Source organism: Pseudomonas sp. UV AK001, from assembly GCF_046097675.1.
GTDB lineage: Bacteria > Pseudomonadota > Gammaproteobacteria > Pseudomonadales > Pseudomonadaceae > Aquipseudomonas > Aquipseudomonas kribbensis.
Genome location: NZ_JBJUVZ010000011.1, coordinates 113,385 through 171,055 on the forward strand (window position 1 = coordinate 113,385; position 57,671 = coordinate 171,055).

Sequence of the window (57,671 nt, forward strand, 5' to 3'; positions counted from 1 at the left end):
CGCTTAATCGTCCTCCACGTCGGAGAGCTCGACAGGCAGTAGCCAGTTAAATTCGCAGCCACCCACATTCGCCGGCTGATAATTAAGCCGTGCGCACGCGTCGAATGCCGCACCTCTACAGGTGATTTTTTTGTTGTAGCCATAAAAAAAATCGCCTCAATGGGCCATATTTTATTGCTTTTACCTTCGTTTTTTTTTGCCGAGAGTAAGGCCTTGATCGACCGCATGGTCGCTCACGTTCTCGATGTGTAACGCATTCGAGACGATTACCCACAAAAACAAAAATGAGGGGTATCACATATGAAAAGCGCAACACTACTTTTGCTCTCAAGCATCGCTTCTTGCAGCGCATTCGCACAAGAATCTCTTACCGTTGTGTCATATGGCGGTAACTTGACCAACGCCCAAATCCAATCCGCTCACAAGCCGTTCACCGCTGCCACGGGCATTAAGGTGATTTCCGAGGATTACTCTGGTGGTACCGCCCAAATCAAGACTCAAGTTGACAGTAAAAAGGTCACTTGGGATGTGGTCGACGCTGAGATACCGAACGTAATTCGGGCCTGCAATAATGGTTTACTTGAACGTATCGATCCCGCAACCCTAGCTCCTGCACCGGACGGGACACCCGCAGTGAAAGATTTTCTGCCAGGTGCCCTAACGGAGTGCGGTGTGGCCAGCTACATCTGGTCGACGGTTGTGGCCTATAACACTAAAGCATTCAAGGGTGACCAGCCGCGTACCCTCCAAGACTTCTTCGACACTAAGCGCTTCCCCGGCAAGCGGGCGCTGCGCAAGGCACCTCAAGTCAATCTGGAATGGGCATTGATGGCTGACGGTGTGCCTCGCGAGGAAGTGTACGACCTGCTGGGGACTGAAGAAGGTCTGGAGCGCGCCTTTTCAAAGCTCGACACCATCAAAAAAGACACCATTTGGTGGGAAGCCGGGGCACAGGCCCCACAGCTGCTGGCCGACGGTGAAGTCAGCATGATCTCAGCTTATAGTGGGCGAATCGTGATCGCCCAACAGAAAGAACAACAACCCTTCAAGATCCTCTGGGATGGCCAGATGTACGACATGGAGGCCTGGGTAGTTCCTGCCGGCGGCCCAAAGAAAGACCAGGCCTTGGCATTCCTGAAGTTCGCCACTCAAAGTACGGTTCTTGCCGATCAGAGCAATTACATCGCCTATGGGCCAACCCGGCGTTCAGCTCAGGCATTGGTCGACCCAAAAGTCAGAGCTGACCTGCCCACCAGCCCGGAAAATTTTGCTACCGCGTTGCAAGTTGACTCTCAGTGGTGGAGTGATCATTCAGATGAGTTGAACGAGCGCTTCAACGCCTGGCTCTCCAAGTAAAGCACACACGCATTTCCGACGCTGCCAGCAATACACCTGATGTATCCATTGATGGGTGCGGACGACGTTTCGTGTCCGGCCCTGCTACGCCCATAACAAGAGAGATCCCCCATGCGTACTGAATCTTTTGTAAGTTTTCGAAATGTGCAGAAGAGTTATGACGGCGAACATCTCGTCGTCAAGAACTTCAACCTCGAAATCGAACAAGGAGAGTTCGTCACAATGCTTGGCCCTTCGGGCTCAGGCAAAACCACCTGCCTAATGATGTTGGCTGGGTTCGAGACGGTGACTCATGGGCAGATCTGCATTGACGGACAGCCGGTCAACGATATCTCCCCGCAAAAACGTGGCATAGGCATGGTGTTCCAGAACTACGCCCTATTCCCCCACATGACTATCGAAGAGAATCTCGCCTTCCCGCTCAAGGTGCGCAAAATGTCCCGGCAAGACATCGAAGACCGCGTGAGGAAGTCGCTGGATCTGGTGGCCCTGGGGCCTTTTGCCAAGCGAATGCCCGCTCAGTTATCGGGTGGTCAGAAACAGCGAGTAGCGCTGGCCCGTGCGTTGATTTTCGAGCCGCGCCTGGTGCTGATGGATGAACCACTGGGTGCTCTGGACAAGCAACTACGTGAACAAATGCAATACGAGATCAAACGCCTGTCGAAACAGCTCGGTATCACCGTGGTGTACGTTACTCACGATCAAACCGAAGCGCTGACAATGTCGGATCGCATCGCCGTGTTCAACGATGGCATTGTCCAGCAACTGGCCAATCCATCAGACCTTTACGAGAAACCCCAGACCGCTTTTGTCGCGAGCTTTATAGGTGAGAACAATCGGCTGATGGGGCAGATTGTCGAGCGTCATCAAGACTACTGCCAGGTTCAGGTTGGTAAACATCGGGTCAAGGCGCTTGCCGTCAACATCGCCGCAGCCAGCGCGAATACCACCTTATCGATTCGTCCCGAACGCGTTCAGATAGGTGCCCGCGCAGGAGAGTACGACAACCATATGCCCGCCCGCATCGAAGAGATCATTTACCACGGTGATCATTTGCGTGCGCGCTTGAAGCTGGCAGGCCATGACGAATTCATCGTCAAGATGGTCAACACCGCGGGACACGCGGCACCCCAGGCCGGTACTTGCATTGATGTAGGTTGGTCGGCTGATGACTGTCGAGCGCTGGATGCTTGAAGCCCTTAAACGACTTTACAGCTATTCCGGAGTACGCCGATGAACACATATACCGAAAGCCCAATGCTCGACAGTGCCCAGCCCCAAGAAAACCTCAAAGGAAAACTTGATCGAGCGGAGCGCCTAAACAAGACCAAGTCATTGTTATTGGTCATGCCATTACTAGCATTTATCACGGTATTTTTCTTAATGCCGATTGGCGCCATGTTGCTGCGAAGTGTGCAAACCCCAGCCCTTTCTACAGGGATGCCACTAACGGCTGCCGCTTTGATCAATTGGGAGGGGGTAGAACTGCCAGACGAGCAAGTTTTCGCTGTAGTTGGACACGAGCTTCTCACCCTACAGGAGCATCGACAGCTGGACAGTGTCGGCTCTGATCTCAATAGAGTCATGAGCGACGCAAAGAGCCTGCTTGCTCGTACAGCGCGAGGCTTGGCTAGTGAAACTGTCGAACCGGGATCGTTCAAAACCAAGATGATCAGTAGCGATAAACGATGGGGCCAAGTTGGTATCTGGATGCAGCTGAAGAGACTGGCGCCCGCCTATTCCGCCTCAAACTACGTTGCGGCGCTTGACTTGCGTTACGACGATCAAGGCAACGTAGTTAAACAACCTGAAAGCCGGCGTATCTACGTCAGCATCCTGATCAAGACGTTGCTGGTTGCATTGGGTATAACGGGGCTGTGCATGCTCTTGGGATATCCGCTGGCATACATGCTGGCAACCCTTCCTGCGAAAACCAGCAACCTGTTGATGGTCATGGTGCTATTGCCGTTCTGGACATCACTGTTGGTACGTACCAGCGCCTGGATGGTAATACTACAGTCCAACGGCGTGCTCAACAGCACATTGACCAGCATTGGGTTGATTAACCAGCCGCTTGAGCTGATGTACAACATGTTCGGAACAGTGATTGCAATGACCCACATCCTGTTGCCATTCATGGTATTGCCGATGTACAGCGTCATGAAAAGTATTGACGCCACCTACGCGCGCGCGGCGCACTCCATGGGTGCCAGTTCGTTCCGTACCTTCCTGCAGATCTATTTCCCTCTGTCATTACCAGGCTTGAGTGCGGGAGGAATCTTGGTTTTCATTCTGGCCACTGGTTATTACATCACTCCGGCACTGGTGGGAGGCCGCACGGGCCAGGTCATCAGCAACTTTATTGCCTATCACATGCAAACTTCCCTTAACTGGGGACTGGCTGCAGCCATCGCCTGTATCCTGCTGCTGATTGTCTTGGTGCTTTACTGGATATATGACCGAGTCGTTGGCATCAACAACATGAAACTGGGGTAATCGAGATGAGTCTTCCAAGCTATACAAGCCCACTGGGCAGAGTCTGGTTCTTCAGTGTTCGTGGCTTCGGTGTTTTGGTATTGATGTTTTTAATCCTGCCAATATTGGTCGTTGTGCCGCTGTCGTTCAATGTGGAGCCCTACTTCAGCTTTACCAGCGGAATGCTCAGTCTTGACCCTACGGCCTTCTCAATGCGTTGGTACCACATGCTTCTTGAAGACCCGCTGTGGCTATTATCGTTCAAGAACAGCCTAGTGATTGCATTCTGCGCCACCGTAATCGCAACAACACTTGGAACACTAGCAGCACTAGGCCTATGCCGCGCGAATCTACCGTGCAAAGGACTGCTGATGGGCACGCTGATATCACCGATGATTGTGCCAGTAATAATCTCTTCGGCGGGCATGTACTTCTTTTACAGCACACTGGGCATAGGGCAAAGCCATATTGGAATCATTCTGGGTCACGCTGTACTCGGCACTCCATTTGTCATAATTACGGTGACAGCGACGCTGGTAGGATTCGATCATTCATTGACTCGGGCAGCATCGAGTCTTGGGGCATCTTCAACCTATACTTTTTTTCGTGTGACCTTCCCTATCATTCGCCCAGGGATCATGTCCGGGGCACTCTTCGCGATGGTGACCTCATTTGACGAAGCTGTCCTGGTGCAGTTTCTTGGAGGTGTCGAACAACGAACCATACCGCGACAAATGTGGTCGGGCATGCGTGAGCAGATAAGCCCAACGATTCTAGCTGCAGCCACACTACTAATACTCGGCTCGGTAGCATTGTTGGTAGCGGTCGAGCTTATGCGTCGACGGTCGCTTCGTCTACGCGGCATCAAAGAGTGAACAACTATAGATGCAATGGCATAGGAACCAAAAAATGATTGCAGTAATTTGAGACTTTCGTAAAAGTAATGAAAATGGCCCTGATGGGCCATTTTTAATGCTTCAGATGCTTTTAATCACTACTCGCTCTCGTCCATACTTTCGCAGGACAGAACTCTGAATGACTTCGCCTCATCACATAGCCACTGTGCGAATGCAGCCGCAACAGGGTTAACCAAGCTATGCGACGAGTAAGTCAGATAGAACGCCTCCTTAGTTGGAACGCAGCCACCAAAGGGTGCTACAAGCCTGCCTTCATCCAGTAAGTGCTTGACCAGGGAAGACCTACCCAGTGCAATGCCTTGCCCCAACTCGGCCACCGCCAGCGCCGAAATCAGAGTGTCAAATTGCACTCCCTGTGAAGAGTCGACGGTTTCAGCGTTATTTTTTTGAAGCCAATATCCCCACCCCTCCTCGTATCCAAGGACGTGCAGCAACTGGTGCTTCGCAAGGTCTCGAGGGTGCTGCAGCGGATGCTCATCGGTGATGAGTGCAGGAGAGCAAACCGGTACCAGCGTATCCCACGTCAAGCGCTCGGACTTCATACCTGGCCATCGTCCTTGTCCATACCTGATCTCCAGGTCGGCATCAAATTCTGAGTCGTCGACCCAAATATTGCTTGCAATCCGTAAATTGACGCTAGGGTGCAGGGCCTGAAACCGAGGCAACCTAGGTGCAATCCAGTGGGTGAAAAAGACCAGGCTACTGCGAATGATCAATGCGCTTCGGTGACCTTGCCCAAAGATTTCGTCAGTGGAGGCTGCCAGCCGCTCAACTGACTCTCTCACCACAGGAAAGTAAGACTTCCCTGCTTCGGTGAGCTCAAGCCCTCGCGCAAGGCGCTTGAACAGAGCAATTCCCAACTGGGACTCCAAGGCTTTGACCTGCTGGCTGACCGCTGCTTGCGTGAGGTTTAGCTCCTCCGCTGCATGCGTGAAATTCAGCAGTCGGGCAGAAACCTCGAAAGCACGTAGCCAGTTCAAGGGAGGTAAACGCTTTTTCATAACGCACCTGCATCCAACGCTAGGTTGATTTGGGATCAAATCTCACACTGGTTGACATTAGATACGATCGGTCTAAATTACAACGAATGAATAGCTCCAAGACTGTCTCTCGAAGAGGCCGCCCCCCAAAAGTCCCACGCGCGCATGGCGAAACGCTGGAGTTGCTCCTGCGCTGCGGAATGGAGATCTTCACCGAACAGGGCTTCGCCGCCACCGGTATCGACACCGTTCTCAAGCGCGTCCAAGTACCCAAAGGCTCGTTCTATCACTACTTTGAAAGCAAAGAAGCTTTCGGCCAAGCTGTGCTGGAGCGCTATGCAGACTACTTTGCTCGAAAGCTGGATCGCTGTTTAAGCGATCTGAGCGTGCCACCTCTTCGAAGGCTGTCCAACTTCGTTGAAGAGGCAAAACTCGGGATGGCCAGGTACCAGTTCCGAAGGGGATGCCTTGTGGGCAACCTTGGGCAAGAGGTGCTGGTGCTTCCAGACAGCTTCCGTGAACAACTTGAACTGACTCTGCAGGATTGGGAGCAGCGCTTATCTATCTGCCTGGCGGAGGCGGTCGAGCTGGGAGAGCTATCTTCCGGCCATGACTGCAGAGCCCTCGCGGGCTTCTTTTGGGTTGGCTGGGAGGGCGCAATTCTACGAGCTCGCCTTGTACAACATGTACGTCCCCTCGACATATTTTTCCAAGGCTTTCTGGCGGGAATTACTAAGTGATTCCTTACGACAATTTAAAGACGATCGGTCTAAATAAGGAGTAGCAATGTTCAAAGGCATCCTGATCGAGAAGCAGGAAGACAGGTATTTGGCTCACCTCACTGAGTTGAAGGATGAGCAGCTGCCAAGTGGGAATGTGACGGTGAAAGTCGCCTACAGCACCTTGAACTACAAGGATGCTCTGGCTATCACCGGCAGAGGGCCGGTTGTTCGCAGCTTTCCGATGGTGCCGGGCATCGACCTCGCAGGCACCGTCGAGTCGAGTAATGATCCGCGCTACAAGCTGGGTGATCGAGTTCTTCTAAATGGCTGGGGTGTGGGTGAAAGCCATTGGGGTGGGCTTGCGCAAAAGGCAAGATTGAACGGCGACTGGCTCATCCCCCACCCCGAGCGCCTGAGCGAACGTCAAACCATGGCCGTCGGCACTGCCGGATACACCGCCATGCTTTGCGTGATGGCGTTGGAACGTCATGGACTGAAGCCGGCCCATGGCCCCGTGCTGGTGACTGGCGCCACTGGTGGTGTCGGTAGTTTCGCAATCAGCCTTCTGGCAGGTGCTGGGTACACCGTCACTGCCGCTACAGGAAAATCCAGCGAAGAGGCGTATCTGAAGAGCCTGGGGGCGACGACGATCATTGATCGTGCCGAGCTGTCTGTCCCAGGGCGGCCTTTGGCGAAAGAGAAATGGGCTGCAGTAATCGACTCAGTCGGTAGCCACACCTTGGCCAATGCCTGCGCAAGCACGATGTCTGAAGGCCTAGTGGCCGCATGTGGGTTGGCTCAGGGAATGGATTTCCCTGCAACCGTTGCCCCTTTCATTCTGCGAGGGGTAAGCCTACTTGGCATCAACAGTGTTACTCAGCCATTTGAGCAACGAGTGGATGCTTGGGAGCGTCTGACTAATCAACTCGACCTAGATGCGTTATCTTTGATGACCAAGGAGATTGGCCTTGAGGCGAGTATTCCAACTGCTGTCGACTTGATGGACGGGAAGATTCGTGGCCGATTGATTGTCGACGTAAACCGCTAGGTCGGCTGCCTCACACTCGCCAAGCTCCCCTGCTTTTGGTTGACTGAGGGCAGCTTGGCGAAATCGCCGCCGTACTACAGCCTGCTTCAGAACTACCTAGAGGCTTCGACGGACGCCCACCAATGACTCCCTTGCGCCTTTGCAGCCAACATTTTAGAAATATAATCCAGCAAAATCGTCAACCTAGCGGGTAGAGTTTCTTTGGAATTTACAACGGCATAGATACTCGGCACTAGCCTATCTGGAGCTGGGTGGGAAAGTGAAATTAAACGACCATCCGCAATGTCTTGCGCAATCAGGTAGTCCGGAAGCAGTGCAATTCCATGACCCGCCAGGCAAGCAGTATGAATAGCCTCGACACTATTGCACGTGAATCGACTTGGCGCTTGAGCTCGTAATGATGGCTCAGTTATTTCAGCCAGTTCATTCATTTCCGTATCAAAATTCAATTTCAGTCTGACATGTTTAACCAGATCAGAACCCACCACTGGTTTACCATGCACATCAAGGTAAACAGGTGATGCACATAAAGTGCGTGGGCTCTCTCCAAGTTTAACGCAAGAGAGTTCCGTCACGGGCATGTGTCCAATTCGAATAGCCATATCAATCCGATCTTGTTTCAGATCGACAAACTCGTCAGTGAGCACCAAGTCGATTTTTATTTCTGGGTAGCGATCCAAAAAACCAATCAAAGCTGGAGTTACGAAATGGCGTCCAAATACATTGGATGCTGAAACTCTTATACTCCCTCGCGGCACCTCAGAGTCAGATGACACTACTCGTTCCAGGGTTTGAATTTTGTCAAGTATTACTCGAGCCTCACGGACGTAGATCGCACCAACTTCAGTGAGCTGCATAAATCTCGTGGTTCTAGTTAGCAGTTGAATGCCTAACCTTTCTTCAAGCCGCTGAATTCTCTTGCTGATGGCAGAGTGAGTAATGTTAAGCGACCGCGCAGCCGGTGAGAACCCCCCTGCGTCCACTACCGCAACCAGTATGGCCATATCGCTGTGCTTATCCATGCGCCGCCTCTTGTTCCATTTTGGAACAACTGATTGTAAAAATATAGGAATTCCATTTGTGATTCAACCATAGGAACATCATCAATACTCATGAACGTCCGTTACACCACAGCGAAGCGACCGATATGAATACCATACCAAATTGTCAAAGCCTCGAAGTGATCAATTCACCGGCTGAAAGTTCCAAACGGAATCTCATGTCTGACCTTCGATACTATGACAACCCAAATAACTTGGTAGCAGCTGTGATGGAAGATATTCAGGTTACTTTAACTTGGAATCATGGAGGCTTGAGCCATTTTCACCATGGTTGGCTGAGGGAAAACTGCCCAAGCCCCGAATCTCCACACCCTTCTTCTATGGAGCGTTTGATTCAGCCCTCTGACATTTCGCTCACTATCAAGCCTGAGCAAGTAGAATTGAGCGGAGACGGCTTTCTAGTGGTGGCCTGGCCGTTACTCGATGGCAAGACAGAGCAACATAAGAGTACATTTCATCCAGGATGGCTGCAAAGCCATTGCTACTCTTCGGATAAGCGAAGCCCTCCCTCCCATACTTTTAAAGATAAGCCCAAAGCTGAAGCCATCTACGAATGGAATGACATAATGGAGTGCGACTCTGCCCTACTTGAGTGTCTTACCAAACTGGCTGGTCAAACAGCACCTCTGCGCCTCTTGATCCACCCTACTCCCGCATGAGCGATATGCGTAAGGCGATAAAGCTATTTGTCGAATTACTGGAGCACCCACAGAATCTCCTTACAAAAAACTCGTCGCAGGGGGAATGATTGTCTTCAACAACTGCCGAATTCTTCACGGTCGAAATGCTTTCAACGTCACAGAAGGAGAACGGCACCTACAAGGTTGCTACCTGGAGACGTCCGAACTCAAGAATCGACTAGCAGTTCTTTCTCGAAACTGCCGCTGATCTAAACGTCGTTCTCGACATCGCAGGGGACTATGGTTCACTTTATCCAGTGCTTATATCCAGGAGCAGCATTATGAAAAGTTTTACGTCTCCAATTGGGATCGCTGCAGCGCTCTTTGCAGCATTCACTTGGTCATTGAATTTCCTAGCACCGATGGTCGTCGGCAGTTATTCAATCTACGACCTGGCCGCTTGCAGATTCTTGATCTCATCATTACTTGGATTTGGGATAATCTTAATTAACTACTCTGCCTGTAAAGGCCTTACACTAAATGACTGGCTAACGACTTGCTGGCTGGGATTTATTGGTTATGTTGGATACTTTCTTGCAATAGTTGTGGCCGCTAAATACGCAGGCCCAGTAATCGCACCTGCTTTTTTAGGTCTCGTACCCGTAGTTCTAGCTATTGCAGGAAACTTTCGTGGTGGGGTTCCGTGGAGACACCTGCGCGCACCACTGACGATGGCGTTGATAGGTCTTATACTTGTCAACTTCCAAGAGCTTTTAAATGCCCACAAATCCTTTTCTCTGTCGTTGACAGTGGGTATTATCGCCGCCATTGCAGCAGTCGCCCTTTGGACTTGGTTTGGCCTCGCTAACCAAAAAGCTCTGGCTCAGCGCCCCAGCATAAACTCCTGGGTTTGGACGGGAATGATGATGATAGGCGGAGGCATCCAAACCGTGATTGTCCTGCCTGTTCCCGTAAATTCAGGGCTATTCAAGGCCGACGCTGTTGGCCTCGCTCTAAACACGTACTCCGTGCACCACCTGTATCTCCCAGCTTTGCTGCTTGCGATAGTGGCATCTATGGGCGGAGCATGGGCATGGACGATTGCCTCAAAGCGCCTGCCGATCAGTCTCGCTAGCCAGCTACTGTCAATGGAGATGGTTTTTGCGACCGGCTTGGGGTTGCTGGTATCTGCACGCTGGCCTACTGCTTATGAAGCTTTTGGCATCATACTTATAGTACTTGGGGTCGTGAAAGTTATCTCGGTGTTTAACCAAGCCTCCGCGATAGAAACAGAACCGAGAATGTTAAATGTCAGGGGGATACCTCCCGAGCGGAGCTCTTTGTAGTCGACGCTTCAGACTGAGATGAAATTGAAGCACTGATGAAAGGCCAATTTCATCCACACCATTATTTTTCTGTCAGAATCTCCAGACAGAGCTTAGCAAATTGAATTACATGCTCCAATATCAATATGGCTTCTGCCAAGTTCTTTTTTGAAGTGGACGATAGTGATTGAAGTTGAAGACTTAAGGCTATCAAACTGATCCGAGACCAAATAAATAGCCATCAACCTTGGCTTCGTCATCGATAGCACTATTGATCTGAATAGCCATCTGGAAACGTAAAAAAGTTGGCCTAGTTTGGCTGGTTACCCACCACGGAGGGATCGACGATACCAAGAGTGTAGCGTCCATTATTAAGGAAATGCTCGGCTGACTAAGTGAGCCGGGCCTATTGGCCCTAAGGAGCGTACTCTTCTCTCTAGGTCATCATCAAACCCCTGCTACGCTTTGGTCTTGATCAGAACGGAGTCGAGTCATGGCCGAGCAATATTCCCTTCCCGACGTACTGGCAAGAATGTACGAAAACCAATTAGCAATCGAAGCGGCACTGATGGAGCTCGTCTTGCTGGAGGAGCAGCGCGGGTCATCTGAGGCCTGCGACAATGCACGTGTTGCACTGGAAAAGATTGGGGAGAATGCGATATCAAGCAAGGAATTGCTAGATTGGGAGGAGATCCAGGGACGTCGTTTTTTTGATCTTCACGCGTTAAGCGGGCATCGTCGCCTCCTATATACGCTCACTCAGGCCCAACGCTAGGGACTATCACCGCGCTATGCCCACTGAACTTTTATCTAACGAGCACCACGTAAGAAGCTATCAACTCATGGAAAGTGAGCTCGCGAAAAGCTATACAGATCGCTAAAGTCGTACAACCTATCTTTGACCTGCGCCCACCATGACTCCCTCAGAGCGACTGATTACCTGGCACAAAACTTGGCGTCTCACAGGAGGTGTTATCGCTTGCAGATCATGCAGGATGGTGCAGGCTGAGTTCGATAGAGGTAAAGATTTTCCTCACAATCCGAAATGCTCCTCAACTCTTGCTGGGCAACGTCCTTGGGACGAGTTGGATGACATCCGCCCTGCCATCATCCCTCTCAATTGAGCTGAAATGTCTTATTAGAAGCTGTCACAAAACTCCGAACTGCGGAGGCATCAAAGCTTTATTTCTTTGCTAGCGAATCAAATGGACTCTGACTGATGAATGCAACTCGACGTTTGTGTCTCGTCTTGGGCGATCAATTATCTTTCGACCTCGCCTCACTGCAGAATCTGCATAAGGAGCGCGATACAGTGCTGCTTGTCGAGGTAATGGAAGAAGCCAGTCATGTTCCCCATCATCCGCAAAAAATCACCCTGATCTTCAGTGCAATGCGCCACTTCGCCGAGGCCTTGCGGCAGAGAGGCGTCAAGGTGCAGTACGTAACGCTCGATGATCCAGAAAATACCGGATCCGTGCCGAGCGAGTTGCACCGCTGGCACTCACGTCTACAGCCGGATGAACTGCACATCACGGAGTGCGGTGACTGGCGACAGGAGCATTCGCTCAGGGACTGTGGCCTGGCGATCCACTGGCATTGCGATAATCGCTTTCTTTGCTCACGTGCCGAGTTCGCTCAATGGGCGCAGGGCAAAAAACAGCTGCGTATGGAGTTCTTTTATCGAGAGATGCGCCGCAAGAGCAGGTTGTTGCTCAATGGCGACGGCAGCCCGGTCGGAGGCGCCTGGAATTTTGATGCGGAAAACCGCAAAGTCTTGCCCAAGGGTGTCAGGCCGCCTTCGCCAGCCCGTTTTACGCCAGATGCAATCACCCGTGAGGTGCTTGCGTTAGTTTCCAAAAACTTCTCCAGTCACTATGGCGCCCTCGACACGTTCGACTATCCGGTAACCCACGCCGAAGCGCAGGCCCTGTGGGAGTACTTTCTCGATTGGGGGCTGGCAGCCTTCGGCGACTATCAAGACGCCATGGCCAGCGATGAGCCCTTCCTGTTCCATGCCCGTATAAGCGCCGCGCTCAATATTGGCCTACTCGATCTCCGCCAGTTATGTAGCGATGTAGAGTCCGCGTATTGGTCGGGCAACATTGCACTCAACGCCGCCGAGGGCTTTATTCGACAACTGATCGGCTGGCGTGAGTACGTCCGAGGTGTCTACTGGCTGAAGATGCCTGACTATGCCCACGGAAATGCCTTTGGTAACACGCGATCGCTTCCTGAATTCTACTGGACGGGTAAAACGCGGATGAACTGCATGCGCCAGGCTATCGGCCAAAGCCTGAAACATGCCTATGCGCACCACATCCAACGACTGATGGTGACCGGCAACTTCGCATTGCTCGCCGGTATCGCACCAAGTGAAATATGTGAGTGGTATCTGGCTATCTACATGGACGCCTTCGACTGGGTGGAACTACCCAATACGCTGGGCATGGTCATGCACGCCGATGGCGGCTATCTAGGTTCCAAACCCTATTGTGCGAGCGGCCAATACATCAAGCGCATGTCCGACTATTGCCGTGGCTGCGCCTACAAAGTGAGCGAAAGCACTACAGACGATGCTTGCCCTTTCAACTCGCTTTACTGGCACTTTCTAATGCGTCACGGTGACCGACTGCGTGGCAATCAACGCATGAGCATGATCTACAAAAACCTCGACCGCATGCCTGAATCCAAACAACAGGCGCTTTGGCAACGCGGCGAGTGGTTGCTCAACCGATTGGACGAGGGTGAGTCGCTGTGAAAAAAAGTGAGCTGCCCGTCAAAACCTGCGCGACCTGCGACCTTCCATTCACATGGAGGAAGAAATGGGCTCGCTGCTGGGAGGACGTGCGCTATTGCTCCGAGCGTTGTCGGCGCAGTAAACGTTGATTACATGCGAGTCATAACTGGCGCCTTTGTACTGAACCCAAGATTATTTTGGTCAGACACCAATCGACGGTAGTTAAGCCATCCTCAGTCTTACACTGCCTCAACTCGCGATGGTTATGTGCAGTTAAGCTCTCGCTAAGTACATGCGAGGCGACAACAGAGGTGCTATTCGCCACCTACTCCTGTTGAAACGTTATTCCACAAGAGTATTAACTACACCATTTGAAGATAATCATCTCAAATACGGCATAATGCCATTATTCAATACCCCTCCCCGACCCGGTATCCTTCGCACCTCAGTAATGACAGGGAATACAGGAAATTCAGCTTGGCTCTTGGGACTTGTCCCACAGCCAGTGCTCAATGTTCCTTGTAACGTCATTCTGTCCCAGCCTCGGGCTGGACTTTCCAAGGACGAAAGGAACCTGCATGTCTGGTTATGTACCAAACCCTCCAAGGGGCTACCGCAACAGCGGCGTTGAGCCTGTCGATATCCACGCCCAGCACTGGGCCGAATACAAAGACCTACCCACCAAAGAAAAAGCCGAGTCCAACAGCTTGGGGTGTGTCTTTGCCAAGAGCTGCGATCTTCCAGACGGTGTGATTGATCACAAGACGCCAGCCGGTTTTATTCCAGTCGAAAAATTAGGCAACTACGGTGAGTTTGCCATTCTCGGTGGTCGTGAGACGGATGCGAACGGGAACATCCTCCTCAAGAAAATCAGTGGCAACGCTTTACCCGCTGCGCTGGGCACCCTCCTATTAGGTGGTGGTGGCGCCGCAGCTGCTGGTGCGTCGTGTGGTGGCTTGTGCACTGCAGGAGCGGCCGTTGTTGGTGGCAGTGCCACAACGGGTACAGGAGCTGCGGGCGCCGGCGCGGGTGCAGGGGCTGGAATAATTACTACCGGTGTAGTTCTTGGCTCGTTACTGGGGGCGGTGGGACTGATGGTGCCCGGTAATCTCGGAGACAGTAGCTTGTATTCCGAAGAGCGATTGAAAGCGCTCAAGGAAGGCCGTACACGGGTTCGGATTCATGTCGAACAGCAAGCAGACGGCACTCTTAAAGGATACGGGTACAACACCCAAAGCCGCACCGACTGGGAGATGATTCCGGTGGTGCAATTCGTTGAGCAAGGTTCTCAACAGGTTGCGGACTTTGGCGACGGGGTTACCCTGATATGGACACCAGCCGTTGACCCCTCCAGCACCTCAGGTATTCCACCTTTAGAGGGCGCACCACAAGCACCTCAGATCTGGATTTATCCGCCGTCTGAGAAAGCAGATAGCATCATCGTCAACCCGATCTATCCACCCGAATACAAAGACTTCATCCTGGTGTTCCCGGCTGATTCTGGCATTCAGCCGCTGTACATCGTCATCAGCGCTCGCTATTCACCGGGGGTAGTTACAGGTCGTGGCGAGGATGTCTCTGGTATATGGCTTGCTGGCGCTACAACAGGACTAGTAGCACCCATTCCTACCCGAATAGCAGATGCTTTACGGGGACAAACGTTTGGGAGCTTCGATACTTTCAGAGGTGCATTCTGGAGGGCGGTAAGCAACGATCCAGAGCTATTTAGCCAACTGAGTGAGGACGATCAGGCGCGTGTCCTCACTGGAAACGCCCCTACTGTTCGATTCAGAGATTCGGTAGGAAAACGAGTTACCTATGAAATACACCATGTTGAGCTAATTAGAGACGGCGGTGCGGTCTATGACGTGGATAATTTAAGGGTTAATACCCCACGAAATCACATTGATCTTCACAGAAGGAGATAGGCATAGCATGGAAAATATTTCTGATTTTACCGAAGCCGCATTCATTGCTTTCATCAAAAATATTCGTGTCGTTAACAAAGGCGGTTCGGACGAAGAGCTTGGTGCATTGCTTGAAAAATTCAGTCAGCTTGCAGGGCACCCTGACGGCTACGATCTGATTTTCCACCCGGAACCCGGTGCGGACAACTCTGCTGAAGGTGTAACAAAGACAGTGAAGGAATGGCGTGCTGCGCAAGGACTACCGGGGTTCAAGGAAGACTGATTTTCCAGACTTGGCCCCGCCGTTTTAGTTTTTGCAGAGGGTGGGGTCAGCCTGTGTTTTCACCAGGAAAAATCAGGACTAACCAGCTCCCGCTCACGGACTGTCATCCTGCCTGACTGTCATCCTGCCTGACTGCCTGACTGCCTGACTGCCTGACTGCCTGACTGCCTGACTGCTTACCGCGACTCCGCTCGAAGTGGTTTGGGGATAGCCGACTAAACTGAGCTACTAAAGCCCGGAGATCGCTGAGGAAATGCACATGCTAAAGGTCTGGATAATGCTGCTGTGCATTGGCCTTGCGAGTTGCAGCCAGTTGGATGTGCATACCTACAGCCAAGAGACACCCACACTCAAATTGCGCGAATTCTTCGAGGGGCACGTCGAAGCTTGGGGTATGTTTCAAAAGCGCTCAGGCGAGGTAACAAAACGCTTTCATGTGTTGATCAATGGCCACTCCGAAGGCCGCAGGCTAATCCTCGACGAGTCGTTTACCTACAGCGATGGTAGTACACAAAAACGGGTGTGGACGCTAACCCCTGTTGGCCCTAGCCAATGGCGCGGGACTGCAGGCGACGTGGTGGGCGAGGCGCTTGGAGAGGTGGCAGGCAATGCACTCCACTGGAAATATGTGCTGAACCTTCCGGTGGATGGCAAAGAATACCAGGTACATTTAGACGACTGGATGTACCTTATGGACGAGAACACCATGATGAATCGCTCGTTCATGACCAAGTACGGTGTGGAAGTCGGTCAGATCACGTTGTTTTTCCGCAAGCAGCCTTGAGGTCGCGGGTGGCTGCTCAATGATGGCACTTCCACGGACGAGTCTGTAGACGTTGTCGCCAAATCGCTCATGGCCGGAATCTGCCGTTCACGATCGGCTGCTTTTTGCCAGAAGCAGACATCTAAATACCCACACTTGTATATTCCCGACAGTCAGACTCTCACCACCAACGCGCAGAGTCGGGAAGGTACGCCATTCATGGATCAGAAAAAAGGCCAACCTGGCAGCGCCGACTGGGTCATCCGCAGTGTTCAACCATGAGGGATCGAGCGTATTGAAGCGTGGTTTGGCAGCCACGGGTACGACCCCATCGACACGACACCTATTCGATCGGCCGAACATTGGTGGGCGTCCAGAGCTTTTCACTACTCAGGTTCACTGCGCCACGGTTTTCCCGGCAACACGCTCGTGCCTCACCCCGACGAACTCCACGATGGTATGGCCGGCACCGATGCAGGCTTTCGTTACCGTATGGCCTACGTTGATCCGGCATTAATCCAGAACATCCTGGGGGGAGAATCCTTGCCCTTTCTCGCGGGGGGATTTCGAGCGATCCACGCCTGTACCATGCCAGTGCAGCGTTCGTACAAGCATTAGATCATCCACTGGCAACACTGGAGGAACAGGACGCGCTATTTGATCTGGCAATGGCGTTGCGTGCCGTCGGTGAAAAACCGCGCGGGGGCAAACGTCTGGACTACTGCGCAGCCGAACGCGCCAGAGCATTCATCCTGGAACATCTGCAGTCATGCATTTTGCTGGAGATGCTGGAGCATGCCAGTGGGCGCGAACGCTAGAGCCTGTCACGTGACTTCAGAACGCTCTACGGGACGAGCCCTTACCGATTTGTCATCCTGCGCCGCCTAGATCGATTCCGCGCTTTGGTACTTGGACGCTTCACCTTGGTGGATGCTGCCCTTGTCGCGGGTTTCCATGATCAAAGTCATATGACGCGACACTTTACCCGCTGCTACGGAATACCGCCCATGCGCTGGTTGGAGCGATTGCAGGCCCTACGCTGACTTGCAGGATCGTACAAGAGCGCCCTGTTCCATGCGCTATAGGCTGGCGACTTCAACTACAGAGGATCCGTCATGTCAGAGCTCCGTCATCAACAATCATCAGTTCCTGTAAACCTGGCTCACAAGGCTTCACTCATCGATCGGCAATGGAGCCCCAAGGTTATTGCAGATAAATGACTATCCGTTCAGAGTTGTGCGAATCGAAGGCGAATCCATCTGGCACTTACATCCTGAGACCGACGAAGCATTTCTCTTTCGGCAAGAGGCCGCCGCTCAAATGACGTCTATTAAGCCGGGGTTGATTTAATTGACGGTGATGTGACGTTCATCCAAAGTTCCCCACACCTTCGGCCTACAGACTGCGCGTATCAGTCTGATTGAATCAAGCTAGACCACGCGTTGTAGGCTCAGATTTTTCTTGGACGTTTCGATTTGGTTGTGAACCGCGCTTGGGGAGTCGCCCACACTTTTGACTACTGATTTGAGTTCACTCCGAGTTACGCCAAATTTTTTGGCCCAAAACTTGAGCTCAAACATGTCACCAACGTTGATTCTTATCTCGTCAATGCCACCCGGGAGGTTTCGCTGCTGCATAGATTCATCCATGATCTGCTCGTTTTCAGAAGGTTAGCCGAAACAAAGTAAATTTCGACTTCTTTGGAAATTATTCCCAAGTGCGCTCCTAGTGTTCCTTAACACGATTCGTGCCCATTTGCCTTCAGAGGGCGTCGAACGCCAGATATTAGTGGGAGCAGTCGATTGAGGCCCCAGGCGAGGGGCCGCGACCGGCCAGAAACTGCTGCTCAATGGCGCATAATCAAACCAGGGTCTATTGAAGGCGACTAAAAGTTTATTTTTATAATTGTGCATCCAGTTCGGAGTCTCCCACGTAAGTCCGTCACCCCTCATACGAAGGGTCGAATAATCCAGGAGACGCATCATGCACACACTCATCAAACGCTTTGCGATTGCCTGCTTTACCCTTCTATGCCTCAACACTGGCCTTAGCTTTGCTGCAGATACCGTGATGGTTGGCGGGGCAGCCATGTATCCGAACAAAACTATCGTAGAGAATGCTGTCAACTCTAAAGACCATACGACGCTTGTTGCAGCTGTCAAAGCAGCAGGTCTGGTCGATACACTAAACAGCAAAGAGCCGTTCACCGTCTTCGCTCCCACCAACGAAGCCTTCGCCAAATTGCCTGCCGGAACAGTCGACACGCTGGTCAAGCCCGAGCACAAAGCCGATCTAACCAAGATCCTCACCTACCATGTGGTACCAGGTACTCATACCGCCAAGCAACTGATGGGGGACGCCAAAATGCATGGCGGCAAGGTCATGCTGACAACCGTTCAGGGAGAGCCTCTTACTGTCTGGCTGCACGATGGCAAGTTGTGGGTTGAGGACGCCAAAGGCGGAAAATCAGCTATCACCATCGCCGATGTCATGCAGTCCAATGGCGTCATACACGTCGTCGACACAGTTCTGATGCCGAAGTAGGTGATGTGAGCTCGCGGAAAGAAGAGAGCGGCTTCGTTTTTTCGTGAAGGACTCTGGTCTTGCTCAGGTATGCTTCAAAGAGCAAGACCAAGAGTCTTCGAGGTTGAATTATGAGGAATATTTCGACTGCTGATATCGTCTACAGCACCCAAATAGTGTGCATTTTCTGCGCGCTTGGTCTGTTGATAATGTGGGGGCTCGAATTTGGTGGAAGGTACGGTCTCTACTCATTTGTACTGGGAATCACATTCACAACAGTAACTTTGTGGGGGCGGTGTCCCAGACAGATCAGAAAGCCCTAAGTTAATCGCTCCAGGGGGCGCCCTCTCGGCGTCACCTTTCGGACAGAAGCAGACGATCCATCCAAGTTGTTCGTAGCCTAGGCAGTCAATCGTCGAGCGAATCCGATTCTCAGTCCGCTGGCCGACCAATTGAAATCTCAGTATCTCGACGCGATCCATCACCAGGTTGATTCAGCTCAAGAAGGATGAGATGACAGTCACACGGCATTATTGCAAGCCTTGCTTGGCGTTAGAAAATAGCCACTAATCTGATATCGCCAACCGGTCTCATTTATGTCACACAAGCCCCGTAGCGTTCGCTGGCCAAGACGCTGGAGGGTGATTTTATGAATGTAGAGAGCCGGGTGAACATTCGACGTTTAGCTGAAAACGCAGGCGTTCGAAAAGAGTGATTGGTGCCTTTCGGCGAAGCCAAATGCTGGTGCTGCAGACGGCCGAATACAGGATTGCGCTTTTGCACCGATACCCTGGTAAACGATGCTGAAATTGAAGCCTTGCTGGAAAGCTGGCCTCTTCATGGTACCCCCTTCCTAGCACAAACCTATTCTGCTACGGGGACTTGATTACGGCCATCCGACTTCCGAGGTACTTGCTGTTGAGCAAATACGCTCGAGTGGAGAGTCATCCACCAGAACCGTTTGCACATTTGGATGCGTTGCTTAACTCACTCGTCAGCAAAATGATGAGTATGCGCCAGCAACGAATCGGGTACCCCGTCACGAAGCAATCCGCCCTCCTCTATCCATGCCCGGGTTGATTGATAAGCACGCTGCAGCAGTTGGTCTGTCTGGTTGAAGTCGAACACTGAAGCGTCCAGTGGGCACAACGGCGGGACGACATGAATGGCGGCGCGCGTGCGGTACAACTCGATGTCACGCACCAGTTGACGCATGCTCATCAAGTTGAGCGTGTGCAAGGCCAGCGCAACGAGTCCACTGGGCGGACAGGGGCAGGCACAACCGAACCCGGTGGGCAGCACCAGAACCCGATTTGCACCCAATGCCACCGCGCTGGCAATTGGCGTATTGCTGCTGACACCGCCGTCAACCAGGAACTTTTCGCCGACTCGCACGCTGGGAAACACCAGCGGAATTGCAGCGCTGGCGAGCAACGCCTGTTCGGCACTGCCACTGGATAAAAGCTCTTCGGCACCGCTTAGCAGATTGGTGGTGACGATATAAAGCGGCAACTCGGTATCTTCAATCCGCTTGACCGGCAGTGATCTGCTCACCAAACGATGCAAGGCGGATGCACTCAGCAAGTGCCCACGACGATTCAGAATGCCCATGATTGTGTCGAACGCCGAGAACGGAAACACATCCGACTTGCGCAGACTGCGCCAGAAGTCTGCAAGTTCGCTTACGCCTTTGGCATTCGGTCTCGCGGCGAAGTAGGCACCGTTGATGGCGCCGACCGACGCGCCTACCACCAGGTCGAAAACGACGTCAGCCTCAACCAGAGCCTGCAGCATCCCGACCTGAACCGCACCCAGGCTGCCACCACCGGCCAGGACAAGTGCTGTTTTTGCAATTGGCATGACCCTGCCCTCACCTCATCGCCCTCTTCAGGCTACAAGCCTAGCTGGCTCGCAGCCGATATCACTAGAATGATTACAGTACGCTCTGCCCATACTTAAGTGAGGCATCGTGCTCCAGGTTAGCGTCTACACTCGATCTAGGTTATGACGTTATTCAGATTTGGAGCTTCCTCCAATGCCCGGTGCGCCTGAAACGACCAATACCAAAAAGTTGAATCTGCAAAACAGCCATCCCCGCTGGTTGAGGCTGGCCCATTGGCTGAATGCCCTGGCAGTGTTGGTCATGGTCACGAGCGGATGGCGTATCTACAACGCCTCTCCCCTCTATGGTTTTGATTTTCCCAAGTCGATCACCCTGGGCGGATGGCTGGGTGGCGCGCTGCAATGGCATTTCGCAGCCATGTGGTTACTGGTGGGCGTCGGTCTTTTTTACTTACTTCTCAATCTTTTTAGCGGCAGGCTGTCGCGACGTTTTTTCCCTGTATCACCCAAAGGCTTTATGCATGACCTGTGGTCTGCTCTCCATGGTCGGCTGGGGCATGACGATATAAGCCATTACAACCATGTGCAGCGCGGGGCGTATCTGTTCGTGATCCTCGACATTACAGTTCTGGTGATGTCTGGGTTGGTGTTGTGGAAATCAGTACAGTTTCCGCTACTACGCGAACTGCTGGGCGGCTACGACAGCGCGAGACACGTGCACTTTATTGCGATGTCTTTGCTGGTGGCGTTCATCGCCGTACATTTGGTCATGGTAATACTGGTGCCAAAGACGTTGTGGGCCATGATTGTCGGCCACAAGGAGCGCGTATGAAGAAGCGCGAACAAAACCCGGAGCTGGATGAGTCGGCCATTTTGAAGGACGCGCGAAAGATTATTTCGCTCAAGGTGGAGGATCACTCTCGACGCGTCTTCCTGCTGCGTAGTCTGAGCCTTGGCGGCGTGGCGATGTTGTCCGGCTGCAACATCTCCGATAACGATCAAGTTGAAACAGCCCTGTCGTCCATGTCGCGCTTCAATGACAGGGTACAAGGCTGGTTGTTCAACCCCAACGCCATGGCCCCCACCTATCCTGAGTCGATGATTACGCGGCCATTCCCCTTCAATGCCTTTTACGGCATCGACGAAGCGCCAGCCGTCGATGAAGACAGCTACCGTCTGGAAGTCTCCGGCCTGGTTGCCGACAAGCACAGCTGGAGGCTTGAGGAGCTGCGCGCCATGGCGCAGACCGAGCAGATCACCCGGCACATTTGTGTCGAGGGCTGGAGTGCCATCGGCCGCTGGGGCGGTGTGCGCTTCAGTGATTTCCTCAAGCACGTCGGAGCTGACACCGACGCCCGGTACGTCGGCTTCAAATGCGCCGACGACTACTACACCAGTATCGACATGCCCACGGCACTGCATGCGCAGACGCTACTAACGCTGACTTACGACGGTGCTGTACTACCTCGTCAATATGGCTTCCCGCTGAAGCTGCGCATGCCGACCAAACTTGGCTACAAGAACCCGAAACACATTCAAGCGATTTTCGTCACCAATACCTATCCCGGTGGCTACTGGGAAGACCAAGGCTATAACTGGTTCGGTGGTAGCTGACTCCTGTAGCAACCTCATTGCGCGGCATGGGCTGCGCATTTTCTCAACCTGAGTCTCAAGGTACTTCACTATGTAAAGGTTAACTACTGCAATCCTAGGTGTTTGCCTGGCAGTGGGCGTCGCCGTTTCACACGCCGGCGATACGATGAGCAACGACACGATGAAGAAGGACACGATGTCCCAAGATACGATGAAAAAGGATGGAATGCATAAAGACTCCATGGGTAAGGACACTATGAAAAAAGACATCATGGGCAAAGACACGATGAAGAAAGATTCCATGTCCAATGACGGCATGAAAAAAGACGATATGAAAAAGAATGACATGTCTCAGTAATGCAGGGCATTCCAGGAAAATTATCCTGCGTCTGGAAAACCCGCTTCGGCGGGTTTTCTCATAGTCCGGCGCCTGGTGGCGCACAAGGCCCGCGGATCAGAAAGCCAAGGATTGTCGGTAATTTATTCTCTAAAGCTTCAAATCATTTCGTTAATACAGACCACTTTTGGTTGCGTCATGTCCTCATACGCAAATCGAACACCTTCGCGCCCCAAACTTCCGTACTTAAAACCACCAAAAGGCATGGCATCGAAACGATAATCGGAAGAATCATTGATCATCACGCCACCAGCTTCAATTTGACGCGCCAATTTCAAGGCCTTGGAAAGATCACGCGTGAAGAGTCCCGCATGCAAGCTGTACTCTGGAGCGTTGGCCAGTGCAACAGCGTCCTCCAAGTTATCAAAACGTTCTAATATGACCACCGGCGAGAAGACTTCTTGCTTCCAAATCTGACTATTATGGTTTACACGCTCTAGAACGGTCGGCGCATAGCTTCCCATTTGGCGATGGTGTCCACACAGAAGTAGAGCACCCTCAGCCAACGCTTCATTCACCAATTCCTCCGTGCGACGAGCCGCCTGCACCGTAATCATCGGGCCAACATCTGTTGCTCTCTGGTCAGGATCGCCAAGAACCAATGCGCGTGTTTGGCTGACAAAGCGCTCACGGAAGTCTTCGTAAATTGAACTGTGTACGAGGATACGCTGCGTGCCAATGCAGTTCTGTCCTGCTGCCCAGAAAGCACCAGATACACAAGACTCTACAGTCGGCTCAAGATCACAGTCTTCGAGTACGAGAACCGGAGCATTCCCCCCCAGATCCATGGCCAGCTTCTTCAAGCCAGCACTACGAGCAATGGACTCTCCAGTGGCAAAGCCACCCGTGAAAGAAATCATCCGCACTTCTCGCAGTTCAACCAGTGCTTTACCCAGATCGACACCTCCGGTCGCCGGGGTTACCACAGATGAAGGCAGACCCGCTTCTACCAAGCACTCAACCAGCTTTAGAGCAGACAACGGTGCTAGTTCTGAGGGCTTCAAGATCACAGCATTGCCACCGGCGATGGCCGGGCCCAGTTTATGGGCGACCAAATTCAGCGGATCGTTGTATGGAGTGATGGCGACGATAAGCCCCAACGGTTCGCGAGTGAACCAGCCTTGACGCGATTCGGAGCCTTCATATGCCTCAAATGGAATCACTTCCCCGGCGTTACGACGGGCCTCCTCCGCCGATAGCTTCAGCGTGTTCACACAACGCTTCACTTCCTTCTCTGCTTGTCGCAGCGTCTTCCCCGCCTCTGCAACAATGAGTTTGGCAAATACTTGAGTCTCAAGCTCTACACGCCGGGCCGCCTCCTCAAGAATGCGCGCACGCAGGTGACGAGGCATTGCCGCACTCTCGCGAACGCCAATTCGCGCGCGTTCCAGCAAGCCAGGAACTGCGGCTGCTTCGAGGCAGGGGACGCTCCCTACCAAGCGACCATCGAATGGACTGAACACGTCAATCTGTTTGGCTTCAACAAGCTGGATACTGGCCATGCTGGATACGCTCATGACTATCTCCTGTTATTCGCCGTGGGTGGTGTGGATAGCGACGATGTCTGACAACAATGCGAAGGCCGTCTCGATACGCCCTGCCCCAGGCCCCGACACGGTGACAGCTCCCAGCAGTTCGGTATTGAAAGACACCGCATTCGTAGCACCGCTGATTCCGGCAAGAGGGTGTGAGTTCGACAGTAACCGAGCTTCCACACTCGCTCGAACCGAGCCATCTGCTGCACGATCGGCTGAGCCAATCAGTTTCCAGCTCGCGCCATTGGCACTTGCCTGGGCAATATCTTGCGCGCTGATATTGCTGATCCCCGAGCACGCTACATCACTGACACTCAGTCGCGCATTGAGCAGTTCGTTGGCCAGAATCACCACCTTGAGGCGCACGTCAAATCCTTCCACATCGGCGGTTGGATCTGCCTCTGCGTAGCCAAGCTGTTGCGCCTGTACGACGGCATCGTTGAACGCCAGGCCGTCTTTCATCTGGGTGAGCACGTAGTTGGAAGTGCCGTTCAGGATGCCTTCGAAGCCTTGCACGTTGACTCCCGCCAAGGCCTGCTTGGCCAGACGAATCACGGGAGTGCCACTCATCACCGCCCCCTCGTATTCGAAAGCGACCTGGTTGCGACGGGCCAACGCTTTGAGCTCAGCACCGTGCAGCGCAATAGGCCCCTTATTGGTAGTCACTACATGAATGCCGCTCTCCAAGGCCCAGCGGCAAAAGGTAGTTGCAGGCTCGCCATCCACCGGATTGGTAAAAGTGGCCTCCGCGATGATGTCTGCACCGGAATGCTTGATCACGGTTTCGTTGAAGGCCTCAGCATTGCCGCCGGGCAGTTGAGCGAATGCGCCTTTCTCAACTGGCAGCGCAATCAACTGCTTTGCGTCCAGACCGTCTTTAGCGACGATGGAGCCGAGGAACAGATCGGTGACACCGACAATTTTGATAGTGAAACCCAGGGCCTCTTTCCACTGGGCATTACGATCGGCGACCAATTGGGCGAAACCACGGTTTACGCCACCAAACCCTACCAAGGCAATTTTGTACTCAGTCATAACCGCTGTTCCTATTTTATGTTGTTCGATAGGAACATCCTAAGAGCCGGGCTTGGGCAGTTGAATATGGCAGAGTGCTGTATTAGTTGGGCGTTGTGCCCAAGCGCGAAAACGGTACTTACGCGTCGTGACGCATTTCCTGATCCCTCCTCACAAACTGGTTACGTCCCAGCGCCTTGGCGTTGTATAACGCCTGATCTGCCACCTCGACCAGTTTTTGTAATTGATCTAGTTGCGGGCCCGTGGCCGCAGCAATCCCGATACTCACACTCAACCTTCCGAACGGGCTGCAATGGTGCGAGATATTCTCTAGCGTCAAGCGGTCGAGGATGAGTTGCGCAACCACCGCAGCACCATCACTGTCGGTATCAGGCATGATGACGCCTATCTCCTCTCCACCATAACGTGCCACCAGATCTGACGGTCGTCGCACACACTCCTGGAGGATTCGGCCAACGGTTTGCAGGCATGCATCTCCGGCTACATGCCCGAATGAGTCGTTGAACAGCTTGAAGTAGTCGATATCGATCATCAGCAATGCCAACGTTGTACCGTCACGCTGCGCGCGCCGTGCTTCCATGGCGAGGCTCTTGTCAAAGCAACGCCGATTCGCCAAGCCAGTGAGGGCGTCCTTCATCGTCAGCAATTCAAGCTGATGATTGGATGAGAGCAATTGCTGCTGCACTCCCCGCAACCGTTCTTCTGCCTTGGTACGCCGACGGATATCCAGAATCAGGAACCAGCCAATGATACCGGTGATCCCTAGCAGCCCCGTCACCACCACTGCCGATAGCAACGCCTCCATGCGCCATGCAGCGAGGGCTTCGCGCTTGCCAAGTGCCACAGTAGTTATCAGCGGCAGCCGATCACTTTTGCGGAAAGCGTAAAGCCGCTCCACGCCATCCAGGCTGGAGGTAAACGACGCCGTACCGACTGATCGATCGACCAGGTATTTCGCATAGATCGGCGACTGAGAGAAGTTGCGCCCCATGTCCTGTTCACGGAAAGGATAACGCACCAGCAGCGTACCATCGGTGAAGGACAGGCCGATGGCGCCCTCCTGCCCCACATCCAGCTTGCCAAACAACCGCAGGAAGTTCTCGACTCCCAAGGTTACTGCCACCACACCAGCGAACTCTCCGCGCGCGTCATTGAAGCGGCGGCTGACGGTGATGACCCACTCCTGATTGGAGCGGCTACGGATTGGCGGCCCAATGAAGGGTTCGCGAGAGGGATCATCACGGTGATGGATGAAATAAACCCGGTCACTGCTGTTGACCCCGGCCGGAATCGGTCGGTTGGAAGACATCAACCAGCGACCCTGATGGTCATAAATGGTGATGCCACTGAGCTGAGGCATCAGCGGCTGCTGGCGGTTGACCAACGCATTCAACCGCTCGATCTGCGCGGGGCCGCTGCCTTCAGTTTCGAGACGTTCGACGAGCCCGAGCAAGAGCAGCGAGCTCTGCCGGACAATCCCCTCGGAATAAGTAGCCAGCGCCTGGGTCAGGTTCAACCCATGGACGTTCACGTCGTCCAGCGCCCGCTCCCGAGAACCCAGCACCTTCCAGATCGTCAGTGACACCAAAGAGCAGCCGATCACCAACAACAACAGCACAACCAAGTGAGTATCACGCTTCACATTACTACCTTTTGAAAAGTCCGCTTTTCCATTCCAGCGACTATTGAGTCAAGGCGATAGCCCCCGCCATTCGTCCTCTACTCGTACAAGGACACAGTAGCGGTTGATCACTGCAGCAACTGATTAAGAGGTAGGAAAGGGTAAATTCTGCTTCGCATCAAAGTATCCAAGCGATGGTATTTAGAGAATTTAAGACCGATGGCTCACGCAAAGTGGCATAGCGAGAAGAATAAGTGTCTGTCAGCTGTCTTCGAACTAGATCCCTCCCCCTGACCACCCTGGTTGCCGGTCATGGGAAAGCAGCAGCTGGGTACAGTCATTCGTGAACGTTGGTTATCGGCGCAAGCTGTCAGGCGTTCAAGACACTATAAAAGCCATTCGAAAATAGCTCACTCGGTCGAAGGGTTGGATGCTTTGCTGCCCAAGCGGATTAGCTCATTGGAGAAACACAGGCCGACTATGATCAGTGCCGCTCCCACATACAGGCTTTCGCGGGGTACTTCATTGAGCGCAACAAACGCCAGCAGCGCGGCGAACAGTGGCTCGGTCAATTCCAGCGCTTGCACTTGGGATGGTTTGAGATACTCGATGGCCTTGGTGGTGCAGAAGAAGCCCAGGATTGTCGGCAGCGTGGCCAGCGCCAGCAGCGCGGCGATCGCCAGCGGCGACAGCTCGCCCATCGCGAAACCATCGGCCGCAGCCGGCATCAGCAGGTAAAGGCTGCCAAAGAACAACAATTGTCGAGTGAAGTGCAGCCCCCCCGACACCCCCATACGCTTCATGGCAACTGAAAAGGCTCCATAGCCGGAACCGGCTATGGAGGCGAGCGCAGCACCTTGCAGGGTAAAGCCCTGCTGCAGGTCGCCGCCGAAGATCACCGAGATCCCAGCGATTGCCAGTGCAGCGCCAACGGTAGCGTTCGCGGTGATGGCATCCCTGAGGAAAATGCGCCCCAGAACGATCGAGGATATGGAGGCACTGGCCATCAGCACCACCACCACACCTGCCGCAGCGTAGTGTCGATAAGCGGACGTTTCGAAATGGAACAGAACAAAGATGCCAAGGAATGCGCAGATAGCCGCCTGAGTCCATTTGGTCGATGCCGTCGCACGCTTGAGGAAAAGCAGTAAGATCGAGAGAAGCACGCAACCCAGTACGGTCTTGATGACAGCGACACTGCTAGCGGTGAAACCATTACTCATGAGTACTTTGCTAAGTACACCGATCGTTGCGTTCAGTGCCGCGGCGGAAAGTGCAAAGATGACGCCCTTGCTGAAAGTAGACTGCATTGATGACGATCCCTGTCGCTGAATTGTTGTTCGATAAAACGCCGCCAGACATCAACGGCGCAAAGAATTTGAAGATGCGAAGCCCCCGCCAAAGAAGGCGTCAGAAGGCCTGACCCGTAGCCATGCAATATGAGTTGACGAACCTTGCAGTGTGCTGCAAAGACTGACGGATATCCGGTTTGGCTATTTCATGCCTGTTGGCAAATTGCTCGACCGTCGCTGTATCAAAACGAGTGGTCTGGATAAAGTCCAAGGCTTCGGGTTTAGTATTCAAAAACCGCGCGAGAGGGGGAATACCCAGTAGCCACTTCAGCAGTCGGAGCGAAATATGATGCCTGGGAGACTTTAAGCCAAGGGGTTGTGCCACCTGTGCCAGGAGTTCTCGCAAGTTGGGAGTTTGGTCATCAAGTGCCAACAGTTCCTGGCCCACCATGGCAGGATCAAAAGCACAAACCGCCACTATCTCAACCAGGTAATCCACGGTGACCAGTGGCAGCCAGTGCTCGGCGCTACCGGGCACTGCAGTCAGTTTTCCCTGCACAAGATTACGTATCAGCTCCACCAGCGGCTGACCATCAAGAATATGCCCCGTACGGCTGTGGCCACAGACCGTCGCAGGGTGGACAACGATAATCTCGCCACCCTTGGCGGACATGACCTCCAGGGTCGCGAAATGCGCCTCCAGCTTGCTTCCCTCGTAACCACCAACACGTCGGTACACGGCTGGCCAATTCGTCAACTCCGGATGACGAGGATCAATTCCGATACGTTGCAGATGTTCATGATTTTTCAGCATGTAGCCACCAATCATCACTAACCGGCTTTTTTGCTCAGCCGCCAACAGCGCCACACGCTTTGCCCCTTCCACATTCACCGCACGAGAATGCTCCACTGAAAGCCCCCACGCGAAATGGGCGCCCAGGTGGAATATGACTCTGGCGCGCCTCAGCACTTCTCGGTCGGCAAGACTCAGCCCGAGGTTGTCCCGTTCCAGATCGCCAGCTACGGCAAATACTCGGGCTGCGCACCCGCCCAAATTGGCGACTTGCTCGCGCAACACAGCTAGTCGCTCCGGGCGACGCATCAACACCCGAATGGTGTGACCTTTTGCGCTCAGATTCGCCACCAAATGTTGACCGACGAAGCCGGTACCCCCCGTGACAAAGCACTCCACGCTCATTTCCCTACTCCTTGTTTACGGTAAGAACTCAAGCGTAAACTATCGAGCCAACTCTATAGTCAAGCGGTGTTTTCATGAAAATCGGCGAACTCGAGACCCGCAGCGGCGCCAGCCGCCATACGCTGCGTTATTACGAGCAAATCGGACTGATCTCACCGCTGCGGCAAACTAACAACTATCGCGTTTACTCAGCGCAGACTCTGCAGGATCTGGACTTTATCCAGCGCGCGCAAAGCATGGGGTTTTCCCTCGGGGAAATAGGCGAGATTCTGGATGCGCAGCGCAACAAACTGATTGATTGTGCTGATGGCGCTAAGCTAATTGAAAAAAAAATGGCAGAAATCAAACAGAAAATCACCAACCTCCAAAGCATTTACCGGTATCTGGATGAAGAGCGTGCAAACCTCGAAGCCAGTGCTGCCAAGCAACTTGAACTTCAGCAGTTGAACAACGCCTTCAAATGAACTGGGAAACGGAGACTGCAACCAGCTTCCAGTTTCAAGCCCATCGCTTACGCATTGGGGGGGGCTATGACGGCCAAGACTACAAAGCGTGCTGGTCACATCAGATGCAAATGGCTGGTCAGGTCAGTGCAATTATTCAGCGGTCAAAACACCGCTGAAAGGACGAACGATGTCACGGTGTTTTCCACCCCAGGCATGGCCGCGATTTCCTTCCACACGAGATGGACACGTTCAGGTGTGGCGGCATTCACACGCAGCATCAAATCGAACTCACCACTGAGTACTTCACATTGCGCGACTTCGGGAATGGAGCGCAACGCAGTCAATACTTCTTCGCCTCGCATACGGTCGTAGCGATAGACGAAGATCACCGCGCTGATAAGCGACGTAGGCCGTCGCGACTCACCGAGACGTACCGTATAGCCCTGGATCGCACCGTCGCGCTCAAGACGCTCGATGCGCTGGCGCACCGCATTGCGCGACAAGTTGATCTTGGCACCCAGTTCGATATGGGCTATTCGCGCATTGGCGGTAAGTTCGGCCAGTATGCGTTCGTCCAACGGATCCAGAATACGCTTCATGCAAGCCTCTGCTGCGCCAGACGAAGAGCCTGGCCCAAACCGTCTAGATCGCCCTTGGCCAGGTACGGTGGTTGCGCGCGCACCTCGGCAGTGCTCGCAATGCTTGCTTGCCAGACGCCCAGTTCGGCCAACAGCGCCGCCGACTTGGCCGGTACAACTTGCCCGAAGGTGACCATTGGCGCCCCCAAGCTACGCCGATGAAGCCGGCCGGCGAGCACACCGACAGCGGTGTGAGGATCGATGGCCGAGCCTGTCTCTCGGAACAGCTCGACCACCTCATCGCGTACCTGGGATTCGTCTACCGCATAGGAATCGAAGAGTACTCGGGCACGCAGCCATTGCTGATTGCCGATGCTCATTTCTCCGCAACTTTCAAAATGCTCCATCAGCGCTTTTGTTGAGCAGCCATCGTGTTCGTAAATCTCCCAGATAAACCGCTCCAGGTTGGAAAACAACGAGAAGTCCATCGCCGGCGATACGGTTCGATTAGTCATGCGGGTGGAGTAGCGATTGCAATGAAAAAACTGGTGCAAGGCATCATTGCTGTTGGTGGAAATGATCACCTGATTGATGGGTAATCCCATTTTCTGCGCAATGTAGCCGGCGTATATTTCGGCCGAGCTGGCAGCTGGAACGCTAAAGCCAACGGGACGCGAGCCACCGCCCAATTGCAAGGCCGCGTGGAAGTAAAAAACGATCTGGGCCAGGACGCCGATCCAGTTGGTCGAGTTGAAACAGACCGGCATCACTCCGTCCAACGGCCACTCACGCAAGAGTCGGGAAACCAGCGTCTGGCAATCGTCAAAATTGCCGTCAACCGGAAACAGCTGAACCCGCTGTGGATCGGCTGCCTGCAAGGCACTGAGTTGCTCAGGCGCAAGTCCGTCGCGCGGATACAGTATTACCATGCGGGCGGCCTGGCAGTTAGCAAAGGCCTCAAGTGCCGCGACGCCTGTATCACCGTTAGTTGCACCGACTACCAACGCCTCCTTACCGACCTCCCCCAGAAAGTGCTCGACAAGGCGCGATTGCAACTGCGCGGCGAAATCCTTGGAAGAGCCAGTCGGGCCATGAAACAGCTGGAGTATCCACTCGTTATGGCCAATTTGCTCAAGCGGCGTAATAGCGCGGTGATTAAAGTTTCGATAACTGTCGCTCAATAAAGCGCGCAGGGTGTTTTCGTCTATGGACGTGCCAACGTAGGGTGAGACTACACGCCACACCAGCTCATCGAATGGCAGCCATGACCAACTCGTAATCTGCTTCTCAGTGAAGACAGGCAAAGTTGCTGGCACATAGAGCCCGCCATCTTCGGCAAGCCCGGACAGAACCACACTGCGAAAGTCTGCCCGCACGCCACCGTCGCGTGTGCTTACGTATTGCATGATGACTCCAGATCAAAATTACAAAAGGCGGTGGGCTTGAGCCACCAACCAAGTAGAAAAACTCGCGGCAGCAGGCGAAAGAACCTCAGCCTGCTCGCGTACTAGATAAAAGGACTCGCTGGCCTCAATCCGGTGACTGAATGGCGCAACCAGTTGCCCACTCTTGAGTAAATCTTTCACTACGGAAGACCGCGCTAAAGCAACACCCTGACCCAGTTCAGCCATACGGATTGTAGAAATCAGTGTGTCAAACTGAAAACCACGGGAATAATCGACATCGTCTGCTCCAACACGCTTTAACCAATAACCCCAACCCTCCTCGTACCCCAAGACGTGTAGCAAAGGATGGTTCATCAAATCGCGAGGATCACGTATCGGTGAGCTAGCCATTAGGCTTGGCGAGCAAACTGGCTGCAGGATGTCCCAAGTTAATCGCTGAGAATGCAATCCCGACCACTCACCGCATCCCCAGCGAATCTCCAGGTCATCCTCTCCATTCGGCTCCTTCACCCAAACGTTGCTGATATATCGGATGTCGATTTGGGGATACTCACGACAGAAGTCTGCGAGCCGGGGGGCCAACCAATAGTGAAAAAATGAAAGGCTGCCACGCACCTTCACATGTCTTCGATTGTGCTGGCCAAAAATCTCGTTCGTACCCACCGCAAGACGACTGATTGCGTCTTGTACAACCGGTAGGTACGACTGCCCTTCTTCGGTCAAACCTAGCCCTCGAGGTAGGCGTTTAAACAACGCTACACCGAGGTGTCCCTCTAACTGACGGATCTGCTGACTTACTGCACCTTGAGTCAGGTGCAGTTCCTCTGCGGCATGGGTGAAGTTCAAGTACCGCGCCGACACTTCAAATGCCCTCAGCCAATTTAAGGGCGGTAGTGATTTTTGACTCATCGGCGCAACCTCGTTGGGACTTAGATCTGCTCAATCATTGCCTGAGCCATTCACGCTGCGCCAGCGGAATTATGCGCAGCCGCTGCTAATGCCAATCGTTCCTCGCGCTTCTTACGAGTGATCCAATAAATAAAGTAGCACCACGCGATAAACGGAAGACCGAAGTAAAGGGCCACACGCTGCTCCGGATCAAAAGCAATACCTACACAGGCCAGCAAGCAACAAAGCAGCGCAGCCAGTGGAACCCAAGGGTAGCCGCGCACACGGAAATGCAGGTCTTCAACTCGCCCACCATTGGCGACGTATTGGCGTCGGAAGGCGATTTGGCTCGCGGCGATGCTCATCCAGACGACCACGACTGCAAGACCCGAAATCGACACCAGGGCCAAATAGACCGTATCAGGGGCAAACACACTGCTGAGCAGCGACGCCACCGCCCCCGCCATACTAAGCACGATGGCGTTGACCGGTGTGCCCCGACTGGAAAGTCTGGCGTAGCGCTTAGGCATATGTCCTTGATCGCTCAATGTCCACAGCATGCGCGATGCGGCATACAGCCCCGAGTTAGCGGCGGAAATCAAGGCAGTGAGAATGACGAAGTTCATAATATCTCCTGAGTAGGGGATACCAATCAGCTCAAACACCATCACAAACGGACTTTCTACAAGCCCCGCCTGCTCACGAGGGAGCAAGGTGGCCAAAACGAAAATCGTGCCTACGAAGAATAGTGCCAAACGTACCACTGTCGTACGGATCGCCTTAGGGACGCTTGATTGGGGATCCTTAGCCTCGCCTGCGGCAATGCCAATGAGCTCAGTCCCCGAAAACGCGAACGAGACCGCAAGCAGCGTCATCATAATGGGTAGGAACCCAGTCGGAAAAAGGCCTTCACGGGTGAAGTTGGATAATCCCGCGCCCTGCAAATTCTGCGTGTGAACAAGACCGATAATTGCCGCTCCACCGATCACAATGAACGCGATAACGGTCAGAACCTTAATCAGCGAAAGCCAAAATTCAGTCTCCGCAAACAGCCGGACAGAGACGACATTACTTACAAACACTGCAATGGCGAAAAGCGCACTCCAAATCCAGACCGGTGTGTCAGGAAACCACCGAACCATCAGTATGCCCGCAGCTGTAAATTCTGAACCGATAGCTACTGCCCAAGTGAGCCAGTAAAGCCAAGCCACTGTATAGCCTGTGCCTGGGCCCAGGTATCGCGTTGCGTAGCTACTGAAAGACCCGGTTTCTGGCATCTGCACAGCCAACTCACCGAGACAGACCATGACTAAATACACCATCACTGCACCGATGATGTAAGCGATCACTGCACCGAGTGGCCCTGCCTGATTAACCGTGTAACCGGAGGTAAGGAATAACCCCGTACCGATCACACCGCCCAACGCTAACATAACGATATGGCGGGTTTGCATTTCTTTTTTGAAATGCGAGTTTGGATCGAGCCGATTATCTTCTATCTGTGCGGTCATAATTTTATTCTCATGAATGTGCGGACAAGCGTCCTTGTAGCTGGCTTTTGGGCAGTACAATTTTGTTGTCGCTGGACTTTATTATTTTCATTCTTCATGAAGGGCTTAAGATAGATATCGAAAGCCCTGCCCGTATTCAGGCTCTTATCCAATGAAACGTTGGGCATTGTCAGCGTGAAGACTTGGATCACCTTGTTTACTTTGAACTAAAGTAAAGGCTTGTTTCAGGTCAACCAATAAATCTGCTGTATCTTCAATACCTACAGACACTCGAACCAGACCTTCGGAAATTCCAAGTGCCTGACGCTCTTCCAGGGTATTTTCCACGTGACTGGTTGTCCTTGCCGGCCCATAAATGGTCTCGACAGCGCCCAAATTACCTGCCCGATGCGCATATCTGAGCAGCGGGAGCAAGCGAGTCACTGTGTCCATGCCACCTTTGAGCACGAAGCTGACGATGGCTCCGAATCCGTTCATTTGCGAACGAGCGATCTCATGACCTGGATGTTGAGGCAACCCCGGATAGTTCACAGACTCGACCAACGGCTCAGTACAGAGATACTCGGCCAAAAGTTGCGCGCTCGCCTGTTGCTGACGAAGACGCAGTGCCAGAGTCTTGATGCCCCGAATGATGAGATACGCCGAAAAAGGATCCAGCGAGGCTCCATTAATTTCGCGATAGTGGCGAACTTGAGACATCAAATGCTCGGCGCCGCAAACTACACCACCAAGTACATCACCATGACCAGACAGGAACTTGGTCGCGCTGTGCACAACCACATCCACACCTAAAGCGAGCGGATTCTGATTCAAAGGCGTCGCGAACGTATTGTCTGCTATGACTAAAGCCCCAACACGCTTCGCCGCCGCCACGAGACGTCGAATATCCAAAACTTTCAGTGTTGGGTTCGTGGGGGTTTCCAAATAGAGGACATTGCAGCCTTTAGCGATCTCACGCTCGATAGCTTCTGCATCGAGGGTCTCGCAAAGCGTGACCTCGACTCCCATGCGAGGAAGAAACTCTTCAAAGATCTTATTTGTGCCACCGTAACTGTCACGAGTAGAAACCACACGCTGACCACAGGACAGGAAGGTGTGCAGCACACCGCTGATTGCTGCCATCCCGGTACTGAAAGCGACAGCCGACTCTGCGCTTTCAAGCTCGCAGAGCTTGTCCTCCAAGACAGAGACAGTAGGGTTGCTCATACGGCTGTAAATGAAGCCTGGCTCTTTACCCAACGCCACGTGATACCATTCATCGATGTCATGGTAACCATAAGCCGCACTGACTACGATTGGCGTCTGGGTCGCATTATAGGGATGCTGAACTTGCTCCCCCCCCCAAACCACTCGCGTACCTAAACCAACACCCTGGCTCTGGCCAGGCTTCATATTGTTATCCATAAATCTGTCTCGCATTGATGAAACACAAATGTGTTCCGATTAGGCTTGCGATGACTATATGGAAGGCTTGAGCGTGTGAAAAATCATGTTATCAGGGGCTAAGGGGTGCTTTTTTTAATTGGTAAGGCGAGCGCCTAGGGAAGGTCTGAAGTAGTCAGCGATTTTTGATGCCCTCGTTGGTAGAGGCGGACATCTACGAAGATTCAATATTGAGCTTTTGAGGCGCCTACGAAACCGAGGACGAGTCACAGGGCTCCCGAGCCAAAGGATAGTGTTTTCCCTGATTAGCAATTTGTCGAACGATTGTCTCGAATAAGCACAGTGATCCAGTCAGCAAACGCGCGCACGGCTGGCGAAAGAAAACGCTGATGCGAATATAGCAGTTGCACGGGAACTGAAGCAGGCTGCCAGTCAGCAAGAACTTCGACCAAACGCCCTTCCCGCAGATACTCGGAGACCACGTTCTCAGCGAGTTGCACAAGCCCAAAGCCTTCAAGGCACATTTTTATGTAGAGCCCAGTCTCGTTGACAGCCGCTGTCCCGTTAACCGGGACTGAGATCTTTTCAGTACCTCTGGCGAAATGCATTTCGCCCGCTCGCCTTACCCTCACATGTCTCCTCCGCGATTCCATTTGCAGGAATGGTCGATTGATTTGGAAGCAACCGATACCTTGAGCAAAAAGCGCACAATCTTAGGAATGGAGGCTCATTCAGCCAGGCCGATTTGCTTGGCCTGACAGGAAACAAAAGGGCCCTTGAACAGACTGTGTGAAAACACGCTGACAGGCCTTAGAACAAACGCCCCGACTTGTTCGGGGCGTTTATTTTTTGTGCTGAAAAAGGCTCTTCAGCCCATCAGTTGCATCATTTTCTTGGCTCCCAGGACACTGATCGCCCGCTTGAAGTTTTACGCGGTCACGGCCAGGGCCATTTCAGCTTTCGTCCCTTCAAGTTGTCGTAGCAAGAACCGCCCGTTCCCAAATAGCCATTGCTTGAGATTGCCAAACGGGTGCTCCACGATGGATCTGCGTCGCTCCATCATCTCTGGGTGCAGTTTCATCCGCTGTGCCATACGCTCAAAGGCATTTTCTTGTGCGTGACGTGAGACATAGCGTCGCTGAGCCGTTGTACATTGGGCTTTCAGTGCACATCCAGCGCAGTCGCTGACTGCCGCCTGATAGATCCGGTCGCCTTTGTAATGCTGCTTCAGGGTTAGCCATTGACCTGCCGGGCACTGGTATCGATCCTGTTCAGCGTTATAGGTAAAGTCCTGACGCTCGAATAATGTCTCTCCGCCAGGGTTCGAAGTGCGGTTGGCGGCACATACACGGTAATGGAGGCCTCCTCGCACACCTGAAATTGCTGGCCATTTGAGTAGCCCATATCGGCTGTCACGGTCAGCGTATCCTGCCCCAGTTCGGCCTTGGCAGCTTTAGCTATGGGTTCAAGCTGTTTGCGGTCGTCGCCATCTTGCGTCACCTCATGGTGCAAAATCAGACAGTGCTCTGAGTCCACGGCTGTTTGCACGTTATAGGCAACACGCGCCCCCTTTGGCGTGCGCATCATTCGGGCATCGCTTTCGTGCGTGTTGAATTGCTCCAGCCCCATCGACTTCATCAAAGCTTGGCAGCTACGGTTGTCTTGCTGCTTGGCCTCAAGCTTCGCCAGTGCCGCCTTGATCGCAGTGCCATCGACCACTTGCTCGCCCTCTGCTTTATCAGCGGCATCCAGGTCAGCCAGGTATTGGGCAATCCGCTTATCCAGCTTCTCCTCCTGACGCTTGAGCCGATTCAAATTCAGGTGGCGTCGCGAGGAAGCCACTGCCTGAAACTTACTGCCGTCGATCGCAATCAGATCACCCGCAATCAAACCGACGGATCGGCAGAACTGTACAAAAGCTCTGCACGTCGTAACGAAAGCTACTTTGTTGTTCTTGCGAAAGTCGGCGATGGTCTTGAAGTCGGGTTTAAGCCGGTTGATCAACCACATCACTTCGATGTTGCGTTGGCACTCAGCTTCTAGGCGCCGTGACGAGCGAATACGCTGAAAATAGCCCTAGAGATAGAGCTTGAGCTGATCGGCGGGGTTGTAAGCAGGGCGCCCAATGGCCTTCGGCTGAGCTTTCTCAAAACCGAGCTGGCCCAGATCGAGCTTGGCGACATACAGGTCGATGACCCGTACGAGGTGATCTTCAGGGATCAGTTCCTCCAGCGAGACCGGGAACAGGCTGGTCTGGCTGCGGGACTCTCCTTGTATGTAGGCCATAACGAAAAATGCTCCGTATCTTTCGATACGGAGCATTCTCTTAAAGGGCCGGACAGATTGCTAGGTTTTCACACAGTCTGTCTCGGGCCCTTTTGCACTTACACCAAAATCACTTCGTCAGCCAGGACTCAACAGTCGCGGAGCCGTGCTCTGCTTTCCAATCCTTCAGCGTTTTATGATTGCCGCCTTTAGTTTCGACGACTTCACCAGTGTGAGGATTCTTGTAAACCTTAACGGCGCGAGGCTTTCGGGTACCTTTGGTCTCTGCGGCTACAGGAGCCCGGCGGCTAGAGGACTGTGGGTCGAGAATCGCGACGATGTTGCGCAAGCTGTAGCCGTATTCACCTAGGAGACCACGGAGCTTTTGCTCGAACTCAATCTCGCGCTTCAGACCATCGTCGTTTTTAAGTGACTCAAGCTCTGCCAGTTGGGCAGCGAGTTGTTGTTCAAGAGCGCGGAATTCAGCAAGACGGGACATATAACACCTCAAATATTTAGCAGTGGCATTATAATTACATTAACGCCGTCCGACGTGAATAGGCCAAAGGGTGTTAAAGCGAAGATCATCCCTTGGCGAATCACGCTCCACGAACAATCCCGATGGCCGATTTAGCGCTCAAGTCCTTCCTGCTACAGCCCGAGTTTGATTCAAACCGCAGCCTATTTGCACTGGTAAGATCCTGGCCCCACTTGCCGGAATTCATTGACCCAAACGAATACTCAGCATGCGATGGCCTTATGCGGGATTTCAGGGTCTCCATATAGGACACTCAAAGTCGGTAACCTAGGTCAAAATAACTGAGCACTAACATGCTGAAGGTTACAAAAGGCACTCAAAAGCGGACGCTTGGAGTTTTCTACGAAACACCGAGGTGATTCAAACTGAGAACAGTGCGTATCTAAAACGCCATGGTCTGGCCCTGCCAGACATCTTGTCGACGACAGAGAATGGGGACAGATTTATTTGTCGTCCTTGAACGAGCCCGAGCGGCAGTCGGTGGCTGCTTCTACAGCGCGATTTGTGTGAGAGGTCTGGCGCCCGTTCAGCTTTCAGAATGCTGCATCATGAGCGTCCATGGCTTGTGTCAGGCTCGGATACCATTCACCTCGCTCACTCGGTGAAGTCTCGATGAACAACTCAATCAGTTGGCGATCAAGGAAGGTCTGCGCAGCGTCGTCCAACGGCAGGCTGTAAAAGTCAGCGCTTTGCACCGCGTACTGCGCAGTCTGGAGATTTAAGAAACAGACGTATCTCACGGCCCTCGAATCGCTCAGCCGGCGCCAGGTGATGATCTGCTGATAGGAGTCACCCAAAAATCCCATGCTTATTTACCCTCCCAATGCTGCGGCGCAGCAGGTGAAGGTATAGCAGTTCATTACCCACCTTTGGCTCTGGCGGCGCAAAGGGTCTTGGGAGTGAAGAGATATGGCGCCGGATCATCAATCTAAAAGGTTCGTAAATTCGCCAACTGCGACTGTGTTGCAGCGGATGGCTCCGCCAAAACCCCAGATCGAAACCAGTTCTGCAACGATTGATGAATCCTGCAAACGATTGAATTTAATTGAATCGAGCACGTTCTGTTGGTTGAAGTCCTTCAGCGACAAGTCCTGGAGACCATTGAATATCAGTTCAATCAGTAAGCTCTTACGGCAACCGTATTCAAAGTCCGCTGTACCTGCACCCACCACTTCGTACTCACGATAGTGAATGCAGAGCTTTGCGACGGTATCTGAGGTGGCGTGGTGAAGTGGCCGCGACACCGAAAACGAAATGACTTCCGCATCGTGAAACGATGGCCAGAAACCAATATTGCCAATCACAAGCCCTGCTCCCTGTATCAACTCTTCTGCGGCGTCCATGGCTTGCCTCTCAAATGAAATCGTTGACGGATTTTAGAAGAGAAAAGAGGACGACGTAGGCTTGGGCGTGGCGACTATCGTGAGAGAGGTCAAAGACATGAGAAAAGGAGTTTTAATTTGTACAGATATTCCGGTGTCTCAATGTAAATCTCCGAATTGCTCGTTTCGTGGAATGAAAAATGGGCTTTAAACAAAGGAATGGTCGAATGTAAGGCATGCAGAGCTGTGCAAGCAGAAGCTGATGGCGCTGCCAATTTTGCACATATGCCTGAGTGCCCCTGCGCACATAAAGACCTTAAGCCTTGGAGTGATCTACGTGCCGCTATAGGTAGCCGCTTGGAGGGTGGCCAAGACCCTATCCGTACGCCAAAGATCTGAAAGCCTCCCACAGACTAAAGCGGTTTTTAGACTTGCCACTAATCGCGATGCTGCGGGGCACAAATTGCAGTTAATGTCCCTTAGCGGTCGAGTGCGAACGGCCGCTTTTGGCTGATAGCGGTCGGTCATGAACGTTGGTTATCGGCCATTAGCTTCATGCAATGAACGTTATGCGCAGAGATTTGAGGTTATTTGCGATAAAAAACCCGCCAAGGGGAGGCGGGTATGAAGAGGTCATGGGGGTCAAACTTGAGTGTAGACGGTCACGCGCTTCCAGCTAGATACCGTGAGATGGATCACTGGAAGATGGGGAGCTGAACCCTGAAGATAGTGCCCTGCTCAGGTGTCGAAACCACCCCGATTTTTCCTCCATGGGCTGTCACGATCTCAGACGCAATGAACAGTCCCAGCCCCAAGCCGGCAGTCGATCCTTTTTCGGTTGCTGCATAGCTTGAGTAACGGGCCTGGGGGTTGAAAAGATGGGGCATTACGCTTGCAGGTATAAGCTCGCCACGATTCTGCACGCTAAAGACTGAGCAATCGTCATCTTTAAATAAGGTCACATGGATAGGTTGCAGCGAGTCACCATGTCTGACCGCATTACTTATCAAATTAGTGAAGACTTGTTCGATGCGCGACGGATCATACCGCCCCGGTACTCGTTCACTCACATTCGAAACGATCTTTGCCTGAGGGAACGCGGTGCGTAACTCTTCTACAACAGATGCGCACACAATCGATAGATCAGTCTCTTCTGGATTGACTGGAATACCCGCGCCCAGATTTGAGCGGGCCAAGTCTAGCAAATCGCCGACCATATGATTGGCTCTGCTTACACTTGCGTTGATTTGTTCTGCCAGCCTCCGATCCCTGTCAGCCATATTGGCGTTTTTACGCAGCATGTCACTGGCCATCAATACAGCCCCAAGCGGTGATCGCAGGTCATGACCGAGTACGCCCAAAACAGTTTTGCGCGTGCTTTCCACGGCCTCACCGTATCTCGCAATCGATTCCACGAGCGCTTGGTCTATTGCTTCATTGAAGCGGATGATGTCTTGCACATCATGCGCATCTTCGATACGAAACTCCGCCAGCCAAAGTCTGAGCACGCTAGATCGGAGGGCCCGGTATTCTGAAACCATCTGATCCATGGAAAACCCTGCCACAAACCGCGTCACCGCATGCGTCTGCGCGGGCGAGTCTTCTTCCGACGCCGGCCCCTGACCGAGAGATTTAGCAATCTGCTGTCGCTCGGTCTGAGGGGTTTGCATATCTTGAGCTACCGTCCTCAAGATGTGCTCGGAATGATTCCTCAGTCCTTTTGAATCCATGGTAGGCAGAGCTGCTTTCACCGAGCGGGCGAAGCTTTCCCAAGCCGCCAGTATCTGCTCGATATGCTCTAGAATGAACTGGTGCAGTCTCATCGTTGTCCTTGGGTTTATGCGGAGGAAGTGACGTCGAGCGCAGTAGCGTTTTAAAGACTAGACCTGAATGAAGGCATCGAAAAGTCGATGAGCTCTTGATTGATAAATGGTCGACATCTTGTTTGAGCCCAAGGGAGTTTCACCGTGCCACTCAATATACTTTTGGTCGAGGACGACGGTTTTTTGCGCTCAGTGATGGCGGAGGCTGTAAAGATTCTCGGTCATGAGGTGATCGAGCGATCCAGTGCTGACCAGGCGTTAATCGCATTGGAGAGCACTACACTCATTGCCTTGGTCATCACGGACGTGCGCATGCCGGGCAGGCTCGATGGGTTAGACTTAGCTCGAGCGATTTGGTTGCGATGGCCTGAACTGCCTGTCGTTTTGATGTCTGGAAACACGGTGCTCCCAGCCGGTTTTCTTCCGCCTAATTCGCGTTTCCTGGCCAAGCCCGTGCACTTGGATGCATTGCATCATGCGATTGAAGAGCTGTTACCGAGTGCAGATGAACGTTAGAAGTCCGCTGTTCAGTAATGGTGGTCAGCGATCGCTTGCAAACTCCCGCTTTTGGCCGACAGCAGCTGCTTGTCGATGTCCGTTTCTGGCCGGTAGCGGTCGCTTCGAAGCGTCCGCTTATGGCCGGAGGCTGCCGGTCACGACTGGCTTCTTTCGACAAAAATCGGTCAGTCGCTTGAGTTGAAATCTGACGATTGGTGCATCGTTCGATTAAAGAAAACTCATTCCATGGTTTGCTTGGACAACGCAGAGTTCAGGGCTTCGGAGACTATTTCGGTCAGGATCGGTTTTGAGCTCGACTCCATCGCCATACCAATCTTGTCCTGCTGCTCTCTGACTTTCTCCGCGTACTGTGATGATCGACCTTCCGACGCGAGCGAGGACAACTCCTCCGCAGTGAATGTTTTTTCTAATGCTTGCGCGATGTTTTCATCCCACCTGGATTGATACCTCGGCAGCAGTGCATCAATTTCTTTCGAGACCGCTACAGACGCATCCGCACGTCCCAACTTTCCGGCGAGCGTCGTGAAGCTCACGGTCTGCTTCGCTACCGATAGTGCAATACCGCGAAGGTTTCGGCCGATCTGTGCCTGATTGACGAAAGCTTTGGCGTCCCTTTGAGAGGGCGTTTCTGCAAACACTCCATTTGAAAGTGCGCACAACAACATAAGCGCATGGGCATTTGGTTTTATCCTTGTCATTAGTCAGCTCCATCATTGTTGACATCAACATCTGAGAACCATGATAGGCGGTTACCGCAAGGTGCATTGAACGGATTAAAACGGAATTTGCGTAAGCGGCTTCTTTTGGCCGTTAGCGGTCGCTTGAGAACATCCACTTGGCCTATCTCTGACGGCACCAATGCACCGCAATTGATTGCCCCGCCCCACTCATGGGGGGATCAGCGTGTGGGTCAAATCCAAGGCAAATGGCAGTTCAGCGCGGATAAAAATGAGTGGTCAATTGCAGTGGAGTTTGGTAGCGCTGCTCTAGTCGTCTGCACGCCTAAACGCATAGTGTTTACGGTTCAACAATCAACAGTTTCGACAGGACGTTGGACGCGCTACCGTAGGCTGATCGAACGGGCTGAATCGCTGTGACTTGATTGGACTTGGGGAGCTGTCAGTGATCTATCCGGGGATCGAATTTGTCCCCATATCTGAGGTGTAAAGCACGATTGCGTTCGATCCTCCATATCCACGGATCGTAGCCCTCAGGCAACGCGGCGAGCCTGGCGCTGATGATCATTTGCACTGCTTCGTCACACAGTAACCTGCTGGTCAGCTCACGATATTCGCCACGCGTAACCACACCATAAAAGGCGTGATTGTCTTTGACGTATAGGTCAGTCATTCCCACCCGCATATGGCCATACTTTTGTACGTCATCCGGGTAGATGTCCTCTAGACTGAGGTGCCCCATATCGAACTCCAGGTTTCAAAGGCTCCATCGAAAGCCTGCGCCATCATTGAAATCGTTCCTTCGCGCCAGCGCCTACTGAAGCCAGCCAACAGCAAGCCATTAGATATGCGCATGATAGCCTCGGCACAGACATCACTGTTCTGAGAGTCCGCTTTGAACACACCCAACGCGCGTGCCGATTTCAACACACTTATCAACGCCCCAAAGTTTTCGGACGATCCAGTCGGACAGCACCAGAAGAAACGGTGGCGACTTTTGGCTGAAGACATTTACCAAAGCACCGCAATCGAAGCACTGCTCGAAGCGAGAGGCAAAGCGGAAGGCTATATCCATGGCCTCATGGATGCTGGACACCTATCGACCAAGGACTATGAGCGTGATTTCCTAATTCTGTGCATCGCTCAAAGGCGGCGTGATTTCCTGCGCAAATTGCTGAACGAATACGGTTACTGAAACAATGAACTCATGCCTCAGCAGCAATTCCATAGCGTCTCGGGGAAGCGTTTTTACGTCCCCACCATGGCTCTCAGCTTGACCCGCAACTCCTCTTGGGTAAGCACTGAGCTAAGGCCCAGGTTAGTATCAGTGCGAATCAACCGTCGATCATAATCTGGCCAACTTTCAAAAGGATCATCATCCAGGGCGATCCAATTCGTCAGGCCTGCCCTAGTTACTGCAGCACGGATCTGCTGATAGCGACTGTACATGTCATAGCCTTCAAGAGGTGCCTTGGGCATCCTTGAATGCCATGTACTACTCACGGTGAGAGCCTGCAACTCTGGCGGTAAGGCAGCGCGTGCACGGCGATAACCGAGAATGCGCACCCAACTTGTCGATAAGCTGATTTTGATTTGAGGAAACTCCCTCAGTATCTCGACAAGGATTCCGGCATGCATCATGAGTTGCCCGGGGGCACGCAACTCCAAACCACTCCGGGTACGGTAAACGTCGTCTGGGTGCAGCACTCCATCAAAATCGAGAAATAGAACTCGATCATTCGGCGTCAGCCGGCTGCTTTTCGGGTAGTTCGAATCAAGCATGGACAAGAACTCTCAAAGCCGGCCCTCCTGAACGCAATCTGCTTCCCCTGAAGAGCACTGCCAGATGCACTCAATCAACTCCGTCAGTAGCTCGTCAAGACTGACTAGGCCATCCGCATATCGCTGCATCTCAGCAAGGTGCGAAGAGGAAGGCCTCACACCATCAAGTACCTGACAAGCAAGAACCTCAGCCACTGCCTTGCGACGTCGTTCTCGCTCAAAATCATCGGTCTGCACGTGCCACCTCTCCTTCGCTTAGAAAGCCTCCACCACAGGGGAAGCCTTGCAATGAAGCGCTTACTTAAACGCCTTACTTAAACGCCTTACTGAAGCGCTGAGAAAGCGTCGCAGCATCGATCACCGCCCAGCTTTCCGGTTGGCTACTTTTTCGAACAAAGTTGATCGCACATCCCACCATGAACAGACCCGCGGCGACTCCTTCCCAAGCTGCAGCCTTAAACGTCGCCGGAACGAGATAACTCGGGTTGACGCTACCCGTTACGAGGTGGATCGGATAAGGTGAAATGAAGCAACCAGCGACGGCCACCGCAATCATCAAGGGTACCGCTGCAACTAGCATTAGAACCGGTACTTTGATCTGGTACTGCTTAGCCGCGACAAGCTTGCCGCTCGAACCCTTTACTGCGTAGATGATGGCTTTGTTCTCAGTCTTGTCCTTTTTCTTCGTGAAGATGCCGTACAGGGTCACTCGCTCCCCCGCCTCAATCTCTTCAAAAATCTTTCCTGGCAGCAAAACACTCGGCAACACCTGCCCATCGATAACGATGCGCGCGGTCACAGTCCCCTGCTCGGTGGCAATCACTCGTGGCTTCTCGATCACTCCAGTGACCTGCCGGCAATCAAATCGAATCAAAACGTGCTCCTGCAATTTTTAAAGGCGTAGCAAATCGCGCTGCCTGAATGGCAGCGTGGGTAAAAGCGTTGAGTCGGTTACGCTTGGAACGAGAAAACGGTACTCAGTGCTGCTGGCTTCCTTACACCATCACCAAGCAATAGATAGACCGTGCTCTTAGTTTCAAACATGCACGGGTGGTCATGCGAAACTCCGAAATTGGTGCGCACCCAGTGGCCGGGAGAAAAACGTCGGCGGCTGTCCACGACGACCTCATGGGAGTAGACAGCTTTTGGTAGCAGCCCCATTGATGCGAGACGATCCTGCTCCGCCTGTGTGAGCTGGAGATCAGCGATGATCCATTGCTTCACTAGGCAGAAAGGCTTCCCCGGAAAAGTCTTTTCGGCGAGCTCTATTAATTCTTCCTGCGCGCCATGCCAACCAAGAACAACCTCCCCACTTCCATAAAAAAACTGAGCAATCTCATCAAGGGTTACTGACATGGCGCCTCCGGTGTCGGAACGATCATTTGCGTGCACTGGTGTAGATATGGCCCATTCCGGTGATGAACTCGTAGACGGGGTTTTCCTCAGTGCCAGGCTGGATGCGAATTTCAGAGAGAAGCTCCATTGCGTATGACCCCTGCTCACGCTTTGTGGGTGGAAGGATGAGATGGATGTTCGTCACGATCATGAACTCACCCTGCTCCGCTGTGCGCATCATCTGAACGGTTTCCACATCCGTAACTAAATGCGCAACCGGGCTAAAGCCACCATCCTCTAATCCCATTCCCTCAATCAGAAACGAGTACTCGCACCGACTGATATCGACCGACTTCCAGAGCATTCGAGTGCTATCCGGAGTTCTAAATTGCCCCTGCAAATTGCTGCTATTGGTTACAAACACTGCACATAAACCCCACTCCAAAACCCTGCCAAGCTCTGCCTAAGCTCAGCGTAAGGCAGCCTTCGACTGGCCCTGCGCATGCACCTGGCAACCGGATAGGTGTGCTGCCGAAGAGCACCCGATTCCGTGGCGCTACGCATCCTATTGAACGGCCATCATAAGCAAATATCCCATTATTAACAATTAGTGATATTTGGTGGGCCATTGCGAGTATGGCTCTATCCTTCCTTTTGAGAAACTGAACGTGAAGGAAGAGCTAGCCGTCACGCTGCGCGCCATCCGGCAAATGAAAGGATTGGGTTATGAGGCCCTGGCGGGAACCATCAGCCAGAGCAACCTTAGCTTGCTCGAGCAAGGGAAAATCCAGGCGACGCTACCTACCCTCGTCAAGATCGCCGAAACGCTCGATATCAACCTTCTGACTCTATTGGCGTTGTGCTTGGCGATCCGTGACAAACAAGATCCTGAACAATTGATGCAAATTGCGCAAAAGGAGCTTCAAGGCTTCATCGAGTCGGGCGGCCTTAAAGTCATGGAGGATCAGATTCAGGACGGAGCATTGAAAAAACGATCTCGAGGAACTCGAGCGGATGCTCAGAAGGTGAGTGCCGTTGTTGAACTGAAAAAGCGGGGCATGACACAAGCCGAAGCTGCGCGTGAACTAGGTTTGCCTACATCGACGGTTCAGAGATACTGGCAAAAGGAGTAAGCCTTTAAAGGCAGAACCTCCACCACGCCTCATCATCGCCTTATCCATTAACGTTTCAATACGGGATGGAGCGCGTTAGCGAACCTAGTGACATGTGGTTTTTGAGTTTCATCACCCTCATCTAAGCACAACAGTCCACGCAGGATTGCTTCGGGGATGCAGGCTGACTTTTTGGAAATGTGAGACATTAGGAATGCGGAAAATAAAAGCAGATATTGCTGCTGCGACAATTTCCCCTGAAACAAAGCACAATCTACTTAGCCAAACCATCCTCAATTATGTAACTGTCTTGGGGATAGTGATCGGCGGAATTTGGATTGCCTTCAACGTTATCTATGTTAAGCAGGAACAGGAAATCGCAAGCTATACCTTGCAAGAATTGAAGCAAAAGACCTCGCTGGCTCCTCACGTACGGTCAAAGGTCACAGCAACAGTCTCACCAAAATCCGATGCCCCCTCCACCGTTCAGGTGCGCGTAGAGCTTTCTAATCAAGGTACGGCCGCATCCAGAGTTATCTTAGATAGCTTTGCACTTTCGGTGACGGGAATAGCGTTCAAAGAAGGTACTCCTCGCTATCTCACAGAGGTACCCGTTGGAGGCACTCGTTTCAAAGGCAACTTCCGTCAGGTTGGCGACTTCATTGACATCGGCGCAGGTGAGACTTACGACATCAGCTACATCTTTCAGCTGAGTGCCCCAGGAACGTACCTGATCAGATTTTTCGCCAACATGGATAGCCCGTACTTGAAAGAATACAAGCAGAAGGTCGGTACACCGGCTTATTCAAATTATTCCACTGGCGACGATACACACATCACCATCCGATGATCTCGCGGCCAAAAAACTGTCTTATCTGCCACAATTAGGAAAAATAGTGAGTTTTCTACGGGCAGAGTCAACAAGGTGTGTCTGAGCGGCGACAAACCTGCTCAGAGACGCCTCACCGAGCGCTTCGCTTAGTGGATATCTGAGATCACATTGAGTCACTTGACAACTTTCAACCCTTTCAGACGAGTATTCTCATCCATTAAAAGCTTGATCCGGGTTTCATGCCGCAGCTTCATGACATTTAGATCCCGCAAATCACGCTTCATGTCCAGCGTACGATGAAACCAATATCCCGCCTTCATCCGAGCGACTTCTAACTGATTTTCAAGCTCTACAATGCGATCCTTATCGGTCTTCTCAAGCACGGCATTACTGAAAGCACTGATCGCCCTCTCCCTTTTGATCCTATCAAGCTCTGATAGTGGCCATCCTAGCCCCCCCTCCAGCAGACTGTTATCCTTAGCACGATTCCTAATTGTATTGCGGTGAATTTTGGCTTTATTTGCAAGGCAAGCTTGCGTAGCAGGAAGGTTAGGATCTTTTTCGATTGCAACCAAAGCAGCCAGAATTGCCGCAGTTACCGTTTCGAAATCTTCAGAGTTCTTTGCATCAAAAGCCGACCTAGACATCACTTCACCTTAAAGGAGGCAATCACCCCATCGGCCTCTGCTATCGCCAGTTGAAAGTGCTCTTTTCCATAAAAAAATTTGGAGTCATTAAGCATCTTAATGTTGTCATCTCTGACGGCTTTCCATCCAGGAACATGCTCCTCGGCAATCACAGCGTTCTTACATTTATTCGGATTACACCGCAACTGACCGATACATGGTACATCCTTATCGCCCCCAGGATCGGCTTTCCGACCAGTGCAATAGCCAAGCCCTACATTTACAAACACAGCATCAGTCAACCTACTAAGTTGATCGATGATTTCCAAATCCGTGTAACCAGCCCCCATCATCCCTTCAAAATAATCCTGCCTTCTTTCAGAGAAAACTCGGGCTCCCCCACCTGAAATGGTAGAGCCAGGAGAAAAAATCTTTTCAACTTTTTCTCGTTTGAATTCGGACAAAAAAAAGCCAGCCATTTGCGACTGAAGCAATGCGGCACTGTTCCCATACGCAATCGTCACCTCAGAAGGAAGAGACCTGACTTGATCGTATACATGCTTTAACTGAAAACTTATAAACGGCATCCCTAGTTGCGCTTTAATCATTTGCCGGGTCAACGAATGCTTGAACTGATGCGAATTGAACGCCCATTCATCAAACACACCATTGCAATTAATTTTTCCGAAATATTTTGCCATTGCTTTATGAAAACCAGAGTACGAATAGGCCATATTACAACCCTCTCCATCATCCGACGCAGTCCCTGCAATCAAGTTTACCGGAGAAAACAGGTAGTGACTGGCTTTAATGGGAGCGAGAGCTTGAAGTACCTCCACCGCGTCCAGAACAGCATCAATAGCCACCCAAGTCTCATCACTTAAATCATAAGCTGATTTAGTTTTAAACACTTTACCGGTAACAACATTAAAACCATCCTTGCGATCACGACATCCATTTTTTAAGCTGGTCAGCTCCGAAAATCGACCTCCCGTGTACAACCCAATAACACACTGAGCGGCCATATTTACCTCTTTTAAGTAATCAGATACATCCTTAACGGAGGTGCCCTCAAACTTCATTTTAGCTTCAATGTTTCGCTCCCGGACTCCATTTACATATGAAGCCCTATATTCCACATATTGCGAGAAGGCAAGTCGCATGTTACATTTCTCAATAGCATAGCCAGGTGTATAGGCGTAAACATCTGGATTTAGCACCGGCAACTCCATTCGCTGAAGAAAGTCTCTGACACGCGCTAAAGATGAGTAACTAGCTTCAGAGAATTGCTCATCAGAAAGCCAGCGAGTACCATTCTTTTTTGAGGACTTAGAGTCAACCTGCCTACTAGACAGTATCCCTTTAATACGCAAATTGGTCTTAGAATCAAATTTCATTTTTTGGCCGATCAACTGACCTGCACCAGCACTAAAAACCAAATTAAGGGTCGACTTAAGATCTTTAAAACTCCCGTTAAAACCAGAAAGACTCGACTCGATGTCTGCCTCCGCGATATCGCCGAGAGAGATATCCAAACAGTAAAGATTTCCTTCAGCTAATAACTTTTCTAACAACCTAATAATAGACTTAGCCCTAGGGACAAAAGTTTGTGCCTTGGGATTTTTCTTCCCCCCAAACCAAGTAGGAACTTTGGCATAATAGAGGAAAATCGTCTGCAGCTCGGCCACGATTTTCGGGCTCACTTCACGCTCCCCCCAATTGATCTTGAGACGGGTGTTATCAATGGAGCGTGCGCGTTTTTTAGTATCCTCAATAAAGTCCCATACACGATCTCTCGCTAAAGATACAGATGAAACATTTACACTACCGGCCAGTTGACAACAACCACCTCTCTGGGCCTGTTCAAGTAACCGGTCGAGCTCAGCTTTTTTCATACTTCCCTCTTACCAAAAATGGATCCATATAAACCTCAGTTTTCACAGACTGCCCATCTGCTTTGCTAAGGATGGCTTGCGAAAAATCGCTGTTCTCTCCCAGAATCCCATCTAAAACACTCAAGTTTTGCATGAGAACGGCTCGATGAGTTGTTGCTCCGGCACCGTTCTCGAGTGCATTTTTATAACCACGCTGCATCGCAAATAGCCTAGGTAGGTGTTCTTCCAAAATTACAACCTTTGAACAGCGCAAGCACATATTGAAATTTGTACATGCCTGGCCATCGACCCACCCAGTTGCCTTCTTCACGCGAGCCGGCGGGTTATATACATCAAGGCACAATGCAGTCGCAGTCGTGTATATTATCGACAGCTCACTACTTTTTTCCGTCGCAATATGCCTAGGCTGCCTGATTTGATCTTCGCGATTTTTTCGAATATCGGATAGACACTTATGGATTTCTCGCCTAGCCTTGGGGGCAAAATTATGTTTATCAATATAGCGCATAGTAGTAATAATATCGCTGTGACCAAGAATCGCCTGAATCACAGAAATATCAACTCCCACACCCAGGAGCCTTGAGACCAGCGACGGACGTAGCCTAGATATATAGATATCTAATACCTCTCCATTATCATCTTGTAACTCATATTTCTCCGCCATGTAGCGGCACCAGTCAAACATAAGCCTGTTGGATTGTAGGAGATTTCTGACCTTGCCACTGGCTGGCCCATGTGAGGGCTTATAAATGAATAGATAATCATTATCCTCAGTTACCTCTGGACGAATCGGCCTAGTAATATCAAGGATACGTTTCCATATTCTTTCGATATGACCAGACTGCTTTTCCTCGAGAGGCATTACATCCTTTCTTTCTGAATCAGCTTGCGCCAAATGAGCGGTCAGTAGATCTTCATGAAGATCGGTATCACCCTGTCCTCTTTCCTTCCAATAGTAAATGCATGGCTTTCCGGTCAAAGGATGTGACTTGACAAAATCTGCAGTTTTGAGCGATTGGGCAGGAGTAGCATTTAATCCAGTCCACGTAACAAGCTTGAACAAGAAAGGCACAATCACAAAACCATCAAGCCCCAAAATCACTCCCCACCGGAGGAATAGCATTCTTGTACCACCATGTTTCTTTGCAGCAGAATGGAATTTCCTCTGATCTCGGGTCATCGTTTTGGAGTAAAAAAAGGCCTTGCAGTCAAGCTTATTCTCAAACCACCATCTCATATTATCCTCATCGTTACTCCACCCAGGAGCAAATCGACCACCTATATATTCAGGCGCCGTCCCTACTCCGGCTGGAATATACCCATTCATCAAATTACTTTCGACATAAGCAATTTCTTCATCAAGGGCCTTATCAAAACTTTGAAACTCACTGTCTGAAAACGATTTTCGCATATTAGTTTCTCGAAATACTGGATCAAGAATTACATCCAGAAAACCTCGGTAACCATAAAACGAATTTACAACGGCATAAGAAAGCACCCCTCTCACAACGGACAGGACTGTAGCGCGATATGATGAAGAGTAAGGTTGATAGTCCATATAGCATTTGAGATGAACCAAAAAATATTGATCGAGCTCATAACCTACCCTAATCACCTTCCCTGCAAACCTGGGATCCGAAGTAAGAAAATTCAATACCAGATTTTTCGCAACTCTATAATTTAATATGCTAGCCCGAGCCGTGCGCCTAGCAATGCTTGCATCGAAAATCGCGGAAACTTCTGCCATAGGGCTTTCAGTTGTAGCTTGGGGCAAATTATGATTGAAGACAGAATATGACATAATCTATTTCTTCTCTTTACTGCGCGAAAGATATGTTGTATCGTAGATTTTCTTTGCCTCAAGATATCTCGGCTTGACATATCTTGCGCCTAATTCATCAACAAATAGAAACGGGGAAACGCCCGCGTAAATATTGGTCGTGGACAATTGCTCATGACCAAACTGCTCTTTTATAAGTATCAACTTCTGAATGTGATCATCACCAAGCTCACCGGTAAGAAAAGTAAGAGCCGTACCATGCCTTAGTCGATGCGGGCTTATTGACCTTGGTTTAAAACCAACTCTCTTTGCAGAATCCGCTATAAATTTCTGAACTCCCTTGGTAGTCATCGGCCTACCTAGAGTATTCAAAAAAGCCGGCTTATCACCTTCATAGTATGCAAATCTGTACTGGGGCGAGCTATGGTATTTTTTAATCCTGGAGTACACGGCACGTGTAATTATCACAGTGCGCTCTTTAATTTCCCCACCAGCCCCCTTGCTCCCTCGCACCATCAGGGGTAAATAAGCTAATTCTCGTGGAAAATCATCTAACTCATCTATGTCGTCCTTGGTGATCCTCACCAACTCTGAAACACGCAACCCCATGTCATAGAGAGCATGTACTGCACATCGCTGAGACTCCCAATACATTCTCAATAGCAACTTGCAAAGTTGTTCCTGAGTAACATATCTCGGGCGCTTCCTCTTTGGCTTCGGCGTATCAAGCCTTTTACTCTCGAAGCCGCTGCTTGCTCTTGCGCGCCCGCCTTCGGCTGATGCCAACCATGTGAACATCCCACTAATTATTGTCTCACGCAACCTAATATATGAACGTTCGTAGCCCTGCCCTGCAAGCTGAACTAGATAAGTACTGATAACGGAGCGTGAAATGCCGCATAAAATATCATCAATAGAGTGACCCGAATAAATATCTAGCGACTCTAGATAATCACAGAAGCTTTTAATATGATCGGCATATAGGAGAATAACTCCAACAGGATGCCTATTGGTTTCTGACTTAGCCTTTAAGTAACAACTTGGCAACTCTGCAATACTGCCATTCTCCGAGAACAATACGGGACATAACTTTAGCTTCTTATTAGCTCGAACATTTACTAACTTCATAACGCAACAATAAAGATCACCTAGGGCATTCGCAACTAAAAATACGCCTCGGTTTAGATCATTTTTTACTACGACAATCAAAAGCTATAACCAGCAATTTTAATATAATGTTTTTAACAATAACTATGTATTGCCGCCAGTGAGGCACGCCCCCCCTAGTAATTACGGGCCTACGGAGCATCATAAGTAAGTCAAAAAGTAACATGACGCGCATTCGGCTATAAACCGAATGGTACACAAAGAAGAGCAGCCATAACTCGTAGTTCGCAGTCACAAACGTAGCAGGAGAGAGATTAGGGTAGGCGCTTACCTAGAATTAATGAGCACCAGTGAGGAGATTAGGGACAAGGATGCGCGATGGAAGGTTGTCGGTTTGGGTTCACGCCCTCCAAAAATCTATGACGCGGAAATGGAAGCAACAGCAGCTACCTAATTGCACATATCGAAAATCAGACACGTTTGATGACACATCAAGACGTCTTCGACCATCGGCCAATGTGTCTTAGCCGGAGCATCAACAGACCATCAGAAAGACAATGATGGGTGGCTTGGGACGTTCCGCGAGGAAAGCGTGATGCTGATCAGGACGAAGGAAATGAAGCCGTATTGTGCATTTCTAAGCGGTGGTCAAAAAGGATGAAGTCGGTGCGGATTGCGCCTTTGATCTTGTCCTTCTCGTAGGCCACCAGATCGGTCGCCGGATCGGCCACGGCCTCGGTCAGCTGCGCATGTTCGGCCTGAGCTTCATCCTTGCCGTGCAGCAGCGGATGGGCGAGTTTCTCGAAACCCTCGAAGCACAGATAGGCGCCGCCGACCATCAATAGCGGCGTCACCAGCCACGGAACAAACGCACTGATGGCCAGCGCCGACGGCACCAGGATCAGCTTGTTGACGAACGAGCCCTTGGCCACCGCCCACACCACGGGAATTTCCCGTTCGGCGCGCACGCCCGAGACTTGCTGGGCATTGAGCGCCAGGTCATCGCCGAGCACCCCGGCGGTCTTCTTGGCGGCCATTTTGCTCATCAACGCAACGTCATCCAGAACGGTGGCGATGTCGTCGATCAGCACCAGCAAACTGCTTCCTGCCATGGGTCAGGCTTCCCTGTGTAAAAAAGTGCGCGCAGCATACCGTGCGCCACTCAAGGGAGCGAGAGGCTACGGCACCTGCCAGCCACCGCCCAGGCTCTGGAACAGCGCGACACTGCCCTGACTGAGCAAACCCTGGGTATCACGCAGATTCTGCTCGGCCTGCAACAACACCAATTGTTGGGTCAGCACCGCTTGCTGGCTGACCGTCCCCGCCCGTTGCTGCGCCTGCTGACTGCCGAACAATTGCTGGTTGCGCTGGAACATCTGATCAAAGGCTTGCGCCTGAATATGCAGATGATTGATCGCCGACAGATTGTCTTCGACGTTCTGCAACGCGCCGAGCACCGTGCCGCGATACGTGGCCACGTCCTGATCGTAAGTGGCCTCGGCTTCCTGCTTGGCCGCTTCGCGGGCGCCGCCGTCGAAAATGGTTTCTGCCAGCGCCGGCCCGAGGGTCCAGATGCGGTTGGGCACAGAGAACAGGCCGCCCAGCGCCGTACCGCGAAAGCCACCTTCAGCCGTCAGGCTCAGAGTCGGAAAGAATGCCGCTTCGGCCACGCCGATCCGCGCGTTCGCTGCCGCAGCCAGACGCTCGGCGGACACCACATCAGGCCGACGCAGTAACAGATTTGATGGCAGCACCGGCGGCGGCATCGGCGTCGTGAAGCGATAGTCGGGCACTTTGGGCAGATCGAACTGCGCCGGCGCCACGCCCACCAGCACCGCCAGCGCATGTTCGGCCTGCTCCCGCGAACGCTGGGCGGTTTGCAGCGCCGTGATCACCGTACTGAGCTGATCCTGCGCCACCAGCAATTGATCATTGGTCGCCGTGCCCTGAACGGTTTGCGCCTGGATCATCGTCAGCAGTTGCTGATTGATGGCCTGCTGTTGCTGCAACAGGTCGATGTCGATATCCAGCTGCCGCAGACCCAGATAATTGGTCGCCACGCTGGCGCCGATGGACAGCCGCACGCCGGCCAGCAACGCGTCAGAGGATTGCAGCGAGGCCTGGCTCGACTCGATACCGCGCCGCACCTGCCCCCACAGATCCGGCTCCCAACTGGCCGTCAGGGTGGCGCTGACCGTTTGTTCGACGGTGCTGCCGCTGCTGCCGGTCAAACCGCTGGTGGTGCTGCCGCTGGCTCCGCCGCCGACACCGCGTGCGCCGGACAAACCCACGCCCACGGTCGGCCACAACCCGGCGCGGCTCGACGCCACCTGCGCCTGCGCCAGCCGATACGCCGCCTCGGCGCCGATGATCGACTGGTTGGCCTTGGCCGAGCGCTCGATCAGATCGTTGAGTACCGGGTCCTGATAGATCCGCCACCATTGGCTGTCCAACGCGCCTTGCGGATTGGCCCGGGCGCGCTGCCATTGCGTGCCTTCCTTGAACGAAGTCGGCAGTTCAATCGCAGGCTTGTGATAGTCCGGGCCGACCATGCAACCGCTCAGCAACAGGCTCAGCACAAGGCTGGCCCCCACAGGAAACAGGCGACGTTTCATTTACCGCTCCTTACGCTTCAGGCGCTGCGACGCCCGGTCCAGCCAAAGGTAGATCACCGGCGTGGTGTACAGGGTCAGCAACTGGCTGAACAGCAAGCCGCCAATGATCGAAATCCCCAACGGCCGGCGCAGCTCCGAGCCATAGCCGCTGCCCAGCACCAGCGGCAGTGCGCCGAGAATCGCCGCCAGCGTGGTCATCATGATCGGCCGGAAACGGATCAGGCAGGCGCGGCGGATCGCGTCCTTGGCGCTCAGGCCGAATTCGCGACGCTCGGTGATGGCGAAGTCGATCATCATGATCGCGTTCTTCTTGACGATCCCGATCAGCAGAATCACCCCCACCAGCGCGATGATCGACAGTTCGGTGCCGGTCAGCAGCAAGGCAATCAGCGCACCGACACCGGCCGACGGCAAGGTCGAAAGGATCGTCAGCGGATGCACCAGGCTCTCGTAGAGCATGCCCAGCACCACGTACACCGACAGCAGTGCCGCAACGATCAGCAACGGCTCGCTGGCCACCGAAGACTGGAACACCTGCGCCGTCCCGGCGAACTGCCCGACCACACTGGCCGGCATGCGCAGCTGTTTCACCGCGTTGTCCACCAGCGCCGTTGCCTGGCCGATGGAGACGCCCGGCGCGAGGTTGAACGAAGCGGTCACCGCCGGAAAAGTGCCTTGATGACTGATCGAAATCGCCGTGCGCCCCACGGAGTAATCCGCCAGCGCCGACAGCGGCACCAGCGTCTGCGAGACTTTGGCATTCAGATTCGGCGCCGCCGCTGCGCCCTTGGTCGTGACAGCAGCGGTGCCCACCGGCACGTAAACGTTCTTCAGGGTTTCCGGGGACGCCCAGTACGCCGGCGCCACCTCCATCACCACGTGGTATTGGTTGGCTGAGCGGTAGATGGTCGAAACCTGCCGCTGACCGAAGGCGTCGTAAAGCGTCTGGTCGATGGCCGACATGCTGACCCCGAGCCGGGCAGCGGCATCGCGATTGACCGTCACGCTGGACATCAGACTGTTGTCCTGCTGATCGGTGTTCACGTCGGTCAATTGCGGCAAGCCGTGCAGCACCGCGACGACTTTCGGCACCCATTCGTCGAGGGTGCTCTGGTCGTCGGCGGTCATCGTGTACTGATACTGCGCCCCGCTCTGCCGGCCGCCGACCGTGATGTCCTGCGCCGATTGCAGATACAGGCGCGTGCCGGGCATGTCGCCGAGGGTGTGGCGAATCTGACCGATGACCTGATCGGCGCCGTCCTTGCGATCCGCCAGCGGCTTGAGAGTGATGAACAGCTGCGCACTGTTGACCGCCCCGCCGATCCCGCCACCGCCGCCGACAAACCCGCCGACGGTCGCCACGTTCGGATTGCTCAAGACCTTTTTATTGATCTCGCTGAAGTTCGACTGGATCGCCCCGAAGGAAATGCTCTGCGCCGCAATGATGCTGCCGGACATGCGCCCGGTGTCTTCCTGCGGAAAGAAACCCTTGGGCACCAACACGTACAGCACGCACGCCAGCACAATCACCAGCAGCGTCAGCAGGCCCATCAGAAACGAATGCTCGACAACCCAACCCAGCGTGCGATCGTAGAACCGGTGAAAGTACGAATCCGGATGATCGTCACCCTTGCCGCTCTGCTGTTGAGTGCGCAGCAGCACGCTGGCGAGCATCGGCGTCACCGTCAACGACACCAGCATCGAAATCACGATGGCCACCGACAGCGAAATCGAAAACTCGCGAAACAGCCGCCCGACCACCCCGCCCATCAGCAGCAACGGAATGAACACCGCCACCAGCGACACGCTGATGGTCATCACCGTAAAGCCCACCTCCCGCGCCCCGGCCAGTGCCGCTTGCACGCGGCTCTCGCCTTTCTCCAGGTGCCGCATGATGTTCTCGACCACCACAATCGCGTCGTCCACCACAAACCCGGTGGAAATGGTCAGCGCCATCAGCGACAGGTTGTTGAGGCTGTAGCCGAGAAAATACATCGCCCC

The 57,671-nt window shown here is 52.6% G+C and carries 54 protein-coding genes and 4 pseudogenes (1 of these 58 only partly in view); 25 read left to right on the forward strand and 33 right to left on the reverse strand.

All coding sequences use genetic code 11. From position 1 onward, the window contains the following. The first annotated feature begins 300 nt into the window (after positions 1–300). The 4 genes from ACKLNA_RS25290 (at position 301) to ACKLNA_RS25305 (ending at position 4,706) form a co-directional block, all read left to right on the forward strand. A complete protein-coding gene (locus ACKLNA_RS25290) occupies positions 301–1,356 on the forward strand; it encodes an ABC transporter substrate-binding protein (protein ID WP_408987441.1) in 1,056 nt (351 codons plus the stop codon). A gap of 111 nt (positions 1,357–1,467) precedes the next feature. Then, positions 1,468–2,550, forward strand: a complete 1,083-nt coding sequence (locus ACKLNA_RS25295; RefSeq protein WP_408987442.1) for an ABC transporter ATP-binding protein — start codon at positions 1,468–1,470, stop codon at positions 2,548–2,550. 39 nt (positions 2,551–2,589) lie between these two features. After that, positions 2,590–3,852: an ABC transporter permease gene (locus tag ACKLNA_RS25300; RefSeq protein WP_408987443.1), complete on the forward strand. Its 1,263-nt coding sequence runs from the start codon at positions 2,590–2,592 to the stop codon at positions 3,850–3,852. Positions 3,853–3,857: 5 nt separating this feature from the next. Next, the gene (locus tag ACKLNA_RS25305; protein WP_408987444.1) at positions 3,858–4,706 is read left to right on the forward strand and encodes an ABC transporter permease; all 849 of its coding nucleotides are present in this window, start codon (positions 3,858–3,860) and stop codon (positions 4,704–4,706) included. Between the two features lie 119 nt (positions 4,707–4,825). On the opposite strand, the gene gcvA is transcribed toward ACKLNA_RS25305, so the two are convergent. Beyond that, the gene (gene gcvA, locus ACKLNA_RS25310) at positions 4,826–5,749 is read right to left on the reverse strand and encodes a transcriptional regulator GcvA (protein WP_408987445.1); all 924 of its coding nucleotides are present in this window, start codon (positions 5,747–5,749) and stop codon (positions 4,826–4,828) included. Between the two features lie 179 nt (positions 5,750–5,928). Between gcvA and ACKLNA_RS25315 the strand changes: the two genes are divergently transcribed. Both ACKLNA_RS25315 and ACKLNA_RS25320 read left to right on the forward strand, forming a co-directional pair. Continuing rightward, complete coding sequence (locus ACKLNA_RS25315; protein WP_408987446.1) at positions 5,929–6,468, forward strand: TetR/AcrR family transcriptional regulator; 540 nt, start codon at positions 5,929–5,931, stop codon at positions 6,466–6,468. A 46-nt stretch (positions 6,469–6,514) separates the two neighbouring features. Further along, positions 6,515–7,498 carry an MDR family oxidoreductase gene (locus tag ACKLNA_RS25320; RefSeq protein ID WP_408987447.1) on the forward strand — a complete coding sequence of 328 codons (984 nt, stop codon included), beginning with the start codon at positions 6,515–6,517 and terminating at the stop codon, positions 7,496–7,498. 92 nt (positions 7,499–7,590) lie between these two features. On the opposite strand, the gene ACKLNA_RS25325 is transcribed toward ACKLNA_RS25320, so the two are convergent. After that, on the reverse strand, positions 7,591–8,520 hold the full coding sequence (locus tag ACKLNA_RS25325) for a LysR family transcriptional regulator (protein WP_408987448.1): 930 nt from the start codon (positions 8,518–8,520) through the stop codon (positions 7,591–7,593). 125 nt (positions 8,521–8,645) lie between these two features. Here ACKLNA_RS25325 and ACKLNA_RS25330 point away from each other — a divergent pair, with 125 nt between their 5' ends. The 10 genes and pseudogenes from ACKLNA_RS25330 to ACKLNA_RS25375 form a co-directional block, all read left to right on the forward strand. Beyond that, entirely contained in the window at positions 8,646–9,218 is a 573-nt protein-coding gene (locus ACKLNA_RS25330) for a gamma-butyrobetaine hydroxylase-like domain-containing protein (RefSeq protein ID WP_408987449.1), read from the forward strand. Positions 9,219–9,520: 302 nt separating this feature from the next. Further along, complete coding sequence (locus ACKLNA_RS25335; protein WP_408987450.1) at positions 9,521–10,525, forward strand: DMT family transporter; 1,005 nt, start codon at positions 9,521–9,523, stop codon at positions 10,523–10,525. Positions 10,526–10,997: 472 nt separating this feature from the next. After that, the gene (locus ACKLNA_RS25340) at positions 10,998–11,279 is read left to right on the forward strand and encodes a hypothetical protein (RefSeq protein ID WP_408987451.1); all 282 of its coding nucleotides are present in this window, start codon (positions 10,998–11,000) and stop codon (positions 11,277–11,279) included. 444 nt (positions 11,280–11,723) lie between these two features. Then, a complete protein-coding gene (locus ACKLNA_RS25345; RefSeq protein WP_408987452.1) occupies positions 11,724–13,262 on the forward strand; it encodes a cryptochrome/photolyase family protein in 1,539 nt (512 codons plus the stop codon). Then, positions 13,259–13,390 carry a DUF2256 domain-containing protein gene (locus ACKLNA_RS25350; RefSeq protein ID WP_408987453.1) on the forward strand — a complete coding sequence of 44 codons (132 nt, stop codon included), beginning with the start codon at positions 13,259–13,261 and terminating at the stop codon, positions 13,388–13,390. The genes ACKLNA_RS25345 and ACKLNA_RS25350 overlap by 4 nt, the downstream gene beginning before the upstream one ends. 429 nt (positions 13,391–13,819) lie before the next feature. Then, positions 13,820–15,169 carry an S-type pyocin domain-containing protein gene (locus ACKLNA_RS25355; RefSeq protein WP_408987454.1) on the forward strand — a complete coding sequence of 450 codons (1,350 nt, stop codon included), beginning with the start codon at positions 13,820–13,822 and terminating at the stop codon, positions 15,167–15,169. 7 nt (positions 15,170–15,176) lie between these two features. Then, a complete protein-coding gene (locus ACKLNA_RS25360; protein ID WP_408987455.1) occupies positions 15,177–15,431 on the forward strand; it encodes a bacteriocin immunity protein in 255 nt (84 codons plus the stop codon). Positions 15,432–15,690: 259 nt separating this feature from the next. Continuing rightward, positions 15,691–16,215, forward strand: a complete 525-nt coding sequence (locus ACKLNA_RS25365) for a DUF3833 domain-containing protein (RefSeq protein ID WP_408987456.1) — start codon at positions 15,691–15,693, stop codon at positions 16,213–16,215. Positions 16,216–16,479: 264 nt separating this feature from the next. Next, positions 16,480–17,237 (forward strand): annotated as a pseudogene (locus ACKLNA_RS25370) (AraC family transcriptional regulator). Between the two features lie 72 nt (positions 17,238–17,309). Further along, a pseudogene (locus ACKLNA_RS25375) lies at positions 17,310–17,490 on the forward strand (cupin domain-containing protein); the annotation flags it as partial. A 134-nt stretch (positions 17,491–17,624) separates the two neighbouring features. Here ACKLNA_RS25375 and ACKLNA_RS25380 read toward each other — a convergent pair. Then, the gene (locus ACKLNA_RS25380) at positions 17,625–17,843 is read right to left on the reverse strand and encodes a DUF3606 domain-containing protein (RefSeq protein ID WP_408987457.1); all 219 of its coding nucleotides are present in this window, start codon (positions 17,841–17,843) and stop codon (positions 17,625–17,627) included. A 334-nt stretch (positions 17,844–18,177) separates the two neighbouring features. On the opposite strand from ACKLNA_RS25380, the gene ACKLNA_RS25385 reads away from it, so the two are divergent. Continuing rightward, positions 18,178–18,738 carry a fasciclin domain-containing protein gene (locus ACKLNA_RS25385; RefSeq protein ID WP_408987458.1) on the forward strand — a complete coding sequence of 187 codons (561 nt, stop codon included), beginning with the start codon at positions 18,178–18,180 and terminating at the stop codon, positions 18,736–18,738. Between the two features lie 966 nt (positions 18,739–19,704). Here ACKLNA_RS25385 and ACKLNA_RS25390 read toward each other — a convergent pair. Next, positions 19,705–20,577 (reverse strand): patatin-like phospholipase family protein, encoded by an 873-nt coding sequence (locus ACKLNA_RS25390; RefSeq protein ID WP_408987459.1) that lies wholly within the window; start codon positions 20,575–20,577, stop codon positions 19,705–19,707. A gap of 175 nt (positions 20,578–20,752) precedes the next feature. On the opposite strand from ACKLNA_RS25390, the gene ACKLNA_RS25395 reads away from it, so the two are divergent. The 3 genes from ACKLNA_RS25395 to ACKLNA_RS25405 all read left to right on the forward strand — a co-directional run bounded on the left by ACKLNA_RS25395 (position 20,753) and on the right by ACKLNA_RS25405 (position 22,510). Beyond that, a complete protein-coding gene (locus ACKLNA_RS25395) occupies positions 20,753–21,391 on the forward strand; it encodes a cytochrome b/b6 domain-containing protein (protein ID WP_408987460.1) in 639 nt (212 codons plus the stop codon). Continuing rightward, on the forward strand, positions 21,388–22,173 hold the full coding sequence (locus ACKLNA_RS25400; protein WP_408987461.1) for a molybdopterin-dependent oxidoreductase: 786 nt from the start codon (positions 21,388–21,390) through the stop codon (positions 22,171–22,173). The genes ACKLNA_RS25395 and ACKLNA_RS25400 overlap by 4 nt, the downstream gene beginning before the upstream one ends. Before the next feature lie 91 nt (positions 22,174–22,264). Next, positions 22,265–22,510 carry a pentapeptide MXKDX repeat protein gene (locus ACKLNA_RS25405; RefSeq protein ID WP_408987536.1) on the forward strand — a complete coding sequence of 82 codons (246 nt, stop codon included), beginning with the start codon at positions 22,265–22,267 and terminating at the stop codon, positions 22,508–22,510. Positions 22,511–22,647: 137 nt separating this feature from the next. Here ACKLNA_RS25405 and ACKLNA_RS25410 read toward each other — a convergent pair whose 3' ends face one another. From ACKLNA_RS25410 to ACKLNA_RS25430, 5 genes are all read right to left on the reverse strand, one after another. After that, positions 22,648–24,066 (reverse strand): aldehyde dehydrogenase family protein, encoded by a 1,419-nt coding sequence (locus ACKLNA_RS25410; RefSeq protein WP_408987462.1) that lies wholly within the window; start codon positions 24,064–24,066, stop codon positions 22,648–22,650. A gap of 12 nt (positions 24,067–24,078) precedes the next feature. Continuing rightward, entirely contained in the window at positions 24,079–25,119 is a 1,041-nt protein-coding gene (locus ACKLNA_RS25415) for a homoserine dehydrogenase (protein ID WP_408987463.1), read from the reverse strand. Between the two features lie 118 nt (positions 25,120–25,237). Next, positions 25,238–26,761 (reverse strand): diguanylate cyclase, encoded by a 1,524-nt coding sequence (locus ACKLNA_RS25420; protein WP_408987464.1) that lies wholly within the window; start codon positions 26,759–26,761, stop codon positions 25,238–25,240. Between the two features lie 389 nt (positions 26,762–27,150). Beyond that, positions 27,151–28,050: a DMT family transporter gene (locus tag ACKLNA_RS25425; protein WP_408987465.1), complete on the reverse strand. Its 900-nt coding sequence runs from the start codon at positions 28,048–28,050 to the stop codon at positions 27,151–27,153. Between the two features lie 100 nt (positions 28,051–28,150). Then, the gene (locus ACKLNA_RS25430; RefSeq protein ID WP_408987466.1) at positions 28,151–29,230 is read right to left on the reverse strand and encodes an SDR family oxidoreductase; all 1,080 of its coding nucleotides are present in this window, start codon (positions 29,228–29,230) and stop codon (positions 28,151–28,153) included. A 74-nt stretch (positions 29,231–29,304) separates the two neighbouring features. Here ACKLNA_RS25430 and ACKLNA_RS25435 point away from each other — a divergent pair, with 74 nt between their 5' ends. Beyond that, positions 29,305–29,694 carry a MerR family transcriptional regulator gene (locus tag ACKLNA_RS25435; protein ID WP_408987467.1) on the forward strand — a complete coding sequence of 130 codons (390 nt, stop codon included), beginning with the start codon at positions 29,305–29,307 and terminating at the stop codon, positions 29,692–29,694. A 143-nt stretch (positions 29,695–29,837) separates the two neighbouring features. Here the strand turns inward: ACKLNA_RS25435 and ACKLNA_RS25440 are convergent, their stop codons facing one another. The 11 genes and pseudogenes from ACKLNA_RS25440 to ACKLNA_RS25490 all read right to left on the reverse strand — a co-directional run bounded on the left by ACKLNA_RS25440 (position 29,838) and on the right by ACKLNA_RS25490 (position 41,390). Continuing rightward, positions 29,838–30,275, reverse strand: a complete 438-nt coding sequence (locus ACKLNA_RS25440; protein ID WP_085715146.1) for an Lrp/AsnC family transcriptional regulator — start codon at positions 30,273–30,275, stop codon at positions 29,838–29,840. After that, positions 30,272–31,660, reverse strand: coding sequence for a threonine synthase (gene thrC / locus ACKLNA_RS25445; protein ID WP_408987468.1), 1,389 nt, complete (start codon positions 31,658–31,660; stop codon positions 30,272–30,274). The genes ACKLNA_RS25440 and thrC overlap by 4 nt, the downstream gene beginning before the upstream one ends. Positions 31,661–31,678: 18 nt before the next feature. Then, on the reverse strand, positions 31,679–32,569 hold the full coding sequence (locus ACKLNA_RS25450; RefSeq protein WP_408987469.1) for a LysR substrate-binding domain-containing protein: 891 nt from the start codon (positions 32,567–32,569) through the stop codon (positions 31,679–31,681). Between the two features lie 50 nt (positions 32,570–32,619). Then, positions 32,620–34,059, reverse strand: coding sequence for an amino acid permease (locus ACKLNA_RS25455; protein WP_408987470.1), 1,440 nt, complete (start codon positions 34,057–34,059; stop codon positions 32,620–32,622). 144 nt (positions 34,060–34,203) lie between these two features. Beyond that, the gene (locus ACKLNA_RS25460) at positions 34,204–35,463 is read right to left on the reverse strand and encodes a cystathionine gamma-synthase family protein (protein ID WP_408987471.1); all 1,260 of its coding nucleotides are present in this window, start codon (positions 35,461–35,463) and stop codon (positions 34,204–34,206) included. Positions 35,464–35,747: 284 nt separating this feature from the next. After that, positions 35,748–36,095 (reverse strand): LysR substrate-binding domain-containing protein, encoded by a 348-nt coding sequence (locus tag ACKLNA_RS25465; protein ID WP_408987472.1) that lies wholly within the window; start codon positions 36,093–36,095, stop codon positions 35,748–35,750. 275 nt (positions 36,096–36,370) lie between these two features. Next, positions 36,371–37,728, reverse strand: a pseudogene (locus ACKLNA_RS25470) (IS1182 family transposase). Between the two features lie 109 nt (positions 37,729–37,837). After that, entirely contained in the window at positions 37,838–38,206 is a 369-nt protein-coding gene (locus ACKLNA_RS25475; protein WP_346610536.1) for a histone-like nucleoid-structuring protein, MvaT/MvaU family, read from the reverse strand. A 572-nt stretch (positions 38,207–38,778) separates the two neighbouring features. Then, on the reverse strand, positions 38,779–39,051 hold the full coding sequence (locus ACKLNA_RS25480) for a hypothetical protein (protein ID WP_408987473.1): 273 nt from the start codon (positions 39,049–39,051) through the stop codon (positions 38,779–38,781). Between the two features lie 117 nt (positions 39,052–39,168). Further along, on the reverse strand, positions 39,169–39,588 hold the full coding sequence (locus tag ACKLNA_RS25485) for an Imm50 family immunity protein (protein ID WP_408987474.1): 420 nt from the start codon (positions 39,586–39,588) through the stop codon (positions 39,169–39,171). Positions 39,589–40,262: 674 nt separating this feature from the next. After that, positions 40,263–41,390 (reverse strand): ATP-binding protein, encoded by a 1,128-nt coding sequence (locus ACKLNA_RS25490; protein WP_408987475.1) that lies wholly within the window; start codon positions 41,388–41,390, stop codon positions 40,263–40,265. Positions 41,391–41,534: 144 nt separating this feature from the next. Here ACKLNA_RS25490 and ACKLNA_RS25495 point away from each other — a divergent pair, with 144 nt between their 5' ends. Further along, complete coding sequence (locus ACKLNA_RS25495) at positions 41,535–41,906, forward strand: response regulator (protein WP_408987476.1); 372 nt, start codon at positions 41,535–41,537, stop codon at positions 41,904–41,906. Positions 41,907–42,127: 221 nt separating this feature from the next. Here ACKLNA_RS25495 and ACKLNA_RS25500 read toward each other — a convergent pair whose 3' ends face one another. After that, complete coding sequence (locus ACKLNA_RS25500; protein ID WP_408987477.1) at positions 42,128–42,607, reverse strand: hypothetical protein; 480 nt, start codon at positions 42,605–42,607, stop codon at positions 42,128–42,130. Between the two features lie 874 nt (positions 42,608–43,481). Here ACKLNA_RS25500 and ACKLNA_RS25505 point away from each other — a divergent pair. Next, entirely contained in the window at positions 43,482–43,781 is a 300-nt protein-coding gene (locus tag ACKLNA_RS25505) for a hypothetical protein (RefSeq protein WP_408987478.1), read from the forward strand. A gap of 53 nt (positions 43,782–43,834) precedes the next feature. Here the strand turns inward: ACKLNA_RS25505 and ACKLNA_RS25510 are convergent, their stop codons facing one another. The 5 genes from ACKLNA_RS25510 to ACKLNA_RS25530 form a co-directional block, all read right to left on the reverse strand. Continuing rightward, the gene (locus ACKLNA_RS25510; protein WP_408987479.1) at positions 43,835–44,368 is read right to left on the reverse strand and encodes an HAD domain-containing protein; all 534 of its coding nucleotides are present in this window, start codon (positions 44,366–44,368) and stop codon (positions 43,835–43,837) included. Between the two features lie 12 nt (positions 44,369–44,380). Beyond that, positions 44,381–44,605 carry a hypothetical protein gene (locus tag ACKLNA_RS25515; RefSeq protein ID WP_408987480.1) on the reverse strand — a complete coding sequence of 75 codons (225 nt, stop codon included), beginning with the start codon at positions 44,603–44,605 and terminating at the stop codon, positions 44,381–44,383. 73 nt (positions 44,606–44,678) lie between these two features. Further along, the gene (locus ACKLNA_RS25520; RefSeq protein WP_408987481.1) at positions 44,679–45,242 is read right to left on the reverse strand and encodes a hypothetical protein; all 564 of its coding nucleotides are present in this window, start codon (positions 45,240–45,242) and stop codon (positions 44,679–44,681) included. Between the two features lie 77 nt (positions 45,243–45,319). Beyond that, entirely contained in the window at positions 45,320–45,724 is a 405-nt protein-coding gene (locus ACKLNA_RS25525) for a DUF6957 family protein (RefSeq protein WP_408987482.1), read from the reverse strand. Positions 45,725–45,746: 22 nt separating this feature from the next. Then, entirely contained in the window at positions 45,747–46,067 is a 321-nt protein-coding gene (locus ACKLNA_RS25530) for a hypothetical protein (RefSeq protein WP_408987483.1), read from the reverse strand. Between the two features lie 304 nt (positions 46,068–46,371). Here ACKLNA_RS25530 and ACKLNA_RS25535 point away from each other — a divergent pair, with 304 nt between their 5' ends. After that, the gene (locus ACKLNA_RS25535) at positions 46,372–46,836 is read left to right on the forward strand and encodes a helix-turn-helix domain-containing protein (protein WP_408987484.1); all 465 of its coding nucleotides are present in this window, start codon (positions 46,372–46,374) and stop codon (positions 46,834–46,836) included. A gap of 193 nt (positions 46,837–47,029) precedes the next feature. Next, positions 47,030–47,665 (forward strand): hypothetical protein, encoded by a 636-nt coding sequence (locus tag ACKLNA_RS25540; protein ID WP_408987485.1) that lies wholly within the window; start codon positions 47,030–47,032, stop codon positions 47,663–47,665. A gap of 155 nt (positions 47,666–47,820) precedes the next feature. Here ACKLNA_RS25540 and ACKLNA_RS25545 read toward each other — a convergent pair whose 3' ends face one another. The 7 genes and pseudogenes from ACKLNA_RS25545 to ACKLNA_RS25575 form a co-directional block, all read right to left on the reverse strand. After that, on the reverse strand, positions 47,821–48,294 hold the full coding sequence (locus ACKLNA_RS25545; protein WP_408987486.1) for a hypothetical protein: 474 nt from the start codon (positions 48,292–48,294) through the stop codon (positions 47,821–47,823). Then, positions 48,294–50,168: a hypothetical protein gene (locus tag ACKLNA_RS25550; RefSeq protein ID WP_408987487.1), complete on the reverse strand. Its 1,875-nt coding sequence runs from the start codon at positions 50,166–50,168 to the stop codon at positions 48,294–48,296. The genes ACKLNA_RS25545 and ACKLNA_RS25550 overlap by 1 nt, the downstream gene beginning before the upstream one ends. Next, positions 50,155–51,915, reverse strand: coding sequence for a site-specific integrase (locus tag ACKLNA_RS25555; RefSeq protein ID WP_408987488.1), 1,761 nt, complete (start codon positions 51,913–51,915; stop codon positions 50,155–50,157). Before ACKLNA_RS25555 ends, ACKLNA_RS25550 begins: the two co-directional genes overlap by 14 nt. Before the next feature lie 57 nt (positions 51,916–51,972). After that, the gene (locus tag ACKLNA_RS25560; RefSeq protein WP_408987489.1) at positions 51,973–53,157 is read right to left on the reverse strand and encodes a tyrosine-type recombinase/integrase; all 1,185 of its coding nucleotides are present in this window, start codon (positions 53,155–53,157) and stop codon (positions 51,973–51,975) included. Between the two features lie 551 nt (positions 53,158–53,708). Beyond that, positions 53,709–54,167, reverse strand: a pseudogene (locus tag ACKLNA_RS25565) (DUF808 family protein); the annotation flags it as partial. 66 nt (positions 54,168–54,233) lie between these two features. Then, the gene (locus tag ACKLNA_RS25570; RefSeq protein ID WP_408987490.1) at positions 54,234–55,670 is read right to left on the reverse strand and encodes an efflux transporter outer membrane subunit; all 1,437 of its coding nucleotides are present in this window, start codon (positions 55,668–55,670) and stop codon (positions 54,234–54,236) included. Next, positions 55,671–57,671, reverse strand: partial view of an efflux RND transporter permease subunit gene (locus ACKLNA_RS25575; protein WP_408987491.1) — the 3' portion only. The gene runs 1,122 nt beyond the window's last position; only the last 2,001 of its 3,123 coding nucleotides appear in the window; the start codon falls outside the window, past its right edge; the stop codon is at positions 55,671–55,673.

Coding starts and splice junctions, on each gene's coding strand:
- ACKLNA_RS25290 (WP_408987441.1), top strand. CDS start 301: ATGAAAAGCGCAACACTACTTTTGCTCTCAAGCATCGCTTCTTGCAGC.
- ACKLNA_RS25295 (WP_408987442.1), top strand. CDS start 1,468: ATGCGTACTGAATCTTTTGTAAGTTTTCGAAATGTGCAGAAGAGTTAT.
- ACKLNA_RS25300 (WP_408987443.1), top strand. CDS start 2,590: ATGAACACATATACCGAAAGCCCAATGCTCGACAGTGCCCAGCCCCAA.
- ACKLNA_RS25305 (WP_408987444.1), top strand. CDS start 3,858: ATGAGTCTTCCAAGCTATACAAGCCCACTGGGCAGAGTCTGGTTCTTC.
- gcvA (WP_408987445.1), bottom strand. CDS start 5,749: ATGAAAAAGCGTTTACCTCCCTTGAACTGGCTACGTGCTTTCGAGGTT.
- ACKLNA_RS25315 (WP_408987446.1), top strand. CDS start 5,929: ATGGAGATCTTCACCGAACAGGGCTTCGCCGCCACCGGTATCGACACC.
- ACKLNA_RS25320 (WP_408987447.1), top strand. CDS start 6,515: ATGTTCAAAGGCATCCTGATCGAGAAGCAGGAAGACAGGTATTTGGCT.
- ACKLNA_RS25325 (WP_408987448.1), bottom strand. CDS start 8,520: ATGGATAAGCACAGCGATATGGCCATACTGGTTGCGGTAGTGGACGCA.
- ACKLNA_RS25330 (WP_408987449.1), top strand. CDS start 8,646: ATGAATACCATACCAAATTGTCAAAGCCTCGAAGTGATCAATTCACCG.
- ACKLNA_RS25335 (WP_408987450.1), top strand. CDS start 9,521: ATGAAAAGTTTTACGTCTCCAATTGGGATCGCTGCAGCGCTCTTTGCA.
- ACKLNA_RS25340 (WP_408987451.1), top strand. CDS start 10,998: ATGGCCGAGCAATATTCCCTTCCCGACGTACTGGCAAGAATGTACGAA.
- ACKLNA_RS25345 (WP_408987452.1), top strand. CDS start 11,724: ATGAATGCAACTCGACGTTTGTGTCTCGTCTTGGGCGATCAATTATCT.
- ACKLNA_RS25355 (WP_408987454.1), top strand. CDS start 13,820: ATGTCTGGTTATGTACCAAACCCTCCAAGGGGCTACCGCAACAGCGGC.
- ACKLNA_RS25360 (WP_408987455.1), top strand. CDS start 15,177: ATGGAAAATATTTCTGATTTTACCGAAGCCGCATTCATTGCTTTCATC.
- ACKLNA_RS25365 (WP_408987456.1), top strand. CDS start 15,691: ATGCTAAAGGTCTGGATAATGCTGCTGTGCATTGGCCTTGCGAGTTGC.
- ACKLNA_RS25380 (WP_408987457.1), bottom strand. CDS start 17,843: ATGGATGAATCTATGCAGCAGCGAAACCTCCCGGGTGGCATTGACGAG.
- ACKLNA_RS25385 (WP_408987458.1), top strand. CDS start 18,178: ATGCACACACTCATCAAACGCTTTGCGATTGCCTGCTTTACCCTTCTA.
- ACKLNA_RS25390 (WP_408987459.1), bottom strand. CDS start 20,577: ATGCCAATTGCAAAAACAGCACTTGTCCTGGCCGGTGGTGGCAGCCTG.
- ACKLNA_RS25395 (WP_408987460.1), top strand. CDS start 20,753: ATGCCCGGTGCGCCTGAAACGACCAATACCAAAAAGTTGAATCTGCAA.
- ACKLNA_RS25400 (WP_408987461.1), top strand. CDS start 21,388: ATGAAGAAGCGCGAACAAAACCCGGAGCTGGATGAGTCGGCCATTTTG.
- ACKLNA_RS25410 (WP_408987462.1), bottom strand. CDS start 24,066: ATGAGCGTATCCAGCATGGCCAGTATCCAGCTTGTTGAAGCCAAACAG.
- ACKLNA_RS25415 (WP_408987463.1), bottom strand. CDS start 25,119: ATGACTGAGTACAAAATTGCCTTGGTAGGGTTTGGTGGCGTAAACCGT.
- ACKLNA_RS25425 (WP_408987465.1), bottom strand. CDS start 28,050: ATGCAGTCTACTTTCAGCAAGGGCGTCATCTTTGCACTTTCCGCCGCG.
- ACKLNA_RS25430 (WP_408987466.1), bottom strand. CDS start 29,230: ATGAGCGTGGAGTGCTTTGTCACGGGGGGTACCGGCTTCGTCGGTCAA.
- ACKLNA_RS25435 (WP_408987467.1), top strand. CDS start 29,305: ATGAAAATCGGCGAACTCGAGACCCGCAGCGGCGCCAGCCGCCATACG.
- ACKLNA_RS25440 (WP_085715146.1), bottom strand. CDS start 30,275: ATGAAGCGTATTCTGGATCCGTTGGACGAACGCATACTGGCCGAACTT.
- thrC (WP_408987468.1), bottom strand. CDS start 31,660: ATGCAATACGTAAGCACACGCGACGGTGGCGTGCGGGCAGACTTTCGC.
- ACKLNA_RS25450 (WP_408987469.1), bottom strand. CDS start 32,569: ATGAGTCAAAAATCACTACCGCCCTTAAATTGGCTGAGGGCATTTGAA.
- ACKLNA_RS25455 (WP_408987470.1), bottom strand. CDS start 34,059: ATGACCGCACAGATAGAAGATAATCGGCTCGATCCAAACTCGCATTTC.
- ACKLNA_RS25460 (WP_408987471.1), bottom strand. CDS start 35,463: ATGGATAACAATATGAAGCCTGGCCAGAGCCAGGGTGTTGGTTTAGGT.
- ACKLNA_RS25465 (WP_408987472.1), bottom strand. CDS start 36,095: ATGGAATCGCGGAGGAGACATGTGAGGGTAAGGCGAGCGGGCGAAATG.
- ACKLNA_RS25475 (WP_346610536.1), bottom strand. CDS start 38,206: ATGTCCCGTCTTGCTGAATTCCGCGCTCTTGAACAACAACTCGCTGCC.
- ACKLNA_RS25480 (WP_408987473.1), bottom strand. CDS start 39,051: ATGGGATTTTTGGGTGACTCCTATCAGCAGATCATCACCTGGCGCCGG.
- ACKLNA_RS25485 (WP_408987474.1), bottom strand. CDS start 39,588: ATGGACGCCGCAGAAGAGTTGATACAGGGAGCAGGGCTTGTGATTGGC.
- ACKLNA_RS25490 (WP_408987475.1), bottom strand. CDS start 41,390: ATGAGACTGCACCAGTTCATTCTAGAGCATATCGAGCAGATACTGGCG.
- ACKLNA_RS25500 (WP_408987477.1), bottom strand. CDS start 42,607: ATGACAAGGATAAAACCAAATGCCCATGCGCTTATGTTGTTGTGCGCA.
- ACKLNA_RS25510 (WP_408987479.1), bottom strand. CDS start 44,368: ATGCTTGATTCGAACTACCCGAAAAGCAGCCGGCTGACGCCGAATGAT.
- ACKLNA_RS25525 (WP_408987482.1), bottom strand. CDS start 45,724: ATGTCAGTAACCCTTGATGAGATTGCTCAGTTTTTTTATGGAAGTGGG.
- ACKLNA_RS25530 (WP_408987483.1), bottom strand. CDS start 46,067: ATGCTCTGGAAGTCGGTCGATATCAGTCGGTGCGAGTACTCGTTTCTG.
- ACKLNA_RS25540 (WP_408987485.1), top strand. CDS start 47,030: ATGCGGAAAATAAAAGCAGATATTGCTGCTGCGACAATTTCCCCTGAA.
- ACKLNA_RS25545 (WP_408987486.1), bottom strand. CDS start 48,294: ATGTCTAGGTCGGCTTTTGATGCAAAGAACTCTGAAGATTTCGAAACG.
- ACKLNA_RS25550 (WP_408987487.1), bottom strand. CDS start 50,168: ATGAAAAAAGCTGAGCTCGACCGGTTACTTGAACAGGCCCAGAGAGGT.
- ACKLNA_RS25555 (WP_408987488.1), bottom strand. CDS start 51,915: ATGGCAGAAGTTTCCGCGATTTTCGATGCAAGCATTGCTAGGCGCACG.
- ACKLNA_RS25570 (WP_408987490.1), bottom strand. CDS start 55,670: ATGAAACGTCGCCTGTTTCCTGTGGGGGCCAGCCTTGTGCTGAGCCTG.